Genomic DNA, 57,671 nt, shown 5'->3' with positions numbered 1-57,671 from the left:
TTTGGCGAACAATCTGGATTCTCTGCATAACCGTCTTTCTCGGTTTTCTATTGGCGGTTCCTCTCGGGCTGGCACAAGCTGCGGGTCCAGCCATTCTCGCTGTTCCGGCACGCTGGTTCTGTACAATTATTCGGGGAACGCCACTGCTCCTGCAGCTTTGGCTGCTTTACTACGGGCTTGGTTCACTTTTTCCGCAATATCCGTGGATACGCGGATCAGAACTTTGGCCATATCTGCGGCAGGCATGGCCCTATGCGGTGCTTGCATTAACGTTGTCTTATGCCGGTTATGAAGGCGAAGTCATGCGTGGTGCATTTGCTGGTGTGCCCAAAGGTCAACTGGAGTCAGCGCGTGCCTTTGGAATGCGGCGTTTCACGATCCTGCGGCGCATCTGGCTTCCTCAAGCCATTCATCGCGCCCTGCCGACACTGGCAGGTGAAGCGGTACTGCAGCTCAAGTCGACGCCGCTTGTGGCAACTATCACTGTGGTCGATCTTTATTCGGTAGCTTCGAGGGTTCGGCAAGATACGTTCATCACCTATGAACCCTTGTTGCTGCTGGCTGCCGGCTATCTCATTATCACCGGGATAATTGTCTTTCTCTTCAGGCGTGTAGAGAAATTGATCCCTTCTCGCTTGGGTTGATGTGCATAATAGCGTTTGGCGCAAATGGCGGGAATTTTGTCGCAAGTGTTTGCTCTGTTGCGACGGGCAAATGCGCATAGTGCGGGCATAAGAAAACGCCTCGCAAAGACGAGAAAATGGGATTGTAATTTTCGTTGGCTCTCGGTCCGGCGTGCATCACCCGTTTTCGTCTCCATGTGAGGGCGAAAGGTGGTAATGCGAACGGTCGAAACTTTCCCGCATAAGATCACAGAGCAAGCCGATATGGGCGTTGTCATGCCTGACGGCTGCCGCCTTTCGGCGCGTGTCTGGATGCCCGAGAATGCAAATGAAAATCCCGTACCAGCCATTCTTGAGTTTTTACCCTATCGCAAGCGCGATGGCACCACGGCACGCGATAATCTGACCCATCCGTACTTTGCCGGACACGGCTATGCCTGTCTGCGTGTCGATATGCGTGGCAATGGCGATTCCGAAGGTCTGATGGAAGACGAGTATTCCGAGCAGGAATTGCAAGATGCTTGCGACGTGATCAATTGGATCGCTGCACAATCATGGTCGACCGGAAAAGTTGGCATGATGGGCATATCGTGGGGCGGTTTTAACTCGCTACAAGTGGCCGCAATGCAGCCTGATGCGCTCAAGGCAATTATTACGCTCTGCTCGACCGATGATCGTTACGCCGACGATATTCACTATAAGGGCGGGTTGTTGCTCAATGAGAATTTGGGCTGGGGCGCAACAATGCTTTCATATTCGTCGCGCGCTCCTGATCCCGCATTGGTCGGCGGCAAATGGCGCGACATGTGGCTTGACCGTCTCGATAGCGAGCCATTTTTGCCTGCGATATGGCTCAGCCACCAAACACGCGATGCCTATTGGCAGCGCGGTTCTGTATGCGAGGATTTTTCGAAAATCAAAGCTGCGACGCTCGCCATCGGTGGATGGGGTGACGCTTACAAGAATGCGGTCTCCAGACTGATGACGGGAATTACAGCGCCGGTAAAAGGAATTGTTGGGCCGTGGGTGCATAAGTATCCGCATTTTGCCGTTCCCGGACCACGTATCGGTTTTCTTCAGGAAGCGCTTCGCTGGTGGGATCAATGGCTGAAGGGCGTTGATACTGGCGTTGAAGACGATCCTGCATATCGAGCTTATTTGATGGATTCTGTGCGGCCCAAAAGCTGGTACACGGAACGGGCTGGCAGGTGGATTGCAGAAGGCGAATGGCCTTCACAAACCATTGGAGCCGAGCATTTTTATCTGCGAGCCGATAAAAGCCTGTCTGCACAGCCTGCGGATGCGTTTTCGCATCTTGTTTCTTCGCCGCAGGATTGCGGGATGATGAGCGGTGAGTATTGCGCGATCTGGCTTGGGCCTGAAATGCCCGGTGATCAGCGCAGAGATGATGCGCTTTCCATATGCTATGACACCGTTCTCGAAAAGACTGTCGATATTGTCGGTGCACCTGAAATTACGCTCTCTGTGACCAGCGACAAACCTGTGGCAATGGTCGCCGTGCGACTTTGCGATGTACACCCGGACGGTGCGTCTACTCGCATCACCTACGGTGTGTTCAATCTTTGCCATCGCAACAGTCATGCCGATCCGGAAGCGTTGGAACCGGGCAGGAGCTATGAAGTAACCTTTAAGCTTGACGACATCGCCTACCGCATACCTGAAGGGCATACTCTGCGTGTTGCCATATCGTCCTCCTACTGGCCGATGGTCTGGCCGTCTCCAGAGCATGTACACCTGATTGTTCAAGCGGGGAAAATAGCTATTCCTTCACGGGCATTGGCGGTTGGTGACGAATGGACATTCGCCGAGCCCGAAGCGGCTTCGCCTTGGCAACTGGAAACCTTGCGCAAAAGCGCCAACAGCCGCTCGATTCTTCACGATCAGGTTACCGGCAAAGTTACGCTGCTGATTGAAGATGATTTTGGCGAGGCGTGTGACAAGGAGCATGGCCTGATACATGGCGGTGTGGCGCGCGAGCGCTGGGAGATCGAGGCGGATGATCCATTGTCTGCGCGGGGTGAAACCCATTGGACAGAGATTTCGGGGCGTGACAATTGGCGTATCAGAACGGAGACGTTCACAAGCATGCATTCGGACAAGCACAAGTTTTATCTCACGGGCCGTATCGAAGCATATGAGAACGACAATGTCGTATTCGAGCGTGATTTTGCTGAAACGATTGATCGGAAATTCATATGAATTTGCTCAGCATCTTCATCGGAGAGTGCATCTAAAGGTTGTAATTTTTCAATATCAGGTCGCATAATTAGAGAAAACCGAAGGACGCAAAGCGTCCCAGATAACAAGAAGGGGAATTCAAATGTCTAATGAACTCGACTATCTCAGCCGCAGGGTCGCACTCGGGAAGCTTTCTCGCCGTGATTTTCTCGGCCGCGCTGCCGCTCTCGGCGTTACGACAGTTTTTGCCAATTCACTTCTGACCAGCGCAGCTTTGGCTGAAGGTCCGGTCAAGGGTGGCACGCTTAAAGCAGGTATGCAGGGCGGCGCCTCTACGGACAGTCTTGATCCCGCAACTTGGCAAAGCCAGGTTCCATACAAATTCGGGCGCCAATGGGGCGAACAGCTTGTTGAAATCCAGCCGGACGGTACATTACAGCCAAAGCTAGCCGAGGAGTGGGGCTCGTCTGACGATGCCAAGGTCTGGACATTCAAGATCCGCAAGGGCGTTCAGTTTCATGATGGCAAGGACATGACGCCGGACGACGTTGTGGCGACCATGGAACGCCATTCCGATGCGAATTCAAAGTCCGGAGCCTTGGGCGTGATGGGCGGTATCGCCAGCGTCAAGAAGGATGGTGATACGGTTGTTTTCACACTCAAGGAGGCGAATGCCGATTTGCCATTCCTGATGGATGATTACCACCTGATGATCCAGCCAAACGGTGGCAAAGACAAACCAACGGCCGGTATTGGTACCGGACCCTACAAGGTCGTTACCGATGAGCCAGGTGTTCGTCATATTGGTACGAAGTTCGCAAATTACTGGAATGGCGACAAGCGCGGCCATGCCGAGCAGATTGAGATTATCGTTATTAATGATGCGACTGCCCGTACATCTGCCCTGCAGTCAGGGCAGGTGCACATGATCAACCGTGTTGAGCCAAAGATCGTCGATCTGGTCAAACGCGTACCTGGCGTTACAATTCAAAACGTTGCAGGTAAGGGACATTATGTCTTCATCGCTCACTGCAACACGGCGCCATTTGACAATGTAGACCTGCGGCTTGCGCTGAAATACGCCATGAACCGCGAAGACATGGTGCAGAAAATCCTGCGCGGCTATGGATCGGTCGGTAACGATTTCCCGATCAACAAGGCATATCCGCTGTTCTCAGACGATATCGAACAGCGTGCATATGATCCGGACAAGGCCGCCTTCCACTTCAAAAAGTCTGGCCACGACGGTCCGGTACTGCTTCGCACCTCGGACGTCGCTTTTCCGGGCGCTGTCGATGCAGCTCAGCTTTATCAGCAAAGTGCAGCAAAGGCTGGCATTACGATTGAGGTCAAGCGCGAGCCGGGCGATGGATACTGGTCAGAGGTGTGGAACAAGCAACCATTCTCCGAATCCTATTGGGGCGGTCGTCCGACACAGGACCAGATGTATTCTACAGCCTATCTGTCGACAGCCGACTGGAATGATACCCGGTTCTTCAACGAGAAGTTCGACAAGCTGCTGATCACGGCACGAGGTGAACTGGATGAGGCCAAGCGCAAGGCAATGTACCGCAATATGTCTGTCATCGTTCGCGACGAGGGCGGTGTTATTGTTCCAATGTTCAACGACTTCATTGATGCAACGAGTGCAAAGGTTGGTGGTTGGGTAGCGGACGGCAATCAGGAGATGAGTGGCGGTTACGCGCTTTCGCGTTGCTGGCTGAACGCCTGATAGGGCCCGGCAGATGAGTACGCCTGTCCTTAAACTGGTTGCCCAACGCATTGCGATGGGCATCCTTCTCCTCCTTGCAGTTTCCGTGCTGATTTTCGCCGGCACGCAGATTCTGCCGGGAGACGTTGCGCAATCCATCCTAGGGCAGTCCGCCACACCGCAGGCACTTGAAAACCTGCGGCGCGACATGGGGCTGAATGATCCAGCCTACATCCGCTACCTTCATTGGCTTGGCGGCATATTGACTGGCGATCTGGGAACGGCTCTATCGAGCGGGCAGGATATAGCAAGCTCGTTGAAAGGAAGGCTTTGGAACACCCTGTTCCTGGCGTTCTGGGCGGCAATTGTTTCCATCCCGCTGGCCATTGGCCTTGGATTGCTGGCAGTTCGCTATCGCAACGGTTTCGTGGACAAACTCATCTCCGGTCTTGGTCTGGCTTCAACATCGCTGCCGGAGTTTTTTACCGGCTACCTGTTGATCTATTTCGTTGCCGTTCGTCTGCAATGGTTTCCAAGTGTTTCTACGGTTTATGAAGGCATGTCGCTGGGTGAAAGGCTCAGCGCCATCGCTCTACCCGTCACTGTTCTGACGCTCGTCGTTTTGGCACATATGATGCGCATGACCCGCGCGGCCATTCTCAACGTCATGCAGTCCGCCTATGTCGAAACAGCGGAGCTGAAGGGGCTTTCACCGTTGCAGATCATCACCCGTCACGCTTTCCCGAATGCCATTGCGCCAATCGTCAACGTAGTCATGCTCAATCTGGCATTTCTGGTCGTGGGTGTCGTGGTTGTTGAGGTGATCTTCGTATACCCCGGTATGGGTCAGTATCTGGTGGATCATGTGGCCAAGCGCGATGTGCCGGTTGTTCAGGCATGCGGGCTTATTTTCGCGGCTGTCTATGTCAGCCTGAATATCATTGCTGATATCGTGGCGATTGTTTCCAATCCCCGCCTCAGGCATCCCAAGTGAGGCTCGCGCAATGTTGAACGTAAAGAATATTCCAATCAGCGCGTGGATCGGACTTATCGTCACCGCAGTCTTCATCTTTGCGGCAGTCTTTGCGCCCTGGGTTGCACCGTATCCCGTTGGCGAGACTGTAGGCGATGTGTGGGAACCCATGTCGGCCAAATACCTGCTTGGCACTGACAATCTGGGCAGGGATCTGTTGTCGCGTATGATTTTTGGTGCACGCATCACCATTTTTATTGCTGCCATGGCAACAGCGCTCTCGTTCATCCTGGGCTCGGTTCTTGGTTTTGCTGCTGCGGTTATCGGAGGCTGGTTCGATCAGCTCATGTCGCGATTCGTCGATCTGATCATGGCGATACCGACACTGATCTTTGCACTTGTGGTGCTTTCGGTTCTGCCGGCAAACGTTCTTACGCTCATTCTTGTGATGGGACTGCTGGACGCTACCCGCGTATATCGTCTGGCGCGAGCTGTCGCAGTCGATATCAATGTGATGGACTTCGTTGAAGCTGCAAAGCTGCGCGGCGAAGGGCGTATCTGGATTATCTTCCGCGAGATACTGCCCAATGCTCTGACACCCTTGATTGCAGAATTAGGACTGAGGTTCATATTTGCAGTGCTTTTTCTTTCGGCGCTTTCCTTCCTCGGACTTGGTGTTCAACCGCCGGATGCCGATTGGGGTGGAATGGTGAAGGAGAACAAGGAAGGTATCGTCTTCGGCATACCGGCAGCACTCATTCCAGCTGCGGCAATCGCTGTTCTCGCCATCTCGGTCAATCTTGTGGCTGACTGGATATTGAACCGAACCACCAGTCTGAAGGGAGGGCGCGGATAATGGCGAAAGCTCCATTGAAAGACAAAAGCGGCCTTCTTCTCGACATTCGCAATCTGCGTATCGAAGCAACAAGTTATCCTCCCGGCGAACCGCCGAAGAATATCGTTATAGTCGACGATGTTTCGGTTAAAGTTGAGCGTGGGAAAGTGCTGGGATTGATTGGCGAGTCCGGTGCAGGTAAATCGACAATCGGGCTTTCAAGCATGGGCTTTGGTCGTGGCGGTGTGCGTATCACTGGCGGCGAAGTCTTACTGAACGGTCGTGACATATTGAAAGGCGGCGCCAAGGTTTTGCGGCAGATCCGCGGCCGCGAAGTTTGTTACGTCGCGCAATCGGCCGCAGCAGCTTTCAATCCTGCCCGCAAGCTGATGGATCAGGTCATCGAAGCTGCATTGCTGCACAAAATCTGTTCGAAGGCAGAGGCGGAAAAACGTGCAGTGGGTCTGTTCAAGAAGTTGGGGTTGCCTAATCCTGAAACATTCGGACAGCGGTTCCCGCATCAGGTATCCGGGGGGCAGTTGCAGCGTGCGATGACTGCCATGGCGCTCTGCTCTGAGCCGGACCTGATTGTATTCGACGAACCAACAACAGCGCTTGATGTTACCACGCAGATTGATGTTCTGGCGTCTATTAAAGACGCGATCCGGGACACAAATGTCGCTGCGCTTTATATTACCCATGATCTTGCAGTGGTTGCGCAAGTGGCAGATGACATCATCGTTTTGCGCCACGGAAAGCTTGTTGAGTATGGCGACACGCGTCAGATTATCAAGGAACCGCGCCAGCAATATACGAACCAGCTTGTGTCAGTACATCACATTCCCCACGAACAGAAGAATTCCACCGGCAAACCTATTCTTTCGGTGAAGAATGTCACTGCTGCTTACGGTGGCGGTGTCGTTAAAGTGCTCAAGCAAGTGTCAGTTGATATTCATCTTGGGCAGACATTGGCTGTCGTAGGTGAATCCGGATCAGGCAAATCCACCCTAGCGCGTGCCATCACAGGGCTGTTGCCGCCAATGGAAGGTACAATCACCTTTGAAGGGCGGACGCTTTCTGCGCGACTTGCCAACCGCACGCGAGATGATCTGCGTGAGTTGCAGATGATTTATCAGATGGCTGATACAGCGATGAATCCGCGTCAAACGGTCGGAACCATCATTGGTCGTCCGCTGGAGTTTTATTTCGGGATGCGAGGCAAGGAGCGGGACAAGCGCGTTGCCGAGCTGCTTGAAAAAATCGAAATGGGTAAGGGCTTTGCAGATCGTTACCCTGCTGAGCTTTCCGGGGGGCAAAAACAGCGTGTCTGTATTGCTCGTGCCTTGGCGGCAAAGCCGAAGCTCATCATCTGCGATGAGGTGACAAGTGCACTCGACCCACTGGTAGCGGATGGAATTTTGAAGCTGCTTCTGGATTTGCAGAAGGATGAAAACGTCGCTTACCTTTTCATCACCCACGATCTGGCTACGGTGAAATCCATTTCGGACTCCATTGCTGTCATGTATCGCGGTGAAATGGTTCGTTATGGACCCAAGTCTGAAGTGTTGAAGCCGCCTTTCGACGATTATACAGATTTGCTCTTGTCTTCGGTGCCCGAGATGGAACTCGGTTGGTTGGAAACAGCTATGAAGACAAGACGTATGACCAGTGCTGGCAATTAGCTAGAGTTGCCCGGGCCAGCGACGCTGGCCAAGCAGGTGAACGGCGGTGGTAATCCGCCGGAAGCTTGCCCGTGCACGATCAACACCGTGGCGCGCACGCAGATATCCGTGAACCAGCCCGGGCTCGTTGTTCCAGATGGCCTTTCCGCCAGCAGCGCTGATCTTGTCGCAATAATTGCGGCCATCATCTGATAGCGGATCGCATTCAGCCGAAATAACAATCGTGTCAGGCAGTTCTGTAAAATCCGGGTCGTTCAGGGGCGCAAAGCGCGGATCGGTTGACCAATTGAACCCACCGCCGCGAATGTCTGCGTAATAGAGCGTGTCTCGCGTTGTCAGCATCGGTGCATCCGCATGCTCAAGGTACGAACCCTGATCTGTTGCCCCGCCAAGCCCGGGATAGATTAAAACCTGACCTATCGGTGCACGCTGGTGGTGTCGTACATGGTGTGTAACGGCTGCAACAAGGTTACCGCCTGCGCTGTCACCGCAGAGAATGATGTGAAGTTCAGACGTTGATGCAACATGCTCAAAGGCTGCGAGGCAATCACGGAATGCAGCGGGATGCAGATGTTCGGGTGCAAGGCGGTAGTCTACCGAGACTATCCGAAAGCCGGTTGCATCACACAGTTCCGCGCAAACGTCGTCGTGACTTTCGAGGCCACCAACAACGAAGCCACCACCGTGAAAATAAAGACAAACCGCTTCCGGATCGCTCCCGGCCTTTTCGTAAATGCGGATTGGTATGCGGTGATTGCGAGCTTCGATGAAGCGATTTGCGGAAGAAACCGCCTCCGGGTATTCAGCGAAGAATGCCCGGCACATGGTGTCGTAAACTTCACGTTGCCGGGCGACAGAATAGTCTATTGAATCTGGCGGATAGAAGCTGTTGGTCCGTTCGATGAAGGCCCAGGTCTGCTCGTCGATAAGTATCGAATAATCTGCCGTCATTTACCTTTCCATACGGGATCGCGCTTTTCAGCAAATGCCTTAAAGCCTTCCTGGCCGTCCTCGGAGGCGTAAAGTGTGTCCACCGTACGGAATTTGCGCTTGGTAATCCAGTTCATGGCTTCTTGGAAACCCATGTTTTCCGCTTCCCGAGCAACTTCTTTGATTGCGGCGAAGACCAGAGGCGGGCCGCTTTCAAGCATGCGCGCAATTTCCCACACGCGTGCCATAAGATCGTCTTTGGGTAGAACCTCGTTGACGAGACCCCACCGATGCGCCTCAGCAACATCCATCCAGCGGCCAGTCAGAAGCAAATCCATCGCAACATGATAAGGAATACGCTTGGGCAGTTTTACCGTTGCGGCGTCTGCCAAGGTTCCGGCCCGGATTTCCGGCAGTGCAAAGCTTGAATGATCGGACGCGTAGATCAGGTCACAGGAGAGGGCAAGTTCGAAACCGCCACCTACAGCCATGCCATTGACGGCAGCAATGACAGGTTTGTTGAGGTCAAGCAGTTCCTGTAAACCGCCAAAACCGCCGACGCCATAATCACCATCAACAGCATCGCCGCCAGCCGCAGCTTTCAAGTCCCATCCGGCACAGAAGAATTTGTCGCCTTCAGTCTGCACTATGGCAACACGTAATTCCGGATCATCCCTGAATTTCTTGAACGTTTCACCGAGTAGCCTGCTGGTGGTGAGATCAATTGCATTAGCCTTTGGCCGGTCAAGAGTGACTTCGAGAATGCCGCCTTCGCGACGTGTTCTGACGACTTCGTTCATGACAGTTCTCCCTTTGTCACCAGCAATGCATCGGCGATCCAAGCGCCTTGTCCCAAGCCACAAACCAGTAGCGGATTAATATCGAGTTCAGCAATTTTTCCGGTATTTCTCACGGCAAATGCAGCAATACCAACGATTGCATCCAGAGCTGCATCGAGATCGGCCTGCGGTTTGCCACGATAACCATCAAGTAGCGGAAACATACGCAATGCGCGTAAGGCCGCTTCGATGTCCTCGCGGCTCGACGGTAGCAGCAAAGTAACACTATCCTGGAGCAGTTCCACCAGAATGCCGCCAGTGCCCAAGGTCATGACAGGACCAAACTGCGGGTCGTCGATGATTCCGACGATAAGCTCAGCAACTGTTCCGGTCACCATGCGCTCGATATAGATACCTGATCCAAGACCAGCCAGATCGTCAGCGGCTTCTTTGACAGCGCCAGCGTCCTTCAAGTTGAGCCGGACGGCATTCTGTTCAGACTTGTGGGCAATGCCCAAGGCTTTGAGAGCAACCGGGTATGTCAGCCTGTTGGCGATCGCTATTGCTTCGTCAGATGTTACACAGCGTTGACCATTTGGAACCGGTAGATCAGCAGATTTCAAAATCGCCTTTCCCTGAGCTTCATCCGGTGTTGCTGTTTGTTCGATGCAATTCTTTGGAACGGCAACGGGCAAACCAATTGGAGCTTTCCAAGCTTTGCCAATGAAAGCTGCGGCTTCGGCAGCGTCGAAAGCTTCAGTAATTCCGCAAAGTGGGGCGATGCCTTTTGCCATCAGCCCGGTCATGTATTCCTCGGGAATGTTCTCCGGCAGCGAGGCAACGATTGCCCCTTTGGCTTTATTTGTCGTCAAGGCACTTTCGAAGCCTCGAACAGTCGACCACCAGTCAACATCTGAGCAACGATCCTTGCGCGGGAAGTCGAGAACGAGACAGCTTAAGGAGAAACCGCCAGAGACCATCGCTGTAAAAGTATCGGTCAATGCCGGTTCATTGTTCCAGATGAAGGTGTGGTAATCGAGTGGATTGGCTACCGCCACCAAAGGCCCAAGCGTCGATTTTACTTTGGCGCGATGCTCCATTGTCAAAGGCGGAAAGTGGACCAAACGCCCCTCGGCGCTGTCCGCCATGACAGATGCTTCACCACCGGAACAACTCATTGAGCAGAGTGTATTGCCCTCTAGCGGTCCATGTACGTGCAGTAATTTGAGGGTTTCAAGGAACGAGGCAATTGAATTGACCCGGGCAATGCCCAGTCTTTTCAGAAAAGCGCCTGAAGCAGCGTCGGAACCAGCAAGTGAGGCAGTATGGGATACTGTCGCAGCACGTGCCTGCTCAGAGCGCCCCACCTTCATGGCAACAATAGGCTTACGCAGTTCACGGGCGCGTTTTGCCAGCAATTCGAACTTTGGCGCAGATTGAAATGCTTCGATGTGCAGGCCGAGAGCCGTAACCCGTTCGTCCTCAAGGAGCGCAATCGCCATATCGGGCAGGCCAGTCTGGGCCTGATTGCCCGCGGTCATAACATGAGCAATCGGCAGGCCGCGCGTCTGCATTGTCATATTGATTGCGATATTGGACGATTGCGTGATGATGGCAACGCCGCGCTCATTCTGCTCTAACCGCCTGCCGCCATGTTGATCGGGCCAAAGCAAAGCGCCATCGCAATAGTTGATCAGGCCGTAGCAATTGGGGCCGATGATCGGCATTTCGCCGGCAGCTTCAACCAGTTCTTGCTGCAACCTTGCGCCATCAGCATCATCCGCGCCTGCTTCAAGGAAGCCTGATGCGTAGCAGACAGCAACGCCAGTGCCTATCTCGCGCAATTCGCGGACAATATCCAATGTGAGAAAGCGATTGACGCCTATGAATGCGGCATCAGGACCTGCTGGTAAATCAGCGACAGAGCGATATACCTTTAGTCCGCATATTTCATCATGTTTAGGGTGAACAGGCCATATTTCGCCGGAAAACCCCATTTTTTGTGATTGCTTGATAACTTCAGCAGCCTGAAGGCCGCCAAAAACAGCAATGGTCTTGGGTCGAAGCAAACGATCCAGTTTATGTGCCATCATGCACCGTGAGGGCGGAGCAGGGCACGCGATATGATATGCCGCTGTATCTCGGAAGTGCCTTCCCAGATGCGCTCAACGCGAGCGTCGCGCCAGATCCTTTCAAGTGGCAGATCATCCATCAGGCCCATGCCGCCATGAATCTGGATGGCTTCGTCAGCTACAAATGCCAGCATTTCCGTGGCCTTGAGTTTGGCCATGGCCATGTCCTGATCCGTGACAGTACCCTGATCAAATTTCCAGCCGGCCTCGAAGGTCAAAAGGTCCGCTGCTTTCAACTCGGTTGCCATATCCGCGAGCTTGAAGGAGACACCCTGGAACTTGCCGATCTGCTGACCGAACTGCTGACGTTGGGCAGCATATTCGATAGCATGACCCAGCGCCCGTTCTGCACGGCCGAGACAGGTAGCGGCGACCTGCAGGCGTGTGGCACCCAACCATGTATTGGCAACTTCGAAGCCCTTATGAACTTCGCCAAGGATGGCTTCTTGCGGCAAGCGGCAGTCGTCGAATTCTACAATCGCATTGCTGTAGCCGCGATGAGAAACGTTGCGATAGCCTTCGCGGATGGTCATGCCGGGGTGGTCTTTATCGACGAAGAATGCAGTGATCTTCTTTTTTTTGCCACGTGGTGTGTCTTCCTCGCCGGAAGCTACAAAGAGAATGACGAAGTCGGCTTCAAGTGCATGGCTTATGAAGTGCTTTGTTCCATTGACAACCCAGTCGCCATTTTTTTCGACGGCGGTCGCCTTCATGCCGCGTAGATCAGAACCAGCACCGGGTTCCGTCATTGCCAGACAGTCAGACTTTTCGCCGCGAATGCAGGGGTAAAGATATTTTTCCTTCTGCGCATCGGTTCCGGCCAGCAATATGTTGGATGGACGCCCGACACAGGTCCAGTGCAGCGCGTAGTTCGCGCGGCCCAATTCTTTTTCATATAGCAGCCAGGTAACCGTATCGAGACCGGCACCGCCAACGGATTCGGGCATATTGGCTGCATAAAGGCCAGCTTCTATAGCTTTTTGCTTCAACTCCTCGGCAAGTTCCTTGCGCAAAACGCCGGTACGTTCGACTTCTGCCTCGTGCGGATAAAGCTCATTTTCAACGAAGGCTCGGGTTGTATCGACGATCAGCCTTTGTTCTTCTGAAAGACCAAAATCCATCGTTTCAGCCCTTCTTCTTTTTAGGCTTGCTTGTCACAGCCTTGGCTGCCGCTTTGGAGAGAGCAGGTTTCTGTGCGAGCTTGGAAAGACGCTTGGTGTAGTCTTTGTAGAGCGCACCAGCACCCCAACCTTTGCCTTTGTTCTGCTTTGACAAAGCATCCATGATTGCAACGAGGTTGTCATCGCGTATGCGCTCAAGCTCGCGGATAGAAAGCCCGTGCGCCTGCTCATCAGACTGATTGGCAATCTTGTCTACCAGCTCTTCGGTAAGTTCTGGCACGTCCATGAGTTTGGTCCATGGCCATGACAGGCAAGGGCCGAACTGCGCAATGAAGTGACGCATGCCAGCCTCGCCGCCAGCGACGCGATAGACCTGAAACATGCCCATCTGCGCCCAGCGAATGCCGAACGAATAGCGCATGATATCGTCAAGTTCCTCGACAGTCGTAATATCGTCCTTGATCAGCCAAAGGGACTCACGCCACACAGCCTCAAGCAGGCGATCACCAACGAATGCTTCAATCTCCTTGCGGATGACGACAGGTTTCATACCTATCGAAGCATAGAGTTCGCGCGCTTTTTCAACGGATTCTGGCGAAGTCAGCTTGCCGCCCACGATTTCCACAAGCGGTAGCAGATAAACAGGATTGTATGGATGGCCCACAACCAGCCGTTCCGGATACTTCATCGAAGTCTGCATGTCTGAAGGCAGGATGCCGGAAGTTGAAGAACCGATAATGGCATCAACATCGGCATGTTTGTCGATTTCCGCCAAGACCTTGTGCTTAACGTCCAGCCGCTCCGGCACGCTCTCCTGGATGAAATTCGCGCCAGCTACAGCTTCCTCAATCGACTTGGCAAAGGTCAGTTTGCCTTCCTTGGGCAGGCCATCGGGCAACATCGTCTTATATGCCCGTCGCGAATTCTTCATGACTTCGCTGACCTTGCGTTCCGCTTCCGGATCGGGGTCGAAAATTGAAACATCTATGCCATTGAGAAGCAGGCGGGCGACCCAGCCTGCACCGATGACACCGCCACCGACAGCTGCTGCTTTGCGAATGCTTGCCATGATCTTACCAGCCCTTTGTCAATTTCATGCGTTCACGAACTTCCTGAGGTCCGAGAATACGAGCACCGATCCCCTCAGCGACTTTCACAGCACGTTCAACCAAAGGACCATTCGTGGCCAGAACGCCCTTGTCGAGCCAGATATTGTCCTCAAGGCCAACGCGAATATTGCCGCCTGCGAGCATTGCCATTGCAGCATAAGGCATCTGATTGCGCCCTATGGAGAAAGCAGAGAATGTCCAATTGGCTGGCAGATTATTGGTCAAGGCCAACAGTGTATTGATATCGTCGGGTGCTCCCCATGGAATACCCATGCAGAGCTGAACCATGACGGGGTCATCGAGCAGCTTCTGATCGTAAAGCCATTTTGCCAGCAGCAGGTGGCCTGTATCGAAAATTTCGACTTCCGGCCGCACACCTAGCGCCTGAATCTGCGCGGCCATTGCCTTGAGCATGGCGGGTGTATTGGTCATGACGTAGTCGCCTTCGCCAAAATTCATCGTGCCGCAATCAAGTGTGCAGATTTCGGGGCGAAGCTTGGCAACATGCTCCAGTCGCTCTGTCGCACCGGCCATGTCCGTTCCGTCAGCGGAAGGTGGCATTGGTTGTTCTACACTGCCAAGCGTCAGATCACCGCCCATACCTGCTGTCAGGTTCAACACCATGTCGACGCCCGAAGCCTTTATGTGCTCGACGACCTCCGTGTAGAGCGTAATGTCACGAGAACCTTTGCCGGTCTTGGGATCACGCACGTGGATATGTGCAATGGCTGCGCCTGCATTTGCAGCTGCAATGCATTCGTCGGCGATCTGGCGTGGAGTGACCGGCACTTTATCGGACCGGCCTGTAGTGTCGCCAGAGCCGGTAACTGCGCAAGTGATGAATACATCGCGATTTGGAGTTAGTCCCATTCGTCTGCTCCCATTATTTATTGACCCGATCATGCCCCCATTGCCAAGCGATGCTTTGCGATATACGAAACAGAATTGATGAATAGCGAAATATCGCCACTCTTTTTACCCAACACCGAAACGTTGAGCGTGACTGTTCTGGTCTTCAGCGGTGCTTCGCTTATGTGTGTGGCCTCGACGATAGATCCGATGCGTGCGGCGAACCGGGTTTCGGGTTCTGCATTGTTCAAATGGCAGATCGTTTCGCTTGACGGACGGCCGACAATGACAACATGCGGGCTGCCAATTGCGGTTTCCGGGTCGTTCAATGCCAGGGAAAAAGGCGATATGCTGCTAGTGGTCGGTGGTTTTGGTACTGCTGATATCGCACGCACAACGTTCACCGCGAATTTGCGGCGTGCTGTCCATAACTACCAGATGATAGGTGGCATTGAGGCTGGTTCGTGGCTGCTCGGGCGTGCAGGATTACTGTCCGGGCGCAAGGCAACGACGCATTGGGAAGACATGGAGGAGTTTACCGCCGAGTTTCCCGAAGCGGACATCAGGCCGGATCGGTACGTCATTGATGGTCCGGTGTTTACCAGTGGCGGGGCTTCCCCGACTTTTGATCTGATGCTGCATTTGATCCGTTCACGCTATGGCATGTCCGTTGCGCTCGATGTAGCGAGTGTGTTCATTTACGACGAGGCGCATGCCTCAAACGATGCTCAGCCACTCGTTTCGCTTGGCCGTCTGGATGACGTACATCCCATGCTTGCGGTTGCAGTGCGACTTATGGAAAGTCATATCGAGCAGCCGCTTACCATTGGCGCGATTGCGAAACGTTGCGGTCTCAGCGCAAGAAGCCTTGAAAAAATATTTGCCAAAGCCGTGGGTGAAGGGCCGGGGCGTTATTATTTGCGGCTTCGTCTGAAGGTAGCGCGTAGACTGGTTACCGATACAAGGTCACCACTTGCTGACATTGCTGCACGCACAGGATTTTCGTCAGCAGCTGCGTTTACACGCACATTCCGCAGTTTTGAAGGAAAGCCACCTAGCGCCTTCCGGCCTGTTCATCGAGAGTCGCTTTTGGCAAAGCGATGAAGTGCGCATGCATGTTTCAAATGCCAACACGATATCGCTCAGGAGCAAGAAATGACAATCAGTCACCAAGCCGGGGAACTATACCGATCCGCACCCATCTCCATGGAGAAGGAATGGATCGATTATAATGGCCATCTGAACATGGCCTATTACAACGTGGTGTTCGACCGTGGAGGTGACGAATTTCTGGCAGAGCTGGGTTTTGGCCCGAAATACGCCGCCGAACGCAAGCTGACGATCTACACTGCGGAAGTGCATATCTGCTACGTGCAGGAAATTCATCTCGATCATATCGTTACCGTTACAAGTCAGCTCATCGATTTCGATGGCAAGCGACTTCACACCTATAACGAGATCGTTCATGTGGACGGCTGGGTGGCTGCAACCTCAGAAGTACTTTCGTTGCATGTGGATATGAATGGACCGAAGGTTGTCCCTTTTCCTTACGATGTTTTGCCAAAGCTTGAGTTTTATAAACAGGCACATTCGAAGCTGCCAGCGCCAGAGCGGGCTGGAAGGGCCATTGGGATCAAGAAGAAATAGCACTAAACTGATCGACCAGCCAATTTTCAAACTGCTTTATACGGGCCTCGCCAACACGCTCTTTGCGGCAGATCATATACCACGCGCCGGGTTGCGGAACCTTTAGCGGGAACGGTGCGACGAGCCTTCCCGCTTTAATATCCTGATCGACCAGAAAGTCTGGTGCAACAGCGATCCCCTGACCATCAAGTGCGGACTGAAGTGCAGCAAGATAGGTGTCGAACTTCAATGTAACTGCGCTGGTCGTGTCGGCGATACCAGCAGCGTCGAGCCAAGTGCCCCAATCCTCAGGTGCGGTGTAGAGCGCAAGACGCGGCACCTTGCTCAAGGCCTTCAGCCCTGCATCATCTGTAATACGTGCCGCCAACTGCGGACTGCAGACAGGTTGCATCTGCGCTTTTACCAATTGCCTGTAATGCAGGTTCATCCGCTCGGGACGTGTCGTATGTATAATTCCGATGTCGGAGCTGTCGATGTTCAACTCCCAATCCAATTGGCTTGTGCCGATACGAATGGCGAGGTTTGGGTTTACCTTACGAAAATCAGTCAGGCGCGGTATGAGCCAGCGAATAGCGAAAGTTGCGTAGGTTTCTATGGCCAGATCGTCTGTTGTTCCGATACGGTTTATCAGAGCCGTTCCTCGCGCAATCTTCTCAAAAGCATCGCGCATATAGGGGTAGTAGAGCGTTCCGGCATCAGTGAGCGAAACACCTCGTGGAAGCCGCTCGAACAGTTTCACTCCAAGGATGGCCTCCAGTTCGGCAATGCGGTGGCTGATTGCCGACTGTGTTACGCCAAGCTCATCTCCGGCCAGGCGAAAACTCAAAAGCCTCGCGGATGCTTCAAAGGCTCGCAGCGAACCCAGTGGCGGTATCCGAGGCTTCGACATCATGCGAGAAAACCTTCAAATGGAGACGGGTGAGAATAATTCATGTCTTTATGAGTAACCATCGCTTGAATGCTGCGCAATGCGGAATCATTCTAAACTGCGACGCTATCTCAGAGAAAACAAGCGTCCGAGAACAATGATTTCGGAGAATAAAATGGGTGCGGAACAGGCATTTGCAGAAATTGTGCCGTCTCTGGACAAGATTGACCGGCTGATTGCTGAGCACAAGGCAGGTCATGGTCTGGTTCGTTCGTTTTATCTCGATCCGGATATCTATGCCCGGGATATGGAGCGTGTTTTCCGGCGTCACTGGCATTGTATCGGCCATGCCAGCATTATTCCCGATGCCGGTGATTTCGAGCTCTTCAAGATTGATAGCGAGGCGGTGATTGTTTCAAGGACCGAAGATGGTTCCATCCACGCCTTCCTCAATGTTTGCCGTCATCGCGGGGCCGAGGTGTGTACGAAGCCCAAGGGTAATGCCCGCTTTTTCGTGTGTCCCTATCACGCTTGGACGTACACCAATGATGGAAGCCTGCGGGCAGCAAGGCTTATGCCAAGGGATTTTGACCGCACTGCCCACGGTTTGAAGAAGCTGCATGTACGTGTTGTGGAAGGCCTGATTTTCATCTGCTTCGCCGACGAACCGCTGGATTTTTCAATTATTGAGCAATCATTGCGAACGACTTGCGGGCAATATGGCTGGGCAGACGCCAAGGTTGCTCATCGTGAAACCTATCCGGTTGATGCCAATTGGAAACTCGCAGTCGAGAATTATGTGGAGTGCTACCATTGCGGTCCGGCACATCCGGAATATTCGCAAACCCATGCGCTTGAGCAGCCCGCGGAAAAAATCGTTGAACTCAATGCCCGTATGGAACAGCGCACTTGCGCTCTTGGGATTGACATTGCGACGGGCGATCATTGGCAAAGTTCAGCACAGGGGCAGGAGACGATCCACACCTTCCGCTATGCCCTTTACGATGGTGTTTCGAGTGGTAGCGAGGATGGCGCGCCTGTCGGGCCTCTTATGGGCCGATTTACAGAGTTCGATGGTGGTGTAACCTCCATTCATCTTGGCGGCACGAGCTTCCTTGTATGTTATCCCGACCACGGCATGATCTATCGGTTTATCCCTAAAACCGTTGATACATGCGAGATGGAACTGATCTGGCTGGTCCGCGGTGATGCGGAAGAGGGCAAGGACTACGACCTCGAAAAGCTCACCTGGCTTTGGAAAGTGACCACTGCCGAAGACAAGACAATCATCGAGCATACGGCCCGAGGGGTGCGTTCGCACTACTTCGTGCCGGGACCAATCGCACCAATGGAATATAACGAGCTGCGGTACATCCAGTGGTACCTCGATGAAATCGCACGGGCGTAAGCCAACAGCATGACACTACGGGAGACTTTCTATGTCTGATTTTCCAACGTCGGCGCGTGTCGTCATCATTGGTGGCGGAGCGGTTGGCGTATCGTCGCTTTACCACCTCGCAAAAGCCGGCTGGACAGATTGCGTGCTTCTGGAAAAGAACGAGTTGACGTCAGGCTCCACGTGGCATGCTGCAGGCAATGTGCCAACTTTTTCGGCTTCGTGGTCCGTGATGAACATGCAGCGATATTCAGCAGAGCTTTATCGCGGGTTGGCGGCAGAAGTTGATTATCCAATGAATTATCATGTGACCGGGTCGCTGCGTCTTGCCCATGGCAAAGAGCGCATGCGCGAATTCCAGCGCGTCAAAAGCATGGGCCGCTATCAGGGTATGGATATAGACGTCCTTGGAGCTGATGAGATTAATGGCCACTATCCGTTTATAGCGACCCACGAGCTTGCAGGTGCGCTCTACGATCCAAACGATGGTGACATTGATCCTGCGCAGTTGACGCAGGCCCTAGCAAAAGGGGCTCGCGATCTTGGCGCAAAGATTATCCGGTTCTGTCCTGTTACTGGTGCGCGGCGTGAAAATGAAGAGTGGATTATAACCACCCCACAAGGTGAAATTCGCTGCGAATATGTGGTCAATGCCGCGGGTTATCGAGCGCAGGAAATCGGCAGACTATTCGGGCGCAATGTGCCGATGATGGTGATGAGCCATCAATATTTGCTGTTCGACGAAATTCCTGAAATTGCTGCGTGGTCCCGCGAACATGGTCAAAAGCTGCCACTGCTACGCGATGTCGATTCCTCCTATTACCTGAGGCAGGAAAAGAACGGCATGAATCTTGGTCCCTATGAGCGCAACTGCCGTGCACATTGGGCAACGGCTGATGATCCGATGCCGGATGATTTCTCGTTCCAGCTTTTCCCCGATGATCTGGAGCGGCTCGAATGGTATCTCAATGATGCAATTGCACGTGTCCCGATTTTGGGTACAGCGGGACTTTCGAAAATCATAAACGGACCCATTCCTTACGCACCGGATGGAAATCCGCTGATCGGACCGATGCCCGGCGTACCGAATGCGTTTGAAGCGTGCGTGTTTACCTTTGGCATTGCGCAGGCAGGCGGTGCAGGCAAGGTCCTAGCGGAGTGGGTGACTGAAGGTGCGACGGAATGGGATATGTGGTCTTGCGATCCGCGGCGCTTTACGGCGTTTACCGACAAGGATTATTGCGTAGCCAAGGGCGTGGAGGTCTATGGGCACGAATATGCCATCCACTTCCCACGACATACCTGGCCAGCTGGCCGAAACAAGAAGCTTTCGCCCATCCATGATCGTGTTGAGGCGCTTGGCGCGCAGTTCGGCGCTTATAATGGCTGGGAACGAGCCAATTGGTATGCGCAGCCGGGCGATGATATTTCCGAAGAAGCAACCCAGACCTTCAAACGCAAAGGGCCTTGGCAGCAGCGTATTCGCGAAGAATGCCACGCCGTTCGCGATGCTGTCGGCATTCTTGATCTGCCGGGGTTTTCACGTTTCAAGGTCAGCGGCGAGGGTGCACGCGCCTGGCTGACGACGTTGATTACCGGAATCGTTCCCAAACCCGGACGTATCGGGCTTGGCTATTTCTCTGACGAAAAAGGCCGTGTGGTCACTGAAATGTCGATCATGGCCATTGAGGAAGACGTGTTTTTCCTCATAACCGCTGGCGTTGCAGAATGGCATGACCGTGATTGGCTGATCAATCACTTGCCACAAGCAACTGCTATTACAATCAGCAATGTCACTGAAGATTTTTCCTGCCAGATAGTCACCGGGCCAAAGGCGCGTGATCTTTTCAGTGATATTTGCGATGCCGATCTCGAAAAATCATGGTTGTCTCATCAAACGACGCAGATCGCAGGTCGTTATTGCCAGTTGGTACGTGTCTCTTTTGCAGGTGAGCTTGGGTGGGAAGTGCATACGAAGACAGCTGATACAATCGCGATTTTCGATGCGGTATGGGCCGCTGGCCAAAAATACGGAATCAAACCATTCGGCATGTTCGCACTTGATTCGTTGCGTCTGGAGAAGGGTTACCGCGCCTGGAAGGGTGATCTATCGACAGATTACACGCCGCTACAAAGCGGGCTTGAGCGTTTCATCAAATGGGAAAAGCCGGAGTTCCTCGGCAAGGCAGCGCTTGAAAGCGAAAAACAGCAGGGCGTGAAGAAACGCTTTGTAACGCTTACGGTTGATGCGGACGATTGCGACGCGCCTTACATGTCGACGCTTTGGCACAATGGTAACATTGTGGGAGAAACAACATCCGGTGGCTGGGGGCATCGCATAGACAAATCCATAGCGCTTGGCATGTTGAAGACTGAGCTGACAGACCCCGGAACAGAGGTCGAAGTGGAAATCTTCGGCGAGCGCTACAAAGCCACAGTTCATCCCGACGAACCTCTTTGGGACCCGAAAAACGAAAGAATCCGCGCATGAGTTCTCTTCCGGCAAAGGCTCGGGCTGTCATTATTGGCGGCGGTATTTCCGGCTGTTCCGTAGCCTATCATCTGGCAAAGCTCGGCTGGACCGATATTGTATTGCTTGAGCGCAAGCAGTTGACCTCGGGTACCACGTGGCACGCCGCAGGGTTGATCGGGCAGCTACGCGCTTCCCAGAATATGACCAGGCTCGCGAAATATTCTGCTGACCTTTATGTCAAGCTTGAAGCAGAAACCGAAGTTGCCACTGGTATGCGGCAAGTCGGTTCAATCACTGTTGCGCTGACCGAAGAGCGCAAGCATGAAATCTACCGGCAGGCCTCTCTGGCGCGGGCTTTTGATGTAGACGTTCGTGAAATATCTCCCAGCGAAGTCAAAGAGATGTACCCGCATCTTAATATTGCGGACGTAGTGGGGGCGGTACACCTGCCGCTGGATGGTCAATGCGATCCGGGCAACATTGCCATGGCATTGGCAAAAGGTGCGCGCCAGCGTGGTGCGAGAATCGTTGAGAACGTCAAGGTAACCGAGGTTCTGAAAAAGAATGGACGTGTGACAGGTGTTTCCTGGAGCAAAGGCGAAGAACAGGGAACGATCGAAACAGATGTAGTCATCAACTGCGCAGGCATGTGGGCGCGGGATCTTGCTGCAAGCTCCGGCGTTACAGTGCCACTGCACGCCTGCGAACATTTCTATCTGGTTTCCGAACCTATCGAAGGGTTGGGGCGACTGCCTGTTCTTCGGGTGCCTGATGAGTGCGCATATTACAAGGAAGATGCGGGCAAAATGATGCTTGGCGCTTTCGAGCCGGTTGCCAAGCCTTGGGGCATGAATGGCATTTCCGAGGATTTCTGCTTCGACCAACTGCCGGAGGACTTTGAGCACTTCGAACCCATTCTCGAAATGGGCGTCAATCGTATGCCCATGCTGGGTACAGCTGGCATTCACACATTCTTCAACGGTCCGGAAAGTTTTACGCCGGATGACCGCTATTATCTTGGCGAAGCACCCGAGCTTGGCGGTTATTGGGTGGCGGCCGGCTATAATTCCATTGGAATTGTATCCTCAGGTGGAGCTGGCATGGCGCTGGCGCAATGGATAAATGATGGCGAAGCGCCCTTTGATTTATGGGAAGTAGATATCCGTCGCGCCCAGCCGTTTCAAAAGAATCGTCGCTATCTGAAAGAGCGCGTTTCCGAAACGCTTGGTCTGCTTTACGCGGATCATTTTCCTTACCGCCAAATGGCCACATCGCGGAATATCCGACGATCGCCCATCCATGAGCACCTCAAGGCGCGTGGAGCGGTCTTTGGCGAGGTTGCAGGCTGGGAACGTGCAAACTGGTTTGCCAAAGAAGGGCAGGAGCGGGAATATCGCTACTCGTGGAAACGGCAAAACTGGTTCGACAACCAGCGAGAAGAGCATTTGGCAGTGCGCAATAGTGTCGGCTTGTTCGACATGACCTCTTTCGGCAAGATCCGTATTGAAGGCCGGGACGCTCTGGGATTCTTGCAAAAGCTTTGTGCCAACCAACTGGATGTTGAGTCGGGTCGCATCGTCTACACCCAGATGCTCAATAACAATGGCGGGATCGAAAGCGATCTGACGATTACGCGTCTTTCTGAAACGGCATTTCTGGCGGTCGTACCCGGAGCAACCCTTCAACGTGATCTGGCATGGATGCGCAAGCACCTCAGTGATGAGTTTGTCGTCATCACGGATATCACTGCTGCCGAATCGGTGCTCTGCCTGATGGGGCCAAAGTCCCGCGAACTGATCCAGAAAATCAGCCCGAACGATTTTTCCAATGATGCCAATCCATTCGGCACAGCGCGCGAGATCGAAATCGGTATGGGATTGGCACGTGCGCACCGTGTTACTTACGTAGGAGAGCTTGGTTGGGAGCTTTATGTTTCAACGGATCAGACGGCTCATGTGTTTGAGGCAATTGAAGTAGCGGGAAGTGAATTTGACCTAAAGCTTTGTGGCCTGCACACGCTTGATTCCTGCCGCATAGAAAAAGCTTTCCGCCATTTCGGCCACGATATCACCGACGAAGATCATGTGTTGGAAGCGGGTCTGGGTTTCGCTGTTAAGCCGGAAAAGGGCAATTTTATCGGTCGCGATGCCGTATTGAGAAAGAAAGAGGCCGGACTTGATCGCCGATTGGTACAGTTCCGCCTGAGCGATCCTGAACCATTATTGTTTCATAATGAGGCAATTGTTCGCGACGGAAAGATTGTTGGGACGATTACCTCCGGCAATTATGGCCATCATCTCGGCGGTGCAATTGGTCTGGGTTACGTTCCTGCAAAAGGCGAAAGTGTTGAGCAAGTATTATCGTCAGATTATTCGATTGAAATTGCCGGAGAACGTATCAAAGCGGAGGCTTCGTTGACTTCAATGTATGATCCAAAGGCAGAGCGGGTACGAATGTGAATTAACGAATTGCCCGCAGCCCAAGCCGCATAAAAGTTAAACCCGCGATTGATTGTTTTAGCACCAAAACCCAGTAAAACGGGATCTTTGATCTCGTTTTGACGCTTTCCGCCAGTGGTTTGCCTTACTGGTTAAAGCTAATTTTTCATGAATTCAGCTGATTTTAACCAAAGACGTTCAGGAGGCGTTCATACTTTTAAGTTAAGTTTTAGCTAATTGATCACTATCGGAGGTTATCCGGTATGTATGAACCAAGGCACACGACCATGACCATGATTTTCCAGTTGCGCGATACGCTTCGTATCGTCCGTGAATTTGTTGTTCCAAGCTACCGCCCCGAGCGCCACTATATGCGTGGTCCAGGACCTGCTTGCGCACAGCGCAGCCAGCCGCGCGTTCAGGCGTGATGATAAATCCGCGCATCAAGCGGAGCCTCATCACGGGCTCGCAATCCATAATCGCGTATAACGGACGCGATCCTCAGCCGGTAATCAGCAAAGATTCCGGAACGGCCATCACTTTGGGCCATTCGATGTTCTTCGGTGTTGCGCCAAGCCGCAACTGATGCCTCGTCGCGCCAGAACGAGAGCGACAGATAGCGGTTTTCATCAGTCAGACTGCGAAACCGCTCAACCGAGATGAACCCGTCCATGGTTTCCAATAGTGGCCGCAAGTTTGCGGCCCGGTCGAAATAGTCTTTGCTTCGACCATCTGCGGGTTCTACCTCAAAAATAACCGCGATCATTTGATCAACCCTCCGTTAGTGCCTGTAACAAGACGCAGGAATGTCCGGTCCTCACGCCTGATAAAGCGCTTTTCCCTTGCAAATGAATAATTCGCTTGACCAACCGGATCAGTTGCAAGCCGGGCACGATACTCTTCATATGCGGCCAAACTCTCAATATTGTAAGCCGCATAGGCCAATGTCGCTGAACCTTCGTGAGGCGCATAATAGCCGATTAGCTCCGCCCCACAGCGAGGAATGGCTTCATTCCAGTTGCGGGCATATTCCTCGAATGCACCTTTCTGATACGGGTCTATTTCGTATTGGATGAAACAGGTAATGCTCATGGCGTTGCTCCTTTGTTGTGCCCCAGGTTTTACGTGACCAAGACGGACAATGCTTCGAGCATTACCGAACTATGATGATCTGCAAGCTGTCAGGAGACTTTGAGTGAACCCTTGATAGTTCGACCGATTCCGAAGCAAAATTGTTCGGCTTCGGGCAGTATCTGGCAGATGACAACACGGAACAGCACCATGTCCAACAATGCACGATTTGCGGAAATAGCGGCTCTTGCGGGCGATCCCGGGCGGGCAAGCATGCTGAACGGGCTGATGGATGGCCGCGCTTTGACCGCATCTGAGCTAGCGCAACTGGCGGGTATCACCGCGCAAACTGCTAGCAGCCATCTGACGCGAATGACAGATGCAGGGTTGCTGCAAGTGGAAAAGCAGGGCCGTCACCGGTATCATCGGCTTGCTTCTCCCGCAGTAGCACAGATGATTGAGAGTATTATGCGGCTCGCGGCACCTGCACTGGAAAGCAAACCTGTCCGGACGGGCCCGCGCGATGCGGCATTAAGGGCGGGACGCACCTGTTACGATCATCTGGCGGGGCATTTGGGTGTTTCGATCGCAGATGCATTGGTCAGCGCTGGTCATCTCGAACTCGGGATTGATGCGGGCGAGATAACGCCGAGCGGAATTGCGCTTTTTGAGAATGCTCGCATCAGCATCAAATCTTCAAAAAGCAGCCGCATTCTTTGCAGGCCCTGCCTGGACTGGAGTGAGCGCCGTCCACATCTTGCGGGCGCAATTGGTGCTGCGCTTTACATCCATTGTTTCGATTCAGGATGGATCAGGAGGGTGGAAGGTACACGCGCTGTTTCGGTAACTCCCAATGGCCAAAGACAATTGCGCGAGACATTGGGTGTGGACCTGTCTTTAATGTGATCCGGCAGGTATCAGGGTTTGTAATGTATCAAGTCGGGCTTGATGCCATCGGATTGTACTGATTGCGAGCTATATTGCGGCGCTATTCGGCATCCATATTTTGCATTTCTCACCCATCTTTCGCCCAAATCCAATGTATATTCCCTGCCATATTCAACGGGGACTGATTCCATGATCAAGAAATTTGCCATCGCCTGCCTTGCGGCAACGTTTTTGGCGGGGTGCACCACGACCGATCCCTATACGGGTGAGCAGAAAATGTCTAACACTGCTGGTGGCGCTTTGATCGGTACGGCAGCGGGCGCTCTTGCCGGTCTGGCAGTAGGTGGCAGTGGCAGAGCGCAGCGGAACGCCGTTCTTATCGGTGCGGGTCTAGGTGCACTCGGCGGCGGTGCCATTGGCAACTATATGGATCGTCAGGAATCGGAATTGCGTGCTCAGCTGCAAGGCACTGGCGTTTCCGTTACCCGAAATGGCGACCGCATCATCCTGAACATGCCATCCGCCATCACATTCAATATCGACCGCGACCAGGTAAAGCCTGAATTCTTCTCAACGCTTGCATCTGTCGCTGTCGTTCTGCGCAAGTTTGATCGAACAATTGTAGACGTTGCAGGCCATACAGATTCGACTGGCAGCATGGAACACAATCAGCTGCTATCCGAGCGGCGTGCGTTATCTGTCGCCAATTACCTGACTCAGCAGGGCATCGACAATCGCCGCTTTGACGTTCGTGGTTATGGCCCGACCGAACCGGTCGCCAGCAACGCCAACGAATCCGGCCGGGCTCAAAACCGCCGCGTAGAAATTCAAATTTCGCCGCTTACTGAGTAGCAAGCGCTACCGCGATTTTTGCCGCGAGGCGAGCATTGTTTTCCACAAGGGCAATGTTTGCCACAAGGCTCTCGCCATTGGTTATATTAAGTATTTCAGACAACAGGAATGGCGTTACCGCTTTGCCGGTAATGCCATTTCTTGTAGCGCGGGAAATTGCTTCGCCGATATAACCTGCCATGATTTGTGATGGAATTTCGCTGGCTTCCGGAATTGGATTTGCGATCAACATGCCGCCAATAACCCCGATAGCTTCTCGCGCCTTCTGAAAATGAGCAATATTTTCGGCAGTATCGAGACGCAAGGGGGCCTTGAGCGGTGACTGCCGCGACCAGAATGCCGGCATCGTATCCGAGCCATAGACAACGACCGGTACGCCTTTTGTTTCAAGTACTTCCAGCGTCTTTTCTATATCCAGAATCGCTTTGGCACCTGCTGAAACCACGATGACAGGTGTTCTGCCCAGCTCTTCCAGATCGGCGGAGATGTCGAAACTGGTTTCTGCCCCCTTGTGAACGCCACCAATACCACCTGTGGCGAAAACCTTGATGTCAGCGAGATTGGCTGCCAGCATCGTTGCGGCTACAGTCGTTCCGCCAGTACGTCCTTGAGACAGGGCAAATGCCAGATCAGCACGGGAAAGTTTCATTGCTCCTTTGACCTGCGCAAGTGCCTCCCGCTCTTCGACAGAAAGACCGATCTTTAAGCGCCCATCGACGATGGCGATTGTGGCAGGAACAGCGCCTTCTTGGGTAATTATAGCTTCCACATCCGCAGCCATACGGCTGTTGTCGGGATAGGGCATGCCATGCGTAATGATCGTGCTTTCAAGCGCAACGATGGGTTTTCCAGCCGAAAGGGCGTTTTGCACATCGGTGGATACATCGGTGTATTGGTTCAGATTGAGTGTCATGATTATTTCCTTATGCGAGCGGGCTTGCAGCGGGAATATGCGCAAGCGCCTGTTCGAATTCTCGTGTTGAAAATTGCGGACTGGCCGAGTGGATTTGCAGCGTCAGCAAGGCTGCCGCCATTCCTTCCCGGCACGCCTGCTGAAATGTCTCTCCGCGCATCAAGGCGGCAATAACACCGCCAGCCATGGCATCCCCGGCGCCGGTTACATCGGCAATGCCGGGAACGCTTGGCGGTTGAATGGTGAAAGCACTCTCACCGTAAAATGCGAGAATGGGTCCTTCACCATTGGTGATAGTGCCGCCGCGAAGGCCTCGATTACGCAAGGCGGCAAGTATTTCAGGAAGCGAGGCGTTCTGCTCCAGTTCTGTAAGAGCCAAGGCCTCGCGACGGTTCATGAACAGACAGGCCAGATTGGGGAAAACGGAGCGCAAACGCACTGCCTTGGCTGGGGAAATCGCCAATGCAAACACTGGCAGATCGCCCGCAAGATCGGCGACGCGCTTCAACCCTTCGGGCGGTAAATTGGCATCGCAGAAAATCGCGCTTGCGGATGCAATGGCATCGCGCACTTTACGTCGGCGCAACTGTTTCGGCAGAGCAAGTTCATAAAGCGCCATATCTGCAATTGCCGCCACCACATCACCGCGTTCGTCGAGGATCGCCGTGTAGCTTGGTGTGGGGCGATCCATAAACACGACAGAACTATCCTTGATGCCCGCTGCCTCAATTGCCGATGCCACCATATCGCCGGCGGAATCGGCTCCACGAACAGAAAGAATCTCGGCCTGGATTCCGCGCTGCGTGACAAGCCTGAGAGTGTTGAAAACACCGCCGCCGGGTTCCTCGCGCATAATTCCCGGATTTGACGCTCCGGGGACAAAAGGCACTAAACTTTGTCCACGCCGGTCGAGATGAGCGCCCCCTACGGCAAAGAGCAGCGGTTTGATGGATTTGGCCATGATTGAAAACTTGCCCGAATAAAACTGGAGATTGCGGAGAGGCCGCATCTGTCTTTCTCTAGACCGCAGAATCGCTTGGCGCAATGATGGCAGCGATTCGATGGCTTGTTCCCGATGCCTTTTCACATATGGCGAAACAATGTGTGGACAGCATTCACGCTTCGTATGCAGAACATTATAAGAACAATTTTGTTTTATATAGCAATTTCAGTCATATAGCGCTATTGCAAAATGAGAACAAAACAGATACAAATAAGTTCACAAACAGGAACATCCGGACTTCATGCATATCACAGGGGTAGTGTAACATGGCTCAAAATTCTTTGCGGTTGGTTGAGGGTAATTCGGTGGATAAAACTAAAGCGCTTGATGCGGCATTGTCGCAGATTGAAAGATCCTTTGGTAAGGGATCAATTATGCGGCTGGGACGCAATGAGCAGGTCGTTGAAATTGAAACAGTTCCGACCGGTTCACTGTCACTGGATATCGCGCTTGGTGTTGGTGGTCTCCCTAAAGGACGTATCGTAGAAATCTACGGGCCTGAAAGTTCGGGTAAAACCACGCTTGCGCTGCACACAATTGCCGAAGCCCAGAAGAAGGGCGGCATCTGTGCGTTTGTCGACGCCGAGCATGCGCTTGATCCGGTATATGCACGTAAACTTGGTGTTGATCTGGAAAACCTGCTGATCTCCCAGCCGGATACTGGAGAACAGGCGCTTGAAATTACGGACACGCTTGTTCGTTCCGGTGCAATCGACGTGCTGGTTATCGACTCTGTTGCTGCGCTGACGCCTCGTGCCGAAATTGAAGGTGAGATGGGCGATAGCCTGCCGGGTCTTCAGGCTCGCCTGATGAGTCAGGCATTGCGTAAGCTGACGGCTTCGATTTCACGTTCCAATTGCATGGTTATTTTTATCAACCAGATACGCATGAAGATCGGTGTGATGTTCGGTTCGCCGGAAACTACGACTGGTGGTAATGCTCTCAAGTTCTATGCTTCGGTGCGTTTGGATATCCGCCGCATTGGTTCACTGAAAGAACGTGATGAGGTTGTAGGCAATCAGACACGAGTCAAGGTTGTAAAGAACAAGCTGGCTCCACCCTTCAAGCAGGTCGAATTCGACATCATGTATGGTGAAGGTGTTTCGAAGACCGGTGAGCTTGTTGACCTTGGTGTTAAGGCAGGTCTGGTTGAAAAATCCGGCTCATGGTTCTCCTATAATTCGCAGCGTCTTGGGCAGGGGCGTGATAACGCCAAGCTGTTCTTGAAGGAAAATCCTGATCTGGCAAACGAGATTGAGCTTGCAATCCGCCAGAATGCCGGTCTGATTTCCGAGCAGATGCTGGATAAGGGTCCGAATGATAGTGAGGATGATGATCCTCTGGATGCTGCTGAAGGTTGATTCCTAAGGTAAAATTTGACTGAACGCCCTTAAAAACCCGCTTGTCATGATTGGCTGCGGGTTTTTTGCTTTCTATCTTTGCGCTTACAGGGATTTTCTGGACAGCAGCGGAACGCATCGTTACAAGCGTTGCGTTCTGTCCCTTCATGTTCAAGAGGGACGAATCTGCGTTGGATATACTAGATTAGAGGCTGAGAATTATGAGTGGCGTCAACGAGATACGGTCGACATTTCTGAACTATTTTAAGAAGAACGGCCACGAGATTGTCGCGTCGAGCCCGCTTGTACCGCGAAATGATCCAACGCTGATGTTTACGAACGCCGGTATGGTCCAGTTCAAGAACGTCTTTACAGGTATTGAGCAGCGTCCTTACAATCGCGCGACAACTTCGCAGAAATGCGTACGCGCTGGTGGCAAGCATAATGATTTGGACAATGTGGGCTATACGGCACGCCACCATACCTTCTTTGAAATGCTCGGTAACTTCTCTTTTGGTGATTATTTCAAGGAAGAGGCGATTTCGCTTGCCTGGAATTTGATCACCAAGGAATTCGGTCTGGCCAAAGACAAGCTGTTGGTCACCGTTTACCACACGGATGATGCCGCTGCGGAATATTGGAAGAAGATCGCCGGACTTTCCGATGACCGCATCATTCGAATTGCCACGAGCGACAATTTTTGGGCTATGGGCGATACGGGTCCGTGCGGACCTTGTTCGGAAATATTCTACGATCACGGCGATGATATTTGGGGTGGTCCTCCCGGCAGCGCGGATGAGGACGGGGACCGATTTATCGAGATATGGAATCTCGTTTTCATGCAGTTTGAGCAGTTGACGAAGGAAGAGCGCATTGAATTGCCACGTCCGTCCATTGATACGGGGATGGGACTGGAACGTCTTGCAGCCGTTCTGCAGGGCGAGCATGACAATTATGACATCGACCTGTTCAAGGCTTTGATCCGCGCATCTGAAGATGCAACGGGTGTGAAGGCCGAGGGGAAGTTCCGCGCAAGTCACCGCGTGATTGCCGACCATCTGCGTTCCGCCAGCTTCCTCATTGCTGATGGTGTTCTTCCTTCCAATGAAGGCCGCGGCTATGTCCTGCGCCGTATCATGCGCCGCGCCATGCGCCACGCCCAATTGCTCGGTGCACGCGATCCGCTTATGTGGCGTTTGCTTCCAGCTCTGGTACGCGAGATGGGACAGGCTTATCCGGAGCTTATCCGTGCGGAGGCACTTATTTCCGAGACGCTCAAGCTTGAAGAAACACGGTTCCGCAAGACGCTCGAACGCGGCCTTGGTCTCTTGGGCGATGCGACGGAGTCTTTGGGTGAAGGCGATAGTCTCGATGGCGAGACAGCCTTCAAATTGTACGACACATTCGGGTTTCCGCTTGACCTGACGCAAGATGCATTGCGGCAGCGTGGGATCAATGTCGATACGGATGGATTTTCCGCAGCGATGGAGCGTCAGAAAGCCGAGGCTCGTGCCCATTGGTCCGGCTCCGGGGATGCTGCAACTGAGACTGTCTGGTTCTCGGTTCGCGACAAGGTCGGCTCGACAGAGTTTCTTGGCTACGAGACCGAGAAGGCTGAAGGTGTCGTGACTGCATTGGTGCAAAACGGCGCAACAGTTGAAAGTGCTGGCGAAGGGCAGGCCATATCCATCGTTGTCAATCAGACTCCTTTCTACGGTGAATCAGGCGGACAGCAGGGAGACACAGGTGTCATTTCCGGCGAAGGCTTCAGCGTTGCCATCAGTGATACCTTGAAGAAGAATGATGGCGTCTTTGTTCATGTTGGCACCGTAACCAAGGGCACAGTGAAAGTGGGCGCAGCTGTTGAGCTGGCGGTGGACAGTGTTCGCCGCACGCGTATTCGCTCCAATCATTCAGCAACGCATTTGCTGCATGAAGCTTTGCGTGAAACTTTGGGAACACATGTGGCGCAAAAGGGCTCGCTCGTTGCTCCGGATCGCCTGCGGTTCGATTTTTCACACCCGAAGCCCATTTCGGACAAGGAACTTGCGGCGATTGAAAATATTGCCAACGAGATTGTCCTGCAGAACGCGCCGGTTTCAACACGATTGATGGCTGTCGATGATGCAATTGCCGAAGGTGCGATGGCATTGTTTGGTGAGAAATACGGCGATGAGGTTCGCGTGGTATCCATGGGCACCGCGCTGCATGGGGACAAGACCGGAAAAAGCTATTCCACTGAGCTTTGTGGTGGAACGCATGTGCGTGCGACAGGCGACATCGGGCTTATTCGCGTTGTCTCAGAGAGTGCTGTTGCAGCGGGTGTTCGCCGTCTTGAGGCTTTGACGGGCGAGGCAGCTCGCCGTTATCTGGAAGAACAGGATGAACGCGTAAAGGCAATTGCTGGTGCGCTTAAATCATCACCTGCAGATGCTTTATCTCGCGTAACGGCACTCATTGATGAGCGCCGCAAGCTGGAGCGGGAGCTTACCGAAGCGCGCAAGCAGCTCGCTTTGGGTGGAACTGCATCCGGCGGCGCAAAATCAGAGACCATTAATGGTGTTGGTTTCATTGGCAAGGTGGTCTCCGGCGTCAATCCTCGTGATCTGAAGCCATTGGCGGATGATGCTAAGAAGACCGTAGGTTCCGGTGTGGTTGCTTTTGTCGGCGTTTCTGACGACGGCAAGGCCAGCGCGGTTGTTGGCGTCACGGATGATCTGATTGGCAAGTTCAGTGCTGTTGAGCTTGTTCGTATAGCATCGGCAGCCTTGGGCGGAGCCGGTGGAGGTGGCCGCCCTGACATGGCTCAAGCAGGCGGTCCTGATGGGTCAAAGGCTGAAGAGGCCGTTTCAGCAGTGCGCAACGCACTGGAAGGATAGGCGCGTTCTAGAGCTAAATCATTCCGATCGCATATCGTGCCATCGGAATGATTTAATGGGTATCGCCGCGTGATGTAACCATCAAAGTCGATCTAAGCGGCTGTCATCTCAAGTTTGATTAGCTTGCCGAGACGAGACATGCCGGTGTCGATAGCTTCCGCGTCCGGCAAGGAATAATTCAGCCTTATCGTATTTTTGCCTGTGCCATCTGCGTGAAAAGCGCCTCCCGGTACGAACGCAACCTGAATCTCTTTGATGGATTTTGCCAGAAGTTCCGCGCCATTCATGTGTTCGGGCAGGGTCATCCAAACAAACATGCCACCTTCCGGTTTTGTCCATGTCACGCCATCCGGCATATAGCGCTGCAGGGCTTGCAACATGTAGTCGCGGCGCTGCCGGTAACTGGCGCGGGCCTTTTCAACCTGCTGGTCAAAATGACGCTCTGCCACATGGTGGATGACCATCTGGTTGATTGTCGGGCTATGCAGATCGGCAGCCTGTTTTATGAGAACCAGCTTTGAAATGATGGGCTTTGCCGCACATACCCAACCGACACGAAGCCCGGGAGTCAGGGTTTTTGAAAAGCTGCCCGAATAGATTACACGCGTCTTGTCGATGTCTCCCTGACGCTTGATGTCAAGCGCCAGCATTGAAGGCGCATTCTCGCCATCGAAACGAAGCGAGCGATATGCAGCATCCTCAATAAGCGGGATGTCTAGATCGTGAGCAAGTTCAATGAGTTTTGATCGCTCAGCTAATCCAATGGTTTCCCCGGTGGGATTGGAGAAGTCAGCGGTAAGATAGGCGAGCTTTACCTGACCACCAGCTTGCTCTGCATGTTTTTTGTATTCATCAGGTGTTGTATTTCCCCCATCCGGCGTCAGGCGATCATAATTTGGTTCGTACGCATTGAATGCTTGAAGCGCACCGAGATAGGTCGGCCAGGTGGTGAGTATGGTATCCCCGGGAGAGATGAACAGTTTTCCGATATAATCCAGCGCCTGCTGTGAGCCGGTCGTGATGATAATGTTGTCGATTGTGCAATCGACACCCAGTGACGCCATGTGCTGCGCCAGCCATTCACGTAGCGGGCGGTAACCTTCGCTGACAGAATATTGGAGTGCCGCACCGGCATTCTCGCTCAGAATATCGTTGTAGGCTTGTTGGATCGCATCTGTGGGAAACAATGCCGGATCAGGTATTCCACCGGCAAAGGAGATAATGCCTGGCTGGTCAAGCAATTTGAGCAACTCGCGAACTTCGGACGCACGCATATTGCTGATCCGGGTTGAATACCGGTCGTTGCGATCGCTCATTTATTCCTCCACATTTTTGCAGGCACTCGACTGCAAAACGCATAATATGTCAATAATGCTGTCTTATATTTGTTTGGCTGCGAATTTGATATATCCAAAACGCAAAAAACCCCGACATTGCCGGGGTTTTCATTCTTCGGGCTGACGCTATCAGGCAGCCATTGCCTTTGTAAGGTTCTCGCTGATTTTGTCGAGGAAGCCTGTTGTTGAAAGCCAAGGCTGATCAGGGCCGATAAGAAGCGCCAGATCCTTGGTCATGTAACCCGACTCAACAGTGTCAACGCAGACTTTTTCAAGCGTATTGGCAAAGCGATCCAATTCAGCATTGCCATCCAGCTTTGCGCGATGTGCAAGGCCACGCGTCCACGCAAAGATCGATGCAATGGAGTTCGTCGAAGTTTCCTGGCCCTTTTGATGCTGGCGGTAGTGACGGGTCACTGTGCCGTGGGCAGCCTCTGCTTCTACTGTCTGACCATCCGGAGTCATCAGGACAGATGTCATCAGGCCGAGCGAGCCGAAGCCTTGCGCAACGATGTCGGACTGAACGTCGCCGTCATAGTTCTTGCACGCCCATACATATCCACCGGACCATTTAAGGGCCGATGCAACCATGTCGTCAATCAGGCGATGCTCGTAACCAATCTTCTTTTCAGCAAATTTTTCTTTGAACTCAGTGTCAAAGACTTCCTGAAAAATATCCTTGAACCGGCCGTCATAAGCTTTGAGAATTGTGTTTTTGGTCGAAAGATAGCAAGGAACGCCGCGGTTGTAGGCATAGTTCAGCGATGCACGGGCAAAGTCGCGAATAGAGTCGTCAAGATTGTACATGGCCATGGCGACGCCTGCGCTTGGAGCGTCGTAGACATCATGTTCGATAGTCTGGCCATCTTCACCAACGAATTTGATCGAGAGCTTGCCCTTGCCGGGGAATTTGAAATCTGTTGCGCGGTACTGATCACCAAATGCATGGCGGCCAACGATGATTGGCTGTGTCCAACCTGGAACCAGGCGAGGCACGTTCTTTGCAATGATTGGTTCGCGGAAAATAACGCCGCCAAGAATATTGCGGATCGTGCCGTTGGGCGATTTCCACATTTTCTTGAGACCAAATTCTTCAACGCGCTGTTCGTCCGGGGTGATTGTGGCGCATTTTACGCCTACACCATATTCCTTGATTGCATTTGCAGCATCAATCGTTACCTGATCGTCAGTTGCATCGCGGTGTTCCATGCCCAGATCATAATATTTCAGATCGATATCGAGGTAAGGATGGATCAGCTTTTCCTTGATATATTGCCAGATGATGCGGGTCATCTCATCGCCATCGAGTTCGACAACCGGATTTGCAACCTTGATCTTTGCCATGAATATTGGGCCTCTTTTGTGCTGGGTTTGGGATGCCAGCCTTGGTTTGATTGAGGGTTCGCGCCCCTATAGCACTGGAAAACCGATACGCAAAGGCGATCATACGCGGTTTCGCGCAAACAGTTGGATTGCTCATCAAAAAAACGCGAGCTATTACGGCGCGATAAACGCAAGGATTGAAAATGGCCGGAACTGACAGACAGCGCACCCTTATTGCAGAAGGCCCGGCGATTATTCTCGTGGAACCGCAACTGCCTGAAAACATCGGCATGGTGGCGCGAGCGATGGCAAATTTCGGTCTGGCGGAATTGAGATTGGTCAAGCCGCGTGAAGCTTTTCCAAACGAAAAAGCGCGCTCCGCCGCCAGTCGTGCCGATCACATTATCGACAATGCGCGGGTTTTTGATGATCTGGCCTCTGCCATCAAGGATTTGCACTTTGTTTATGCGACAACGGCGCGTGAACGCGATGCCTTCAAACAGGTGCGCGGGCCGGTAGAAGCGGGTCATATATTGCGGCAGCGATTCAACAATGATGAGAAAACCGGAATTCTGTTTGGGCGTGAACGTTTCGGCCTCAACAATGACGAAATCAGTCTTGCTGATGAGCTGGTGACATTTCCGGTTAACCCGGCCTTCTCATCGTTGAATATCGCTCAGGCAGTGCTCCTCATGTCTTATGAATGGATGAAGTCAGGTCTGGCGAAGGAAACCGATACGGCATTTCGCGGTCCTGAGCTTGAACCTGCCCCCAAGGAGCAGTTACAGGGCTTTTTCAACCATTTGGAAGATGCGCTTCAGGCCCGCGGTTATTTTCGTCCCATGGCCCGCAAGGAGATCATGGTGAATAATCTGCGCGGCGTTCTGACAAGAGCGGGATTTTCGGAATCCGAGTTGAGGCTGCTACGCGGGGTTATTGTTTCGCTGGATTACTTCAGCCCTAAAACTCCGCGCGGTTCAGGAGCGCCCGAAGGTCGCAAACGTGAAAAACCGCTGTTGGCAGAAAATGAACCGCAAGTTTTGGACGAGGACTCATCCAGCGATGAATAATGTGACGGGCGACAGGCCAATTATTGCTTTTGACAGTGGTATTGGCGGTCTCACGGTCTTGCGCGAGGCGAGGGTGCTCATCCCGGATCGGCGCTTTGTTTACATCGCTGACGATGCCGGTTTTCCCTATGGAGATTGGGAAGAAGAAGCTCTAAAACAACGTATTGTTAGGCTTTTCGACGGTTTTATCAAAACCTATGATCCTGAGATCGTCATTATTCCCTGCAATACTGCATCGACACTCGTTCTTGATGATTTGCGTAGCGCATTTCCTGAAGTGCCTTTCGTTGGCACAGTTCCTGCAATAAAACCTGCTGCGGAGAGAACCTCCTCGGGCCTGATAAGCGTATTGGCTACCCCGGGCACCGTGAAACGCGCATATACGCGCGATCTTATCCAGTCTTTTGCCACGAAATGTCATGTGAGACTTGTCGGTAGTCAGACACTGGCCCGCATGGCTGAGGCGCATATGCGTGGTGAAAAACTGGACGATGCGGTACTTTTGGATGAAATCCTGCCTTGCTTCTACGAGAAAAACGGCAAGCGCACTGACATAGTGGTACTGGCCTGTACGCACTATCCGTTTCTGGTCAATGTATTCCGGCGCCTTGCTCCATGGCCGGTAGACTGGCTTGATCCAGCTGAAGCTATCGCCCGCCGTGCCGTTTCGTTGCTCAAACCCAATCCGGACGGTATCGAGCCCGAACACGGCGACGATATCGCCGTGTTCACCTCCGGCACTCCGGACTTTCCAACAAGGCGTTTGTTGCAAGGGTTCGGGCTGGATACAATCTAGACCGTAGCCACCTCTTTCCGGATGACCGGTGCAACTTTGGTGCCATAGAGTTCAATCGCTTTCAGCGTATTTTTATGCGGCAGGCTGCCAAGATCGATCTGCAGCATAAAGCGGTCATGTTTAAAATAAGTTTGTTGAATCATGATTTTATCGATTACCTCTTGCGGAGAGCCAACGAGAAGGGCACCGCGGGGCGTGCGGCCCGCTTCATATTGAGCGCGGTTGCTTGGCGGCCAGCCGCGCTCGCGACCGATCTTGTTCATGACAACCTCATAGGACGGCCAGTACTCATCAGAGGCGGCCTGCGAGCTATCGGCCACGTAACCATGGGAATTGATGCTGACTTTAAGCGTTTCTGGGGCGTGCCCTGCCTTTGCTCCGGCTTCACGATAAAGCTCAACCAAGGGCGCAAACCGATGTGGTTCGCCACCGATAATCGCAACGGCTAGCGGCAATCCAAGGGTTCCGGCCCTGACAACCGACTCCGGTGTTCCGCCAACGGCAATCCAAACTGGCAGGGGATTTTGCACCGGACGAGGATAGACGCCAAGGTTATGAAGAGGCGCGCGGAGCGTTCCATTCCAGGTAACACGTTCGCTTTCCCGTAGCTTTAACAGCAGGTCGAGCTTCTGCGTAAAGAGCTCGTCGTAATCATGCAAATCATAGCCAAATAGCGGAAAAGATTCGATAAAAGAGCCTCGACCAGCCATGATTTCGGCACGTCCCGACGAGATCAGATCGAGTGTCGCATATTCCTGAAACACGCGGACAGGATCTTCTGAACTGAGCACGGTGACGGCACTGGTAAGCCGGATATTCTTTGTTCGAGCGGCGCCAGCCGCCAAGGCAACGGCGGGTGTGGAGATGACAAAGTCCGGACGATGATGCTCGCCAATGCCGAATACATCCAGACCGACCTGATCAGCCAATTCCATTTCTTCAAGCAGATTCTTCATTCTTTGATGGGCATCAATAGCAACACCCGTCGCCGGATCAGGGCTCATGCCGGCAAATGTATAAAGACCAAGTTCCATGATTTTGCTCTTCAATTTCTCACTGTGGCTTAGGTAAGCCTAGTGGTCTGCCTTGTGAAGAACGCACGTTTCAGTGTCCGAGGCACCAAAAGGATACTGGAAAGCCAACTCTACCCGCTACACCAAAATTTCACGCTCAGGTTACAATTTTGCTCACCTTTTGAAGGTTTTCACTCCCCTTTTCGGCAAGAATTCCCGCACAGGCATAGAACTCTCTCCAATAGTCCAGCAACAGCGTCAAATTACGCACGACCCCTTGTCGAACATGGCATGGTGACAAGTTTCGCTGATGACTCATCGCAGTTCTTTTGCCAGACATGGCAAGATGCTCCGTCTGTCGCGTCGGAACTATGTTGACGGAAAGATACTACTTATTGGTGTGAAAGAGCGAACTGCGGGAAGGCATTGCAAAATGAGCTGGTCGGTAATTTTCGCATTCATGGTGACGGCAACACTATTGGTGACCTCGCCCGGTCCGAATGGGATGCTGATTGCCAAGACGGTTCCCACTTCGGGACGGGCGGCAGGGTTTGCCAATATCGCAGGATTCTTTGCCGCTTTTTACATTCACGGTGCTCTGTCGATTTTAGGCATTTCCATCATCGTCATGAAATCTGCAACGGCATTCATGATCGTCAAATATATTGGTGTGGCCTATTTATGCTGGATTGGAATAAAGGCGCTGATTGCCGCGTTCAGGGGCGTCGAAACCGCACCGAAAATTGCACCAGCCAAACGCCAGCGCACTCTCATTAAAGCATTCTTTGAAGGACTGCTGACAAACGGCTTGAACCCTAAAGTGTCAATGTTCTATCTGGCAGTTTTTCCGCAGTTCATTCCGTTGAATGCTCATCCGGTAGCGTCGGCATTTCTGCTCGTATTTCTGCATTCGATGATCAACATCGTCTGGTTTGGCGCAATTGTCATGCTGTTCTCGAAGCTGACGGCTTTCACACGGCAAGGGAAATTCCAGCGGTGGCTCAAAGGTGTGACGGGCGTTGTGTTTATCGGTTTCGGCTTGAAGCTGGCCACTTACAAACCAGCTATCTAAAACTTCAAAGAAATGCTCTGCGCAATCGGTCGCGCAGAGCAGGTTTCCGCCCACGTATCAGTTTAGACGTGTAAGCACGTCGTCGAACTGTTCCAGCGCCCAATCGATCTGATCCCGTTTGATGACCAGAGGTGGAGCAATGCGGATCGTATCGCCATGCGTATCCTTGGCGAGAATACCGCGGGCTTTCAATTCATAGCAGAAGCGGTTTGCCCCGCCAGCTTCAGGGTGCAATTCGACGGCAAGCATCAAACCGCGTCCACGCACCTCGCGTACGATATTGCTGCGGATGCCTTTCAGTTGTTCAAGGAAATACTGGCCTTCCACCCGGGAATTCTCAATCATACCCTCTTCGGTCAAAACGCGCAGGGCCGCTCTGGCAATGGCGCAGGCCAGCGGGTTTCCGCCAAAAGTGCTGCCATGCTGACCGGGCTTGAGAACGCCGAGAACATCGCTGTTGGATAGGACCGCAGACACCGGATAGAATCCGCCGGAGAGCGCTTTGCCAATCAAGGTAACATCGGCTTCAATGCCTTCATGCTCTTCGGCAAGAAGTGCTCCGGTGCGGCCAAGTCCAGTCTGGATTTCGTCAAGTATAAGCGTGACATTGTTGCTGGTGCAAAGTTCGCGCACTTTGGTGAAATAGCCTGTCGGCGGAATGATCACGCCAGCTTCACCCTGAATAGGTTCCACAAGAAAGGCTACGGTGTTTGGAGTGAGCGCGGCACTGAAGGCGTCAATATCGCCGAAAGGCACAACCTTGAAGCCGGGAGCAAACGGACCGAAATTCTCGCGCGCTGAAGGATCGGTACTGAAACCCACAATACCCATGGTCCGGCCATGGAAATTGTCCGAGCAGACGATAATCTCGGCCTGATTTTCCGGAACGCCCTTTACCTCATAACCCCACTTCCGCACGGCCTTGATAGCAGTTTCCACTGCTTCCGCGCCGCTGTTCATCGGCAGGATTTTATGTGAGCCGGTCAGTGCTGCCAGCTCTTCATAGAACAGGGCAAGTTGGTCATTGCGGAAGGCGCGGGAGGTAAGCGTCAGCTTGCTTGCCTGTTCTGTCATTGCCTTGAGAATTTTCGGGTGGCAATGGCCCTGATTGACTGCGGAATAGGCTGAAAGACAATCGAGGTAGCGGTTGCCCTCAATGTCCCAGACATGCACGCCTTCACCGCGCTCCAGCACCACATCAAGGGGCTTGTAGTTATGTGCCCCTAGACGGGATTCCGTGGAAATGAGATCGGCGGCTGTGTGCAGCAAAATATCCTCCTATTGCCGTATTCAAGCGTTGCTGGCGGTTATGCTCTGGTCAACGCGGTTTGGTTTTCCGAAAACTGAACGGCCAAAAAGACTGGCCACAAGATCAACGAGCAGCAGAGCACTCTTGCCGCGCTCGTCGAGAAATGGATTTAGCTCGACGACATCAAGCGAGCAGACGACACCTGAATCATGAAGCATTTCCATGACAAGATGCGCTTCCCGGTATGTTGCGCCGCCCGGAACCGTGGTGCCAACGCCCGGTGCAATTGATGGATCGATAAAGTCTACATCGAAACTGACATGAAGTACGCCATTGGCTTTCTGGACACGCTCAATGATGCGGCGAAGGAGCGGCGCAACGCCGAACTCGTCTATCTGGCGCATATCGACGACATCAATGCCACGCTCGCGCAGAAGCACACGTTCAGTGCTGTCAATCGAGCGGATGCCGAAGAGATGGAGATTTTCAGGTTTGATGAAACCATGCGGCTCATCCCCGAACACACCCTCAAGACCAGGCTCACGGCACAGCAGGGCCAGAGGCATGCCGTGCATGTTTCCCGAAGGGGATGTGGCAGGCGTGTTGAAATCGGAATGCGCATCAAGCCAGAGCACGAAAAGCTCGCGGTTCTGCTCTTCGCAATAGCGCGCGACGCCGCCGACCGAGCCAATGGAAAGGCTATGGTCACCACCCAGAATGATCGGGAACGATCCGGATTTCATTGCGTCGTAAGTCTCGACGGCGAGCATGCGCGACCACGCGGCAATTTCTTCAATGTAATGGGCAAGGCCATTGACCGGCGGTACAATCGGCAATGTTTCAGGCAAGCGCAAGTCACCGCGATCTGTCGCCCCATGACCAAGTTCTTCAAGGGTTCGCACGAGACCTGCCGTGCGCAATGCTGCCGGACCCATCAGGGCGCCAAGCCGGCCTGCACCTTCTTCGATAGGCGCGCCGATGATAGTCAGATTTTGTTTTTGGGTGTCTTCAAAATTGCCGTGCATATTCATCAATCGTCGCCATTTCGGAAATTGGAATAGAACAATCGTCGCATTTTTCCGTGGTGACAAAAAGCCAGCATCTTGATAGAAATGCGCAACTTAATGTGCATTTTGCTAAATTGAATTGATCGGTTTGATAAGTCATGGATGACGTTGATCGCAGACTTTTGTCATTGATGAGAGATGATTGTCGCCTGCCGGTTTCATCAATGGCGACGATTCTGGGCATCTCGCGCGCTACAGTCCGTACCCGCATCGACAAGATGACCAATGACGGGACAATACAGGGCTTCACAATCACACTGAAGGCCGGTGCAGGTGTCTATGGTGTGCGCGCCATCGCGATGATTGAAGTTGCCGGGCAGGGGGGTGAAAAGGTGATCCGTCGCCTGCAGGGTTTCCCGGAAATTCGGGCGATGCATACCACCAATGGCCGTTGGGATATTGTCGCGGAAATCGAGGTTGAGACACTGGAAGCCTTTGACAGAACATTGCGTGACATTCGCCACATTGACGGAATCACCTCGACTGAGACAAGTATCCTGCTGGCAACGCGTAAGAGTTGAGTGATTTTGGGCTCAGTGTTCAATCTTTGGCTATTACAGTAAGTCTGTGCGTGGTTCGCCCTTCGACAAGCTCAGGAGGGCTCACCATGAGGAAGGTGGGGACTGTAAAGTAGTTCTGTACACCGGGTGTTCTTGAGACTGAAGCCCATCAACCTTCCTCATGGTGAGCCCTCCTGAGCTTGTCGAAGGGCGAACCACGCACAGCACAACTGCTATTCTTAAATTGAGACCCACAGGAGAGCCATTTGCATATTCGTGAAATTCCCTGGCTGGAGCCTGTTGATGCTGCCGGATGCTTGCGGTCACTCGGGGGATTGAGCTTTCTTGACAGTGCGATGCGTCACGATACGCTTGGGCGATATTCCTATGTAGCAGCGGATCCGTTTGGCCGACTTGTTGCTAGTGAAGGCATGGTCAAATGGAATGATGAACCGGTAAATATGTCCGTGCCGGACGCCATCTCGCATTATCTGCAATTGTACCGCACAGAAGCCCAACCCGGGTTGCCGCCATTTCAGGCAGGCGCCATAGGCTATTTTTCTTATGAATTTGGACGCTTGCTCGAACGGCTGCCGCAACCGGAAGCGCCGACGCAAGGCACCATGCCTGACGCCGTATGGAATTTTTATGATGTTGTGCTGGCATTCGACCATACGAAACAGAAGGTTTGGCTGATTTCGACCGGGTTTCCGGAAGTAGACGAAGCGTCCCGCGCGAAACGCAGTGGAGAGCGCGCCGCTTTGTTTTTGAGCCGAATTGCCGCCGGGGAAGAAGGTGATCTGGGTCAGGCACCGGCAATCAAACATGATGCCTGGCGCTCCAATTTCGACCGTGAAAGCTACATGCAGGCCGTGGCACAAGTTGTTGAGTATATTCTGGACGGCGATATTTTTCAGGCGAACATAGCCCAGTGTTTCAGTGCTGATCTTCCAGAAAATTACGCGCCATGGCAATTCTACAAGCGATTGCGCCAGCGTAATGCAGCGACGTTTGCTGCATTTATCGAGCATGAGGATATTGTTATAGCGTCGAGTTCCCCGGAGCGGTTTCTCAACGTGACGGGCAAGCGCGTGGAGACGCGGCCGATCAAAGGCACGATGCCCCGATCTGCCGATCCAGTGGAAGATAAACGCCTCGCAGATATACTTCTGGAGTCAGAAAAGGATCGTGCCGAAAATCTTATGATTGTCGATCTTATGCGCAACGATCTTTCGCGCGTCTGTCGTCCGCATTCTGTGCTGACCCCTGTCCTTTGCGGCTTGGAGAGCTATGCCAGCGTTCATCATCTGGTTTCGGTTGTAACCGGCGAGTTGGCTGCAGATAAATCCTTGCTCGATCTGATAGGTGCGTCGTTTCCGGGAGGATCGATAACCGGAGCGCCAAAGCTGCGGGCCATGGAAATTATTACCGAAATTGAGCGGCAGGCGCGGGGCATCTATTGCGGTTCAATCGGCTATCTGGCGTTCAACGGCAATATGGGAAGCAATATCGGGATTCGGACAGTGCTGTTTCAGGGCGGAAAGGCAGTTTTTCAGGCTGGAGGCGGTATTACAGCCTTGTCAGACCCGGCAGCCGAGTATCAGGAAACTCTTGATAAGGCCGCGCGCATCTTCAATGTTTTTGAAAGCGATGCGCCATGATCCTGATTATCGATAATTACGATTCTTTTGTCTTTACTGTTGGACGTTACGTCGCGGAGCTTGGTGCGGTAACGAAAGTTGTTCGCAATGATGCCATCACAGTGGACGAAGTGAGGCAATTGGCACCGGAAGCAATCATCCTGTCGCCCGGACCCTGCGGACCACATGAAGCAGGACAATCATTGCCCATTATCGAGCAGTTGAGCGGGGAAATTCCCATTCTTGGCATATGCCTTGGCCATCAATGTATCGGTGAAGTGTTTGGCGGGCAGGTGGTGCGTGCACGCGAGCCGATGCATGGGCGCTCCTCGGCAATCGAGCATGATGGCACAGGCGTTTTCAAGGGTCTGCCCAGTCCTTTCAAAGCGGGCCGTTATCACTCCCTGATTGTCGAACATGACGAGCAGGAAGGGCCTTTATTGATTACTGCGCGGTCAGGTTCCGGTGAAATCATGGGGTTGGCCCACACCAGCCATCCAACACATGGTGTTCAGTTTCACCCGGAATCTGTGCTGACGGAATATGGTCACGCCATTTTGGGAAATTTCCTGCGGCTGGCGCGACAATTCAACAGAGAACAAATGAAGGTTGCGCCGTAATTTTCGCCTCATTGTTCGATATTCCTGTTGGCCGCTGCAACGTTCCTCGCTACACACACATTACAGTAACAGCCGATCATAGGCGGCTTGTTAAAATTGCCCCTTCTAAAACAAATCAGCAGGAGACAGATCATGCTTCGCAAGACCGATTTCTATATTGATGGAAAATGGATAGCTCCGGTTGCCGCTAAAGAGCTTGAAGTGATCAATCCTGCTGACGAACAGGCTTTCGCAACCATATCCATCGGTTCTGCTGCTGATGTGGACAAGGCCGTTGCTGCAGCACGCAAAGCTTTCACAAGCTGGAGTGTCAGCAGCCGCGAAGAGCGTGTCGCCTGGCTGGATCGCCTGATTGCCGTTTATGAGTCACGCTTGTCTGATATGGCCAAGGCAATTTCCGCCGAAATGGGCGCGCCGATGACGATGGCGCTGGAAGAGCAGGCAGCTTCCGGCATGGGCCACCTGAAGGCATTCCAACGCGCTTTGAAGAATTTCGAGTTTGAGCGTCCGCTTGATGCGCATAACAAGAATGTACGTATCGCTTACGAGCCAATAGGTGTCTGCGGATTGATAACACCTTGGAACTGGCCGATGAATCAGGTGGTTCTGAAAGTGGTGCCTGCTGTTGCTGCCGGTTGCACGGTTATCCTGAAGCCATCGGAAATTGCGCCGATGTCCTCAATGCTGTTCGCAGAAATTGTTGACGCCTCTGGCTTGCCTGCTGGTGTGTTCAATCTCATCAATGGCGATGGTCCGACAGTGGGCGAGGCCATGTCGCGCCACCCCGGCATCGATATGATGTCATTCACTGGTTCCACAAGGGCCGGTATTGCCGTGACGAAAGCCGCTGCCGATACGGTCAAGCGCGTATCGCTCGAACTTGGCGGCAAGTCCCCGAACATCGTTTTTGCGGACACGGATGTTGAAGCGGCAGTAAAGCGCGGTGTTTCCCACGTTTTCAATAATACGGGACAATCCTGCAATGCGCCCACACGTATGCTGGTGGAACGTTCGGTCTACGACAAGGCGACTGAAGTTGCCGCTGCGACAGCCAAGGCGACGAAGGTTGGTGATCCGGCGCAGGATGGCGATCATATGGGCCCGCTGGTGTCTGAGCTTCAGTTCAACAAGGTTCAGGGCCTGATAGAGCAGGGCATCAAGGAAGGTGCGCGGCTCATCGCTGGTGGCACTGGTCGGCCTGAGGGTTTCAACCGCGGCTATTATGTGCGGCCGACTGTTTTTGCGGACGTGAACAATGACATGGTAATCGCCCGCGAAGAGATTTTCGGCCCGGTTCTGGCGATGATTCCGTTTGATACGGAAGAAGAAGCTGTCGAAATCGCCAATGACACGCCCTACGGTCTGGCAGCCTATGTGCAGTCCGGCGATGTTGAGCGGATCAAGCGGGTTTCGAAACAGCTACGGGCAGGGATGGTGCGCATCAATGGCGCAAGCCATGCGGCGGATGCACCTTTCGGTGGCTATAAACAGTCTGGCATAGGCCGCGAGGGCGGTCATTGGGGTCTCGAAGATTTTCTCGAGGTCAAAGCCATAAGTGGTTGGGAAGACAGCGCGGCCTAGGCCACACTGACTGAATTCCGATTGATGCCAGCCAGACGGGTGCGGACAGAATGGATGAAACAGAACGCCTGAACAATGCCGCTCCAGAGGTTGAGGAAGCGGACATCTATGGCGAAGACGGTGCTGTTCGCTCGTCCTATCTTGCTCGCGTCGGTGCGGCCATTGCCGACCGCGATGTTCTGTTTTTGCGTTCCCATGTCGGCAAGCTGCATCAATCCGAGTTGGGTCACGTTCTCGAAGCCCTGCAGACCGAACAGCGCCGCGCGCTGATCGAACTGCTTGGGGATGAGTTTGACTTTGCATCGCTGACCGAGGTGGACGAAGCCGTCCGCCTCGAAATCGTCGATGCAATGCCGAACCGGCAGATTGCCGAGGCGGTTCAGGACCTTGATTCCGACGATGCCGTCTACATTCTGGAAGATCTCGATCAGGAAGACCGCGACGAGATTCTGGCTCAGCTGCCGTTTACTGAACGCGTGCGTCTGCGTAGATCCTTGGGCTATCCGGAAGAGACGGCCGGTCGGCGCATGCAGACCGAATTTGTTGCCGTGCCACCGTTCTGGACGGTAGGGCAGACCATCGACTACATGCGTGAAAACCCCGATCTGCCGGAGTCTTTCTCGCAGATTTTTGTCATTGATCCGATGTTCCGACTGCTTGGAGCGATTGATCTTGATCGCATTTTGCGCACCCGCCGCGATACAAAGATCGAAGAGATCATGCATGAGACGCGCCATGCCATTCCGGCCACGATGGACCAGGAAGAGGCGGCGCAGATCTTCGAACAGTACGATCTCTTGTCTGCCGCCGTGGTGGATGAAAATGAACGGCTTGTCGGTGTTCTGACCATTGAAAACATCGTTGACGTTATCCAGGAAGAAGCTGAGGAAGACATATTGCGCCTCGGTGGTGTCGGTGACGAAGAGCTTTCCGACTCCGTGCTTTCAACATCTCGCTCGCGCACGCCCTGGCTGGTTGTCAACCTGTTTACCGCCTTTATCTCTGCTTCGGTTATCGGCCTTTTCGACGGGACGATCCAGCAGATGGTGGCGCTCGCCGTGCTCATGCCGATCGTTGCTTCCATGGGCGGCAATGCAGGCACACAAACCATGACCGTTACAGTGCGCGCGCTCGCGACACGCGACATGGATATCTACAATGCAGGACGCATCATCCGACGCGAGGCATCTGTTGGGCTGATCAATGGCGTGGTATTTGCGATCCTTATAGGGCTCGTTGCCGGCTTCTGGTTTAGCAGCGTCAACCTTGGCGGGATCATCGCTTCGGCGATGGTCATCAATATGCTGGCTGCTGCTCTTGGAGGGATTCTAATCCCGCTACTGCTGCACAGGTTCGGCGCCGATCCCGCAATTGCCTCGGCAGTTTTTGTTACAACAATCACCGATGTCGTTGGATTCTCATCATTTCTTGGTCTTGCGACCTGGTGGTTCGGCTTCCGTTAACAGGTGTTATGCACCAAAGTTTTCAAGCCAGAACAATCGTTCAATTGACTTTTACGTAAATTCGTGAACAAAACATTCAATCGGTTAAAGAGAGAATGATCTGTGTCTGCCATTCGCGAATATTATTCAATTACGGAATTGACACGGGAATTTGGTGTTTCGACCCGCACACTACGTTTTTACGAAGATGAAGGGCTGATCCATCCGGTACGCCGTGGCCGTACGCGTCTGTTTCGCCCGTCTGACCGTCATTTGCTCAAGCAGATACTTCGCGGCAAGCGACTTGGCTTCTCCATCTCGGAAATTCAGGAAATCATCCAGATGTACAAGGCGCCTCCGGGTGAGCTTGGACAAATTCACCTGATGATGAAGCGCGTTGAAGAGAAACGCGGCGAGCTGCGCCAGAAGCGTCGCGACATTGAAGAAACGCTGGCTGAACTTGATCAGGTCGAAGAGGGCTGCATCGAGCGTCTTGCCGAACTCGGCGTCAATACCTGAGGCGCTACTGGCCGGTTTCGCTCAGACAGATCTGCTGGATTTCCTGCATTTGGGGATCGGTCTGCGGATTGCGCTTACCCGATAGGGCGTCGGCAAATAGTCCGTCTGCCTGAAACCTGCCTACGACACATCCGCAGAAGTTTTCGCACAGGGCCTTATCATAGGTTATCTCGCAACTCTGCACGCATTCGCTTGCATAGCGACTGGCGGCTAAGGATGGCGGGAATATCTGGGCAATGACGTATACACAACCAATCAGCACTGGCTGGTGGATAAGATAGAAGGCGAGGCTGTGCCTGCCGATAAAACGTAAGCCGCTGTCCAGCCAACGCGGCCTGATATTGCCGGCAAACAGTTTCAGCAAATCGAAATGCTGGAATGTTTTGGCAAGTGCCATTCCGACCAGCACCGCTCCGAACCATGGGAATATCGGCACAAAATCATTGGAGCGAATCAGGATTTCGGAAAGACCCAGCGGCCAGAGCCATGGCGCATCGAAGGTTGAAGATGCCAGAAAGTGTGGAGCGGCAATGACTGCAGCCGCAGCGACCGCGATGACCAATGCCGGTAGACGCAGGAAAATCAGCCCCAGAAGGCTGGCAGCGGCAATCTGATGCAAAATGCCAAAGAATACGAAGCTGTCCGGCGTGAACTGATAGGTGGCGATGGTGATTGCCAGCGCGGCAGCAACAATTTGCGCCAGTCTTATGCCGAAGGATTGCCACCTGACTCCGTTCTTATGCGCCAGCACCAGACTGAAGCCGACCAGAACCAGAAATGTCGATGCGATGCAGCGGGCGTAAAGTTTCCAGAGGCCGTGTCCGGTGGTGCCGGGTTCAAGGTATCCAAAGAACTCGAAATCCCAGCCCGTATGGTATGTTGCCATCGCGATGAGAGCGATACCGCGCAACACGTCCAGTCTGCCAAGGCGCGCCTTTACGGGAGGACTCGAAACGGCATTCTGGTTCATTTTGCGGATTCTCGGATTACACAAGTTGCCGCAAGCTAGTGGAGATGATGCTCAAAATCCATGCAGTTTCGGCTATCACCCAAATATCATTGGCGAATTGTAAAAAATCTATCGAAAGTTGCATGTCATGTCGCCTAATTGACTGCTATCGATAGATTCTCGTCCGATGCTTTCTGCGACGTTCGAATCAAGCCCAAAGTCCCATTGTGATAAATCAGGTTCGCCACCCTATCTGGATCAACACGGCCAAGCGCCCCACAGCGCGGGTGTTCGCGATCCTGTTTGGCATTGAATCGATGGCCCGCGCCATCATTACAAGCGTGGTGCCGATCCAGACCTATGATTTGCTGCAAAGCGAACGCAGTGTCAGCATTCTCTACACCTGCATGTCACTGCTAGGACTGATATCTACATTGTCGATCCCGCTGCTGATTGTGCGTATTCCGAGACGTTGGGTATACACCGCCGGTTCAGTGTCCCTGATGCTGGGATGTGTTGCCTTTGCGCTTGATACAATATCGGGACAGGCAATAGGGCTATTCCTGCGGACTTTCGGAGCAGGGACGCTCTCCATAACGCTCAGCCTCTATATCATGGATCACATAAAAAAGGGCGAGCTGGTCAGGGCTGAATCCGTACGCATGGCAACGGCAACGCTGGCTTGGACAGCCGGGCCATTTCTGGGCGTGTTTCTCTACACGCGTATCGGGATGATCGCACCGTTTCTGGTGTCAATCGGCTTTTCCTTGTTGTTGTTGACGCTGTTCTGGTATTTCCGCCTCAGCGACAACCCCGCTTTGCAAAAGGGGCCGAGCCGCCCGGCAAACCCCATTGCCAATGTGCGGCGCTTCGTTGTCCAGCCGAGATTGCGGCTCGCCTGGCTGATTGCCTTTTCCCGTTCGTGTTATTGGAGCACATTCTTCGTGTATGGCCCAATCCTTATGGTGGCTACGGGGCAGGGTTCCCTGGCTGGTGGCTTGCTTGTGTCTTTGGGCAATCTGTTTCTTCTCGGATCGATCCTCTGGGGAAAGGTTGGAATGGCACAGGGGCTGACGCGAACCATATCCGGCGTTTTCATCCTTCTCGCCGTCGCGCTTGTCGGAGCCGGTATTGCCGGTGAAAGCTTTCCGATGGTCGCAGCCCTTATGCTGCTTTCCGGATCATTTTTCTGCGTGGCACTGGACACGTTGGCATCGACCACTTTCATTCGTGCCGTTCATCCGCATGAGCGAGCCCAGATGACGGCCGTATACCGGACATATCTCGATTTTTCTGAAATATTGCCCGCGTTCTTCTATTCAATCATCCTCACATTTTTCAGCTTCGGATCGATCTTTATCGCTTTGGCAGGGCTTATGCTGTTCACGGCCGTGTTTGTCTGGCGCTATCTTCCCCGCCGCCTATGACCCGCTGGTGTCCGCGTTGCGGATAAGCACGTCACGAGCCCTCGAGAAGAACTGTCGGCGCAGGAGAACGAAGGCGACGAGCGTTGTAGTGACCATGAAAAGCACCGGGTGAAGAAACCAGCCCAGATAGCCAATGGAAAAGAATATGCCGCGAAGGCCGCTGTTGAAATGCTGTCCGGCCTGAATGTTGATTCCGGCAGCGCGATTGATGCCTGCAACCACTTGAGGATCGTCAGGTGCTCTGTCGCGGGCCATAGGCACGCTGCCAATCAAAATGGAACAGTAATTGAACAAGCGATAAGACCAGGCGAACTTGAAGAAGGCGTAGGCAAACAGAATCAGCAAGCCGAGTATTTTCGTTTCAAACAGTTGCTCGGTTGTGTCGCTGATGAATGGCAGATCGTGAAAAAGCGTCAACACGCGGCCGGAAGAATTCAGTAGACCGAAACAGCCACCGATCGCGAGAATTGAGGTCGAAGCGAAAAAGCCGGTCCCTTGCTGCAGTCCGATCATGATACTGGTATCGATCATGCGCAGCTCGCGCGTTGCCATGGTTGTCATCCATTGCGTGCGTGCGAGATTCATTTCAGAGGTCAGGGATTTTCGTCCGCGAAAACCATGCGCAGTGGTGTGCGAGTAAAGTGCCCAGACTGCGAAAAAGTAAATCAGAGCAAGAAGGTCCAGCCAATAGGTCGTCACCATTTCACCACTCTATAAAAACCAGACGCGTTTCCGTCGGGCGGAAGATACAATAATTCCGTCCTTTATTCGGGCAGTTCTGGTTGGTGTCAACAATTGCTGTTTCAAATACCACTTGGACTTTCGTCTCACACGCCCTATGTCGTATAAACGCAAGGCAAAGTCGGTGGCTGGCTGCGTCTTTCTTAACCAACCAGCCATTATCGAATACTCCGGATTCCACCTTTTGAGGTTGCTAGATGTTCCTGTCGGTTTTCGATCTGTATAAAATCGGCATTGGTCCTTCGAGTTCTCACACCATGGGACCGATGACCGCCGGTGGACAATTTCTTGATGAATTGAAGAATGGTCAGTGGCCACGTCCAACCGGCGTGAAGGTTTATAAGCTGCGCGTTCATCTGCATGGTTCATTGGCCTTTACCGGCATTGGACATGCAACTGATCGCGCTGTAATCCTTGGACTATGCGGGCTTTTGCCAGCAACTGTTGATCCGAACGAGATGGATACGCTGCTCGAAAAGGTAAAGCAGACCAAGACGTTGACGCCGGAAGGGCATCCTTCCTATCGTTTCGATCCGGCCGTAGACCTCATAATGGACCGCCGTACAGCCCTGCCGGGACATGCCAACGGCATGGCCTTTGAGGCCTATGATGTTGATGACCGGTTGTTGCTACGCCGCATATTCTACTCAATTGGTGGCGGTTTCGTCGTGACTGAGGAAGAGTTGGAATCGGCGAAGACTCGCACTGCGCCCAAGGCGGAAACTCATTCCGTGCCGTTTCCATTCAAAACCGCCGCACAGATGATGAGTATGGCCAAGGAGAGTGGCCTTTCCATCGCCGAAATGAAGCGACGCAACGAAGAAATGTTCATGAGCCGCGTTGATCTGAATGCGGGTCTTGATCGAATCTGGTCTGCTATGCGCTCATGTATTGATCGCGGTCTTGAGCAGGAAGGCATTATGCCGGGTGGCCTCAAAGTCAAACGCCGTGCGCGCTATCTGCATGATCGTCTTCAGGAAGAGTGGCGGCAAAACCGTATCAATCCATTGCTCGCCAATGACTGGCTTTCTGTCTATGCAATGGCAGTAAATGAAGAGAACGCTGCGGGCGGGCGTGTTGTGACAGCACCTACAAATGGTGCGGCGGGCGTCGTTCCGGCGGTGCTACGTTATTATCTTCACTTTCACGACGATGCCGATCAGGATGGCATTCGTGACTTTCTGCTGACCTCTGCAGCCATTGGCGGCATCGTGAAAACCAATGCATCAATTTCTGGTGCCGAGGTGGGTTGTCAGGGCGAAGTGGGTTCTGCCTCGGCCATGGCCGCAGCTGGTCTTGCGGCGGTGCTTGGCGGAACACCCGAGCAGATTGAGAATGCGGCAGAAATCGCGCTGGAACACCATCTTGGCATGACCTGCGATCCCGTGGCCGGACTGGTGCAGGTGCCGTGCATCGAGCGTAATGCATTGGGCGCAGTGAAAGCTGTTACGGCGGCGTCGCTGGCTGTGAAAGGTGACGGAACGCATTTCGTGCCACTTGACGCCTGCATCGAAACGATGCGCCAGACGGGCGTGGATATGAATGAACGCTACAAGGAAACCAGCCTTGGTGGCCTGGCAGTCAATGTTGTTGAGTGTTGATTGCTACTGTGGAGAAACCGCTGCACAAGGTTGACCACGCAACCTTAAAGCGTAAATGCTAGCTTATGGCCCTCAATCTCGTAAAACTCTGTGTTGGCTGCACTGCAATCGAAGATCTCGCGGCGTGGATTGATTTTCGCCTGGACGAGCGCCGCCGTGCAGGTTTGCCGGCAGAACAGTTTCATACCACACGCATGGTGCCCAAGCGCGCAGAAGAGCTTCTGGACGGCGGATCGCTTTATTGGGTTATCAAGGGCAATATCCAGTGCCGCCAGCGTTTGACTGACCTTCGCACATTTACTGACGATGAGGGCATTTCGCGCTGCAATCTGGTGCTGGAGCCGCGTATCATCGTGACAGAATGGCAACCTAGAAGGGCGTTTCAGGGTTGGCGTTATCTTACCAGCGAAGATGCACCTCTGGATGAAGGGCAGGGCAAGACCGGCCGGGCTAAACTGCCACCGGAATTGCGCAACGAGCTGGCTTCTCTCGGGCTGCTATAAAATATTTCCGGCAAGGGTCGAAACGGAACTGTTTCAGGAAAGACGCAGGCGCACGGCTGTTATGCCATTACGGCGTTCCGAGCGAATGCGCAAGGAAACTGGCGGCAGTGCAGCGCGGCGGGTTCTTGCCGCCTGGCAAAGCAAAACATTTACCAGGTCCATGGTTTTGAAAGCTGAGTTTCCGCGGCGAATATCAGCTAGGCGCAAAGCTGCCTGTTGTAGTGCACCTAATCCAGTCAAACGGGCCTTTGCAGGCTTTTCTGCAAATCCGAACGAGCTATCTGTTTCCGTAATACTCGACATTACCTGAACCCTTTACGCTGAACAATCGGGGCTTCTTCTCACAGAACCTTACAATTGCGGTGCAATTGCAAAGCAGTTGAAACTTTGCCGTTTCAGAGCGGCGCAAGCGCTGTTTGCGGCTTTCGCAGAGGTGATGCCGGCGAAACGTGCACGATGATAAGTGGTCGATCCCTTCTGGAATTTTTCTGTATAGGGCGAAAGGCTTGCTACCGGAGCACCGACCTGTGAAACCGCCTTGGAAAGCAGCGCCTTGGCTTCCTGCGGGCTGCCGGTGGAGCCGATCTGTACCATCCAGCCACCGGGTGAGGCGGATGCAGTGGTCACAGGATCAACTTCGGAAACATCGCCTTCGCCGACCTCGGCCTTCGGTGTCGGGGCTGGAATGCGAAGGATTTGCGCTGCAGGTGAGTTTACCGGAGCAGGTGCGGCATAGGCTGTTACAACTTCTTCGGGCTCAATCTCCGGTGCAGCGGCTACCACCTGACGCCTAACCGGAACAGGCACATCGTTTTCAGGAAGGGCCTGTACGGCAGCAACATTGATCTGGCTGTTCTTGCGGGATGCCAGCAGATTGCCGCCATCGCGGCGCGAAGCTGCTGGAAGATACTGAGCGATCAGCTTTGCCATCTGGGCATCGCGTGAACCGCCGCTTGTTCCGCCCATGACGACTGCCACAAGTTTCTTGCCATCGGTATTGACCGACGAAACAAGGTTGAAGCCCGACATACGAGTGTAGCCGGTCTTGATACCATCGACGCCCTCAACCTTGCCGAGAAGGCGGTTATGGCCAACAATGCGGCGACCGCGATAGCTGAAGCTGCGGGTGGAGAAGTAGCTGTAATATTGCGGGAAATGCTCACGAAGCGCGATGCCAAGTACGGCGAGATCGCGCGCTGTGGAATGCTGCTGTCCGTCCGGCAAGCCGTTTGCATTGCGGAACTGTGTATTGCGCATGCCAAGCTGGCGCGCCTTGTTGGTCATCATGACCGCGAAACGCTGTTCGGAACCGCCAAGGTATTCACCGATGGCAGTTGCTGAGTCGTTTGCCGATTTTGTGATAAGCGAAAGAATGGCTGCCTCTGCACTGATCGTCTGGCCGGGCTGGAAGCCTATTTTTGTCGGCGGCTGTGCTGCGGCATAGGCTGATACTGGAATTGGTGTTGATTTCGATACTTTGCCTGCGGCCATGGCATCAAAAAGCATATAGAGTGTCATCATCTTGGTCAGTGAAGCGGGATAGCGCTTGGCATCTGCATTGGATGAGTAAAGAGTTTTACCCGTATTGGCATCGACAACGATTGCCGCGGCCTTGCTCTGAGCCAAAGCCTGTGTGGCGGTGCCCAGACTGAGCCCGGATGCCATCGCAACTGCAAGCAGGGCATAAGCCATTTTGGTAATTAGTCTGGAACTCTGGCGGGCCGGGTAAAGCACAATCAACACCTGCTCGGTATATGCGTCGAAATTTACTGACGATTAAATGCAGTCAGAACGGATGAGCAGACTTTAGCCGTATCAGCGTTACCAAACTCTTTATGGTAACCGGAAGGTTCACGCTTTTCCGTCGATTTTGATTAATTTTTAAGGTTAAAATCCAGCGCTTCCTTGAATTTGACTTTTTGTGCAGTGCACACTACCTCTTCGCCAACAACAAAAGTTCATTTGAAAAGGTCTGAATTATGGTCACGTCAATTGGTGCACTGAACGAAAAGAGCAAGGAATTCCTTGGCAGCAGCATGGCGAGTCTTTCGGCAATGAACGAAGGCTTGCAAACAATAGCCGGAGAAGCTGCTGATTATTCGAAAAAATCACTCGAGGATGGCTCGGCATTGATTCAGAGGCTGGCGTCGACCCGCTCGGTTGAGCAGGCATTCCAGGCACAGAGCGCCTTTTCGAAAAATGCATACGAAGCTTTTGTCACGCAGGCTGCGAAGTTTGGTGAACTTTATGCCGATCTCGCAAAGGAGGCTTTCAAGCCATATGAGTCGGTCTTGGTGAAAGTTCGCAAGTAAGAAATGCTCTTTAGAGGGCAATTCCAAGCCTGCTTGCACCCGCAAGCGGGCTTTTTTTATCTTTGTGAGCCTAAATCGCCTTTGCAAGTACAACTTGATATTGCAAGCTTCAGGATAGGGCTTAAAATTCGTTCATCGCGACCTACATAGAATGTACAGAGCGACACATGGCGACCAGGATGCAGGCAGCAAAAAAGATGAATACGTTTTCACCCACGATGCAGGATGAGGACAAAGGCAATGGCAATGGTCCCGGTCGGGGCACGGCTGTCATTACCCGCACAAAACCAAAGCTGAAAAAACCAAGTCTCTACCGTGTGTTGATTCTGAATGACGATTACACTCCCATGGAATTCGTCATTCATGTTCTGGAGCGTTTTTTCCAGAAGAATAAAGAAGACGCCACCAGGATCATGCTTCATGTGCATAATCATGGAGTTGGTGAATGCGGTGTCTTTACCTATGAGGTCGCGGAGTCCAAGATGACCCAAGTCATGGACTATGCGCGGCAAAACCAACATCCGCTGCAATGCGTGATGGAGAAAAAGTGAGGTTTCATGCCATCTTTCTCACCTAGTCTTGAGCGGGCCCTGCATCAGGCGCTGACCATCGCCAATGAGCATCATCACGAATACGCTACGCTGGAGCATTTGCTTCTTGCGCTGATCGACGATCAGGACGCAAGCAGCGTCATGCGCGCATGCAATGTCGACCTGGTGCAACTTACCCGCACGGTGAATGATTACGTCGATCATGAGCTCGATAATCTGGTTACGGGCTATGACGAAGATTCAAAACCGACTGCTGCGTTCCAACGCGTAATCCAGCGCGCTGTAATTCACGTGCAGTCTTCAAATCGCGAAGAAGTGACGGGCGCAAATGTGCTTGTAGCTATCTTTGCCGAGCGTGAAAGCCATGCGGCTTTCTTCCTGCAGGAACAGCAGATGACCCGCTATGATGCGGTCAACTACATTTCCCATGGAATTTCCAAGCGCCCGGGCATGTCAGAGCCACGCACACCGCTGGGCGCGGAGAGCAACAATGAAGAATCGCATGCTTCGGAGTCTGATGAAGGGACCAAGAAGAAGCAGGATGCGCTGACGGCTTATTGCGTCAATCTGAACGACCGTGCCAAGGCCGGCAAGATTGATCCATTGATCGGTCGTGACCAGGAAATCAGCCGGACGATCCAGATTCTTTGCCGCCGTTCCAAGAACAACCCGCTTTATGTTGGTGATCCGGGCGTGGGCAAGACAGCCATTGCCGAAGGTCTCGCAAAGCGGATCGTCGAAAAGAAAGTGCCGAGCGTACTTCAGGACGCCACAGTGTTCTCGCTTGATATGGGAACGCTTTTGGCCGGTACACGCTATCGCGGCGACTTCGAAGAACGTCTGAAGCAGGTCATCAAGGAACTCGAAGAGTTTCCGGGCGCGATCCTGTTCATCGATGAAATCCATACGATCATCGGAGCCGGAGCCACATCAGGCGGTGCAATGGACGCGTCCAACCTTCTGAAGCCAGCGCTGTCATCAGGTGCAATTCGCTGCATTGGTTCAACAACTTACAAGGAATTCCGCCAGTTCTTCGAGAAGGACAGGGCACTTGTTCGCCGTTTCCAGAAAATCGATGTGAACGAGCCTTCCATTCCTGATGCAATCGAGATCATGAAGGGCTTGCGGCCGTATTTCGAAGACTTCCACAAGGTGAAATACACTGTGGAGGCAATCAAATCGGCTGTGGAACTTTCGGCACGCTATATCAATGACCGCAAATTGCCGGACAAGGCAATTGATGTGATCGACGAGACTGGTGCAAGCCAGATGCTACTGCCCGAGGCCAAGCGTAAGAAGTCAATCGGCGTCAAGGAAATTGAAGCAACAATCGCGACGATGGCCAGAATTCCTCCGAAAACTGTTTCGAAGGATGATGAAGCCGTACTTTCGAACCTCGAGGCTGAGTTGAAGCGGGTTGTCTATGGTCAGGATCTGGCTATCGAGGCGCTGTCTTCATCGATCAAGCTGGCGCGTGCGGGTTTGCGTGAACCTGAAAAGCCAATCGGCTCTTACCTGTTCTCCGGTCCTACAGGCGTGGGCAAGACGGAGGTTGCCAAGCAATTGGCCGCATCTTTGGGTGTTGAACTCCTGCGTTTCGATATGTCGGAATATATGGAGCGCCACACGGTTTCGCGCTTGCTGGGT

51 protein-coding genes (2 of these 51 running past the window's edge) are annotated in these 57,671 nt (G+C 53.1%); 31 read left to right on the top strand and 20 right to left on the bottom strand.

Annotated features, from left to right (window positions below; genetic code table 11):
• The 6 genes from PMI41_RS23715 to PMI41_RS23690 all read left to right on the top strand — a co-directional run.
• Window positions 1–644, top strand: the 3' portion of a protein-coding gene (locus PMI41_RS23715; protein WP_081497194.1) for an ABC transporter permease subunit. It extends 91 nt beyond the left edge of the window; the window shows 644 of its 735 coding nt (coding positions 92–735); its start codon lies off the left edge, out of view; the stop codon is at window positions 642–644.
• A 195-nt stretch (window positions 645–839) separates the two neighbouring features.
• Window positions 840–2,843: a CocE/NonD family hydrolase gene (locus PMI41_RS23710; protein WP_008129153.1), complete on the top strand. Its 2,004-nt coding sequence runs from the start codon at window positions 840–842 to the stop codon at window positions 2,841–2,843.
• Window positions 2,844–2,964: 121 nt separating this feature from the next.
• Window positions 2,965–4,554, top strand: coding sequence for an ABC transporter substrate-binding protein (locus tag PMI41_RS23705; RefSeq protein ID WP_008129151.1), 1,590 nt, complete (start codon window positions 2,965–2,967; stop codon window positions 4,552–4,554).
• A 13-nt stretch (window positions 4,555–4,567) separates the two neighbouring features.
• Entirely contained in the window at window positions 4,568–5,527 is a 960-nt protein-coding gene (locus PMI41_RS23700; protein WP_008129150.1) for an ABC transporter permease, read from the top strand.
• A 13-nt stretch (window positions 5,528–5,540) separates the two neighbouring features.
• Entirely contained in the window at window positions 5,541–6,362 is an 822-nt protein-coding gene (locus tag PMI41_RS23695) for an ABC transporter permease (RefSeq protein WP_202949309.1), read from the top strand.
• The gene (locus PMI41_RS23690) at window positions 6,362–8,023 is read left to right on the top strand and encodes an ABC transporter ATP-binding protein (protein ID WP_008129148.1); all 1,662 of its coding nucleotides are present in this window, start codon (window positions 6,362–6,364) and stop codon (window positions 8,021–8,023) included. The genes PMI41_RS23695 and PMI41_RS23690 overlap by 1 nt, the downstream gene beginning before the upstream one ends.
• Here the strand turns inward: PMI41_RS23690 and PMI41_RS23685 are convergent, their stop codons facing one another.
• From PMI41_RS23685 to PMI41_RS23660, 6 genes are read right to left on the bottom strand one after another with little or no spacing between them, the layout of a single operon-like run.
• Window positions 8,024–8,974, bottom strand: a complete 951-nt coding sequence (locus PMI41_RS23685) for an alpha/beta hydrolase (protein WP_008129146.1) — start codon at window positions 8,972–8,974, stop codon at window positions 8,024–8,026.
• Window positions 8,971–9,753, bottom strand: coding sequence for a carnitinyl-CoA dehydratase (locus PMI41_RS23680; RefSeq protein ID WP_008129144.1), 783 nt, complete (start codon window positions 9,751–9,753; stop codon window positions 8,971–8,973). The genes PMI41_RS23685 and PMI41_RS23680 overlap by 4 nt, the downstream gene beginning before the upstream one ends.
• Window positions 9,750–11,825 carry an acetate--CoA ligase family protein gene (locus PMI41_RS23675; RefSeq protein ID WP_008129143.1) on the bottom strand — a complete coding sequence of 692 codons (2,076 nt, stop codon included), beginning with the start codon at window positions 11,823–11,825 and terminating at the stop codon, window positions 9,750–9,752. The genes PMI41_RS23680 and PMI41_RS23675 overlap by 4 nt, the downstream gene beginning before the upstream one ends.
• Window positions 11,822–12,985 (bottom strand): acyl-CoA dehydrogenase family protein, encoded by a 1,164-nt coding sequence (locus PMI41_RS23670; protein ID WP_008129141.1) that lies wholly within the window; start codon window positions 12,983–12,985, stop codon window positions 11,822–11,824. The genes PMI41_RS23675 and PMI41_RS23670 overlap by 4 nt, the downstream gene beginning before the upstream one ends.
• A gap of 4 nt (window positions 12,986–12,989) precedes the next feature.
• On the bottom strand, window positions 12,990–14,054 hold the full coding sequence (locus PMI41_RS23665) for a carnitine 3-dehydrogenase (protein ID WP_008129139.1): 1,065 nt from the start codon (window positions 14,052–14,054) through the stop codon (window positions 12,990–12,992).
• A gap of 4 nt (window positions 14,055–14,058) precedes the next feature.
• Window positions 14,059–14,964 carry a 3-keto-5-aminohexanoate cleavage protein gene (locus PMI41_RS23660; RefSeq protein ID WP_008129138.1) on the bottom strand — a complete coding sequence of 302 codons (906 nt, stop codon included), beginning with the start codon at window positions 14,962–14,964 and terminating at the stop codon, window positions 14,059–14,061.
• A 78-nt stretch (window positions 14,965–15,042) separates the two neighbouring features.
• On the opposite strand from PMI41_RS23660, the gene PMI41_RS23655 reads away from it, so the two are divergent.
• Both PMI41_RS23655 and PMI41_RS23650 read left to right on the top strand, forming a co-directional pair.
• Window positions 15,043–16,047 carry a GlxA family transcriptional regulator gene (locus PMI41_RS23655; protein WP_008129136.1) on the top strand — a complete coding sequence of 335 codons (1,005 nt, stop codon included), beginning with the start codon at window positions 15,043–15,045 and terminating at the stop codon, window positions 16,045–16,047.
• Window positions 16,048–16,098: 51 nt separating this feature from the next.
• Window positions 16,099–16,590 carry a thioesterase family protein gene (locus tag PMI41_RS23650; RefSeq protein ID WP_008129134.1) on the top strand — a complete coding sequence of 164 codons (492 nt, stop codon included), beginning with the start codon at window positions 16,099–16,101 and terminating at the stop codon, window positions 16,588–16,590.
• On the opposite strand, the gene PMI41_RS23645 is transcribed toward PMI41_RS23650, so the two are convergent.
• Window positions 16,577–17,482, bottom strand: a complete 906-nt coding sequence (locus PMI41_RS23645; protein ID WP_008129132.1) for a LysR substrate-binding domain-containing protein — start codon at window positions 17,480–17,482, stop codon at window positions 16,577–16,579. The genes PMI41_RS23650 and PMI41_RS23645 overlap by 14 nt on opposite strands.
• Before the next feature lie 151 nt (window positions 17,483–17,633).
• Between PMI41_RS23645 and PMI41_RS23640 the strand changes: the two genes are divergently transcribed.
• The 4 genes from PMI41_RS23640 to PMI41_RS25165 all read left to right on the top strand — a co-directional run bounded on the left by PMI41_RS23640 (window position 17,634) and on the right by PMI41_RS25165 (window position 24,193).
• Window positions 17,634–18,866, top strand: coding sequence for an aromatic ring-hydroxylating dioxygenase subunit alpha (locus PMI41_RS23640; RefSeq protein WP_008129129.1), 1,233 nt, complete (start codon window positions 17,634–17,636; stop codon window positions 18,864–18,866).
• A gap of 31 nt (window positions 18,867–18,897) precedes the next feature.
• The gene (locus PMI41_RS23635) at window positions 18,898–21,345 is read left to right on the top strand and encodes an FAD-dependent oxidoreductase (RefSeq protein WP_008129128.1); all 2,448 of its coding nucleotides are present in this window, start codon (window positions 18,898–18,900) and stop codon (window positions 21,343–21,345) included.
• Window positions 21,342–23,786, top strand: a complete 2,445-nt coding sequence (locus tag PMI41_RS23630; RefSeq protein ID WP_008129126.1) for an FAD-dependent oxidoreductase — start codon at window positions 21,342–21,344, stop codon at window positions 23,784–23,786. The genes PMI41_RS23635 and PMI41_RS23630 overlap by 4 nt, the downstream gene beginning before the upstream one ends.
• A gap of 242 nt (window positions 23,787–24,028) precedes the next feature.
• Window positions 24,029–24,193, top strand: a complete 165-nt coding sequence (locus PMI41_RS25165; RefSeq protein WP_008129124.1) for a hypothetical protein — start codon at window positions 24,029–24,031, stop codon at window positions 24,191–24,193.
• Here the strand turns inward: PMI41_RS25165 and PMI41_RS23625 are convergent.
• Window positions 24,184–24,531, bottom strand: a complete 348-nt coding sequence (locus PMI41_RS23625) for an antibiotic biosynthesis monooxygenase (protein ID WP_008129122.1) — start codon at window positions 24,529–24,531, stop codon at window positions 24,184–24,186. The genes PMI41_RS25165 and PMI41_RS23625 overlap by 10 nt on opposite strands.
• Window positions 24,528–24,857: an NIPSNAP family protein gene (locus PMI41_RS23620; protein WP_008129121.1), complete on the bottom strand. Its 330-nt coding sequence runs from the start codon at window positions 24,855–24,857 to the stop codon at window positions 24,528–24,530. The genes PMI41_RS23625 and PMI41_RS23620 overlap by 4 nt, the downstream gene beginning before the upstream one ends.
• 189 nt (window positions 24,858–25,046) lie before the next feature.
• Here PMI41_RS23620 and PMI41_RS23615 point away from each other — a divergent pair, with 189 nt between their 5' ends.
• Window positions 25,047–25,742, top strand: coding sequence for a winged helix-turn-helix domain-containing protein (locus PMI41_RS23615; protein ID WP_008129119.1), 696 nt, complete (start codon window positions 25,047–25,049; stop codon window positions 25,740–25,742).
• A 171-nt stretch (window positions 25,743–25,913) separates the two neighbouring features.
• Window positions 25,914–26,576: an OmpA family protein gene (locus tag PMI41_RS23610; RefSeq protein ID WP_008129118.1), complete on the top strand. Its 663-nt coding sequence runs from the start codon at window positions 25,914–25,916 to the stop codon at window positions 26,574–26,576.
• On the opposite strand, the gene PMI41_RS23605 is transcribed toward PMI41_RS23610, so the two are convergent.
• Entirely contained in the window at window positions 26,566–27,489 is a 924-nt protein-coding gene (locus PMI41_RS23605; protein WP_008129117.1) for a pseudouridine-5'-phosphate glycosidase, read from the bottom strand. The genes PMI41_RS23610 and PMI41_RS23605 overlap by 11 nt on opposite strands.
• Before the next feature lie 10 nt (window positions 27,490–27,499).
• The gene (locus PMI41_RS23600; protein WP_008129116.1) at window positions 27,500–28,498 is read right to left on the bottom strand and encodes a carbohydrate kinase family protein; all 999 of its coding nucleotides are present in this window, start codon (window positions 28,496–28,498) and stop codon (window positions 27,500–27,502) included.
• 260 nt (window positions 28,499–28,758) lie between these two features.
• Between PMI41_RS23600 and recA the strand changes: the two genes are divergently transcribed.
• The gene (gene recA, locus PMI41_RS23595) at window positions 28,759–29,853 is read left to right on the top strand and encodes a recombinase RecA (RefSeq protein WP_008129115.1); all 1,095 of its coding nucleotides are present in this window, start codon (window positions 28,759–28,761) and stop codon (window positions 29,851–29,853) included.
• Window positions 29,854–30,053: 200 nt separating this feature from the next.
• A complete protein-coding gene (gene alaS, locus PMI41_RS23590) occupies window positions 30,054–32,711 on the top strand; it encodes an alanine--tRNA ligase (RefSeq protein ID WP_008129114.1) in 2,658 nt (885 codons plus the stop codon).
• Between the two features lie 92 nt (window positions 32,712–32,803).
• On the opposite strand, the gene PMI41_RS23585 is transcribed toward alaS, so the two are convergent.
• A complete protein-coding gene (locus tag PMI41_RS23585) occupies window positions 32,804–34,027 on the bottom strand; it encodes a PLP-dependent aminotransferase family protein (protein WP_008129113.1) in 1,224 nt (407 codons plus the stop codon).
• Window positions 34,028–34,177: 150 nt separating this feature from the next.
• The gene (locus tag PMI41_RS23580) at window positions 34,178–35,392 is read right to left on the bottom strand and encodes an NADP-dependent isocitrate dehydrogenase (protein WP_008129112.1); all 1,215 of its coding nucleotides are present in this window, start codon (window positions 35,390–35,392) and stop codon (window positions 34,178–34,180) included.
• A 182-nt stretch (window positions 35,393–35,574) separates the two neighbouring features.
• On the opposite strand from PMI41_RS23580, the gene PMI41_RS23570 reads away from it, so the two are divergent.
• The gene (locus tag PMI41_RS23570; RefSeq protein ID WP_008129111.1) at window positions 35,575–36,441 is read left to right on the top strand and encodes an RNA methyltransferase; all 867 of its coding nucleotides are present in this window, start codon (window positions 35,575–35,577) and stop codon (window positions 36,439–36,441) included.
• Complete coding sequence (gene murI / locus PMI41_RS23565) at window positions 36,434–37,237, top strand: glutamate racemase (RefSeq protein WP_008129109.1); 804 nt, start codon at window positions 36,434–36,436, stop codon at window positions 37,235–37,237. Before PMI41_RS23570 ends, murI begins: the two co-directional genes overlap by 8 nt.
• Here the strand turns inward: murI and PMI41_RS23560 are convergent.
• The gene (locus PMI41_RS23560; RefSeq protein WP_008129107.1) at window positions 37,234–38,271 is read right to left on the bottom strand and encodes an LLM class flavin-dependent oxidoreductase; all 1,038 of its coding nucleotides are present in this window, start codon (window positions 38,269–38,271) and stop codon (window positions 37,234–37,236) included. The two genes, murI and PMI41_RS23560, sit on opposite strands and share 4 nt — an antisense overlap.
• A gap of 412 nt (window positions 38,272–38,683) precedes the next feature.
• On the opposite strand from PMI41_RS23560, the gene PMI41_RS23555 reads away from it, so the two are divergent.
• Entirely contained in the window at window positions 38,684–39,322 is a 639-nt protein-coding gene (locus PMI41_RS23555; RefSeq protein ID WP_008129103.1) for a LysE family translocator, read from the top strand.
• A 57-nt stretch (window positions 39,323–39,379) separates the two neighbouring features.
• Here the strand turns inward: PMI41_RS23555 and rocD are convergent, their stop codons facing one another.
• Both rocD and rocF read right to left on the bottom strand, forming a co-directional pair.
• Complete coding sequence (rocD, locus tag PMI41_RS23550; RefSeq protein WP_040856690.1) at window positions 39,380–40,588, bottom strand: ornithine--oxo-acid transaminase; 1,209 nt, start codon at window positions 40,586–40,588, stop codon at window positions 39,380–39,382.
• Window positions 40,589–40,612: 24 nt separating this feature from the next.
• Complete coding sequence (gene rocF / locus PMI41_RS23545) at window positions 40,613–41,596, bottom strand: arginase (protein WP_040856687.1); 984 nt, start codon at window positions 41,594–41,596, stop codon at window positions 40,613–40,615.
• 140 nt (window positions 41,597–41,736) lie between these two features.
• Between rocF and PMI41_RS23540 the strand changes: the two genes are divergently transcribed.
• From PMI41_RS23540 to PMI41_RS23515, 6 genes are all read left to right on the top strand, one after another.
• Window positions 41,737–42,159, top strand: coding sequence for an Lrp/AsnC family transcriptional regulator (locus tag PMI41_RS23540; RefSeq protein WP_008129099.1), 423 nt, complete (start codon window positions 41,737–41,739; stop codon window positions 42,157–42,159).
• A 245-nt stretch (window positions 42,160–42,404) separates the two neighbouring features.
• On the top strand, window positions 42,405–43,799 hold the full coding sequence (pabB, locus tag PMI41_RS23535) for an aminodeoxychorismate synthase component I (RefSeq protein ID WP_008129097.1): 1,395 nt from the start codon (window positions 42,405–42,407) through the stop codon (window positions 43,797–43,799).
• A complete protein-coding gene (locus tag PMI41_RS23530; protein WP_008129095.1) occupies window positions 43,796–44,398 on the top strand; it encodes an aminodeoxychorismate/anthranilate synthase component II in 603 nt (200 codons plus the stop codon). The genes pabB and PMI41_RS23530 overlap by 4 nt, the downstream gene beginning before the upstream one ends.
• 132 nt (window positions 44,399–44,530) lie before the next feature.
• Window positions 44,531–45,979: an aldehyde dehydrogenase family protein gene (locus PMI41_RS23525; RefSeq protein ID WP_008129092.1), complete on the top strand. Its 1,449-nt coding sequence runs from the start codon at window positions 44,531–44,533 to the stop codon at window positions 45,977–45,979.
• Window positions 45,980–46,029: 50 nt separating this feature from the next.
• Entirely contained in the window at window positions 46,030–47,442 is a 1,413-nt protein-coding gene (gene mgtE / locus PMI41_RS23520) for a magnesium transporter (RefSeq protein WP_008129090.1), read from the top strand.
• A 111-nt stretch (window positions 47,443–47,553) separates the two neighbouring features.
• A complete protein-coding gene (locus PMI41_RS23515; protein WP_040856683.1) occupies window positions 47,554–47,940 on the top strand; it encodes a MerR family DNA-binding transcriptional regulator in 387 nt (128 codons plus the stop codon).
• Between the two features lie 4 nt (window positions 47,941–47,944).
• On the opposite strand, the gene PMI41_RS23510 is transcribed toward PMI41_RS23515, so the two are convergent.
• Entirely contained in the window at window positions 47,945–48,910 is a 966-nt protein-coding gene (locus tag PMI41_RS23510; RefSeq protein WP_008129087.1) for a DUF1624 domain-containing protein, read from the bottom strand.
• Window positions 48,911–49,116: 206 nt separating this feature from the next.
• On the opposite strand from PMI41_RS23510, the gene PMI41_RS23505 reads away from it, so the two are divergent.
• Window positions 49,117–50,316: an MFS transporter gene (locus tag PMI41_RS23505; protein ID WP_008129085.1), complete on the top strand. Its 1,200-nt coding sequence runs from the start codon at window positions 49,117–49,119 to the stop codon at window positions 50,314–50,316.
• On the opposite strand, the gene PMI41_RS23500 is transcribed toward PMI41_RS23505, so the two are convergent.
• The gene (locus PMI41_RS23500; protein ID WP_008129083.1) at window positions 50,311–51,018 is read right to left on the bottom strand and encodes a DUF599 family protein; all 708 of its coding nucleotides are present in this window, start codon (window positions 51,016–51,018) and stop codon (window positions 50,311–50,313) included. The genes PMI41_RS23505 and PMI41_RS23500 overlap by 6 nt on opposite strands.
• Window positions 51,019–51,254: 236 nt before the next feature.
• Here PMI41_RS23500 and PMI41_RS23495 point away from each other — a divergent pair, with 236 nt between their 5' ends.
• Complete coding sequence (locus PMI41_RS23495) at window positions 51,255–52,658, top strand: L-serine ammonia-lyase (protein ID WP_008129082.1); 1,404 nt, start codon at window positions 51,255–51,257, stop codon at window positions 52,656–52,658.
• Between the two features lie 65 nt (window positions 52,659–52,723).
• Window positions 52,724–53,161: a DUF1489 family protein gene (locus tag PMI41_RS23490; RefSeq protein ID WP_008129080.1), complete on the top strand. Its 438-nt coding sequence runs from the start codon at window positions 52,724–52,726 to the stop codon at window positions 53,159–53,161.
• 33 nt (window positions 53,162–53,194) lie between these two features.
• Here PMI41_RS23490 and PMI41_RS23485 read toward each other — a convergent pair whose 3' ends face one another.
• Entirely contained in the window at window positions 53,195–53,464 is a 270-nt protein-coding gene (locus PMI41_RS23485) for a hypothetical protein (RefSeq protein WP_008129078.1), read from the bottom strand.
• 48 nt (window positions 53,465–53,512) lie between these two features.
• Entirely contained in the window at window positions 53,513–54,826 is a 1,314-nt protein-coding gene (locus PMI41_RS23480) for a D-alanyl-D-alanine carboxypeptidase family protein (RefSeq protein ID WP_244424001.1), read from the bottom strand.
• A 314-nt stretch (window positions 54,827–55,140) separates the two neighbouring features.
• Between PMI41_RS23480 and PMI41_RS23475 the strand changes: the two genes are divergently transcribed.
• The 3 genes from PMI41_RS23475 to clpA form a co-directional block, all read left to right on the top strand.
• Complete coding sequence (locus PMI41_RS23475) at window positions 55,141–55,473, top strand: phasin family protein (protein ID WP_008129075.1); 333 nt, start codon at window positions 55,141–55,143, stop codon at window positions 55,471–55,473.
• 218 nt (window positions 55,474–55,691) lie between these two features.
• Complete coding sequence (gene clpS / locus PMI41_RS23470) at window positions 55,692–56,024, top strand: ATP-dependent Clp protease adapter ClpS (protein ID WP_162130135.1); 333 nt, start codon at window positions 55,692–55,694, stop codon at window positions 56,022–56,024.
• A 6-nt stretch (window positions 56,025–56,030) separates the two neighbouring features.
• Window positions 56,031–57,671: the 5' portion of an ATP-dependent Clp protease ATP-binding subunit ClpA gene (gene clpA, locus PMI41_RS23465; protein WP_008129071.1), read on the top strand. It continues 828 nt past the right edge of the window; the window shows 1,641 of its 2,469 coding nt (coding positions 1–1,641); it begins with the start codon at window positions 56,031–56,033; its stop codon lies off the right edge, out of view.

Origin of the sequence: Phyllobacterium sp. YR531 (assembly GCF_000282595.1) — a bacterium.
Classification (GTDB): domain Bacteria; phylum Pseudomonadota; class Alphaproteobacteria; order Rhizobiales; family Rhizobiaceae; genus Phyllobacterium.
This window is presented reverse-complemented; position numbering and strand designations above follow the sequence as displayed.

Bases quoted from the DNA above. Each gene is read 5' to 3' on its own strand.
- PMI41_RS23655 (WP_008129136.1), top strand. From the start codon at position 15,043: ATGAATAGCGAAATATCGCCACTCTTTTTACCCAACACCGAAACGTTG.
- PMI41_RS23555 (WP_008129103.1), top strand. From the start codon at position 38,684: ATGAGCTGGTCGGTAATTTTCGCATTCATGGTGACGGCAACACTATTG.
- PMI41_RS23500 (WP_008129083.1), bottom strand. From the start codon at position 51,018: ATGGTGACGACCTATTGGCTGGACCTTCTTGCTCTGATTTACTTTTTC.
- PMI41_RS23685 (WP_008129146.1), bottom strand. From the start codon at position 8,974: ATGACGGCAGATTATTCGATACTTATCGACGAGCAGACCTGGGCCTTC.
- PMI41_RS23540 (WP_008129099.1), top strand. From the start codon at position 41,737: ATGGATGACGTTGATCGCAGACTTTTGTCATTGATGAGAGATGATTGT.
- PMI41_RS23630 (WP_008129126.1), top strand. From the start codon at position 21,342: ATGAGTTCTCTTCCGGCAAAGGCTCGGGCTGTCATTATTGGCGGCGGT.
- PMI41_RS23645 (WP_008129132.1), bottom strand. From the start codon at position 17,482: ATGATGTCGAAGCCTCGGATACCGCCACTGGGTTCGCTGCGAGCCTTT.
- PMI41_RS23700 (WP_008129150.1), top strand. From the start codon at position 4,568: ATGAGTACGCCTGTCCTTAAACTGGTTGCCCAACGCATTGCGATGGGC.
- PMI41_RS23640 (WP_008129129.1), top strand. From the start codon at position 17,634: ATGGGTGCGGAACAGGCATTTGCAGAAATTGTGCCGTCTCTGGACAAG.
- PMI41_RS23560 (WP_008129107.1), bottom strand. From the start codon at position 38,271: ATGGAACTTGGTCTTTATACATTTGCCGGCATGAGCCCTGATCCGGCG.
- PMI41_RS23660 (WP_008129138.1), bottom strand. From the start codon at position 14,964: ATGGGACTAACTCCAAATCGCGATGTATTCATCACTTGCGCAGTTACC.
- PMI41_RS23600 (WP_008129116.1), bottom strand. From the start codon at position 28,498: ATGCGGCCTCTCCGCAATCTCCAGTTTTATTCGGGCAAGTTTTCAATC.
- PMI41_RS23580 (WP_008129112.1), bottom strand. From the start codon at position 35,392: ATGGCAAAGATCAAGGTTGCAAATCCGGTTGTCGAACTCGATGGCGAT.
- PMI41_RS23585 (WP_008129113.1), bottom strand. From the start codon at position 34,027: ATGAGCGATCGCAACGACCGGTATTCAACCCGGATCAGCAATATGCGT.
- PMI41_RS23525 (WP_008129092.1), top strand. From the start codon at position 44,531: ATGCTTCGCAAGACCGATTTCTATATTGATGGAAAATGGATAGCTCCG.
- PMI41_RS23495 (WP_008129082.1), top strand. From the start codon at position 51,255: ATGTTCCTGTCGGTTTTCGATCTGTATAAAATCGGCATTGGTCCTTCG.
- PMI41_RS23475 (WP_008129075.1), top strand. From the start codon at position 55,141: ATGGTCACGTCAATTGGTGCACTGAACGAAAAGAGCAAGGAATTCCTT.
- PMI41_RS23710 (WP_008129153.1), top strand. From the start codon at position 840: ATGCGAACGGTCGAAACTTTCCCGCATAAGATCACAGAGCAAGCCGAT.
- PMI41_RS23675 (WP_008129143.1), bottom strand. From the start codon at position 11,825: ATGATGGCACATAAACTGGATCGTTTGCTTCGACCCAAGACCATTGCT.
- PMI41_RS23665 (WP_008129139.1), bottom strand. From the start codon at position 14,054: ATGGCAAGCATTCGCAAAGCAGCAGCTGTCGGTGGCGGTGTCATCGGT.
- PMI41_RS25165 (WP_008129124.1), top strand. From the start codon at position 24,029: ATGTATGAACCAAGGCACACGACCATGACCATGATTTTCCAGTTGCGC.
- PMI41_RS23680 (WP_008129144.1), bottom strand. From the start codon at position 9,753: ATGAACGAAGTCGTCAGAACACGTCGCGAAGGCGGCATTCTCGAAGTC.
- PMI41_RS23480 (WP_244424001.1), bottom strand. From the start codon at position 54,826: ATGGCATCCGGGCTCAGTCTGGGCACCGCCACACAGGCTTTGGCTCAG.
- rocF (WP_040856687.1), bottom strand. From the start codon at position 41,596: ATGCACGGCAATTTTGAAGACACCCAAAAACAAAATCTGACTATCATC.
- PMI41_RS23625 (WP_008129122.1), bottom strand. From the start codon at position 24,531: ATGATCGCGGTTATTTTTGAGGTAGAACCCGCAGATGGTCGAAGCAAA.
- PMI41_RS23620 (WP_008129121.1), bottom strand. From the start codon at position 24,857: ATGAGCATTACCTGTTTCATCCAATACGAAATAGACCCGTATCAGAAA.
- PMI41_RS23530 (WP_008129095.1), top strand. From the start codon at position 43,796: ATGATCCTGATTATCGATAATTACGATTCTTTTGTCTTTACTGTTGGA.
- PMI41_RS23510 (WP_008129087.1), bottom strand. From the start codon at position 48,910: ATGAACCAGAATGCCGTTTCGAGTCCTCCCGTAAAGGCGCGCCTTGGC.
- PMI41_RS23635 (WP_008129128.1), top strand. From the start codon at position 18,898: ATGTCTGATTTTCCAACGTCGGCGCGTGTCGTCATCATTGGTGGCGGA.
- mgtE (WP_008129090.1), top strand. From the start codon at position 46,030: ATGGATGAAACAGAACGCCTGAACAATGCCGCTCCAGAGGTTGAGGAA.
- PMI41_RS23615 (WP_008129119.1), top strand. From the start codon at position 25,047: ATGTCCAACAATGCACGATTTGCGGAAATAGCGGCTCTTGCGGGCGAT.
- PMI41_RS23690 (WP_008129148.1), top strand. From the start codon at position 6,362: ATGGCGAAAGCTCCATTGAAAGACAAAAGCGGCCTTCTTCTCGACATT.
- recA (WP_008129115.1), top strand. From the start codon at position 28,759: ATGGCTCAAAATTCTTTGCGGTTGGTTGAGGGTAATTCGGTGGATAAA.
- PMI41_RS23670 (WP_008129141.1), bottom strand. From the start codon at position 12,985: ATGGATTTTGGTCTTTCAGAAGAACAAAGGCTGATCGTCGATACAACC.
- PMI41_RS23490 (WP_008129080.1), top strand. From the start codon at position 52,724: ATGGCCCTCAATCTCGTAAAACTCTGTGTTGGCTGCACTGCAATCGAA.
- alaS (WP_008129114.1), top strand. From the start codon at position 30,054: ATGAGTGGCGTCAACGAGATACGGTCGACATTTCTGAACTATTTTAAG.
- PMI41_RS23485 (WP_008129078.1), bottom strand. From the start codon at position 53,464: ATGTCGAGTATTACGGAAACAGATAGCTCGTTCGGATTTGCAGAAAAG.
- PMI41_RS23610 (WP_008129118.1), top strand. From the start codon at position 25,914: ATGATCAAGAAATTTGCCATCGCCTGCCTTGCGGCAACGTTTTTGGCG.
- PMI41_RS23605 (WP_008129117.1), bottom strand. From the start codon at position 27,489: ATGACACTCAATCTGAACCAATACACCGATGTATCCACCGATGTGCAA.
- murI (WP_008129109.1), top strand. From the start codon at position 36,434: ATGAATAATGTGACGGGCGACAGGCCAATTATTGCTTTTGACAGTGGT.
- PMI41_RS23570 (WP_008129111.1), top strand. From the start codon at position 35,575: ATGGCCGGAACTGACAGACAGCGCACCCTTATTGCAGAAGGCCCGGCG.
- clpS (WP_162130135.1), top strand. From the start codon at position 55,692: ATGCAGGATGAGGACAAAGGCAATGGCAATGGTCCCGGTCGGGGCACG.
- PMI41_RS23705 (WP_008129151.1), top strand. From the start codon at position 2,965: ATGTCTAATGAACTCGACTATCTCAGCCGCAGGGTCGCACTCGGGAAG.
- PMI41_RS23650 (WP_008129134.1), top strand. From the start codon at position 16,099: ATGACAATCAGTCACCAAGCCGGGGAACTATACCGATCCGCACCCATC.